This window comes from Streptomyces sp. NPDC012827 (genome assembly GCF_042900905.1).
GTDB lineage: Bacteria > Actinomycetota > Actinomycetes > Streptomycetales > Streptomycetaceae > Streptomyces > Streptomyces gulbargensis.
Genome location: NZ_JBIBBY010000005.1, coordinates 404148 through 459781 on the forward strand (window position 1 = coordinate 404148; position 55634 = coordinate 459781).

At 73.7% G+C, this 55634-nt stretch carries 52 protein-coding genes, 2 tRNA genes and 1 pseudogene (2 of these 55 cut by a window edge); 28 read left to right on the forward strand and 27 right to left on the reverse strand.

What is annotated here, in order from left to right; genetic code table 11:
- The 4 genes from sufC to ACFY60_RS14130 form a co-directional block, all read left to right on the forward strand.
- Positions 1–18 carry the final stretch of a Fe-S cluster assembly ATPase SufC gene (gene sufC / locus ACFY60_RS14115; protein ID WP_345280794.1) on the forward strand. The gene continues 747 nt to the left of window position 1, outside the view, so the window shows 18 of its 765 coding nt (coding positions 748–765); the start codon falls outside the window, past its left edge; the stop codon is at positions 16–18.
- Positions 15–1283 carry a cysteine desulfurase gene (locus tag ACFY60_RS14120; protein ID WP_309053394.1) on the forward strand — a complete coding sequence of 423 codons (1269 nt, stop codon included), beginning with the start codon at positions 15–17 and terminating at the stop codon, positions 1281–1283. The genes sufC and ACFY60_RS14120 overlap by 4 nt, the downstream gene beginning before the upstream one ends.
- Before the next feature lie 12 nt (positions 1284–1295).
- Positions 1296–1766 (forward strand): Fe-S cluster assembly sulfur transfer protein SufU, encoded by a 471-nt coding sequence (gene sufU, locus ACFY60_RS14125; RefSeq protein WP_309053395.1) that lies wholly within the window; start codon positions 1296–1298, stop codon positions 1764–1766.
- A gap of 68 nt (positions 1767–1834) precedes the next feature.
- Positions 1835–2149, forward strand: coding sequence for a metal-sulfur cluster assembly factor (locus ACFY60_RS14130; protein WP_309053396.1), 315 nt, complete (start codon positions 1835–1837; stop codon positions 2147–2149).
- A gap of 78 nt (positions 2150–2227) precedes the next feature.
- Here the strand turns inward: ACFY60_RS14130 and ACFY60_RS14135 are convergent, their stop codons facing one another.
- Positions 2228–3289: an oxidoreductase gene (locus ACFY60_RS14135; protein ID WP_388611555.1), complete on the reverse strand. Its 1062-nt coding sequence runs from the start codon at positions 3287–3289 to the stop codon at positions 2228–2230.
- 45 nt (positions 3290–3334) lie between these two features.
- Between ACFY60_RS14135 and ACFY60_RS14140 the strand changes: the two genes are divergently transcribed.
- The 4 genes from ACFY60_RS14140 to ACFY60_RS14155 are packed head-to-tail and all read left to right on the forward strand — an operon-like array spanning position 3335 to position 5642.
- Positions 3335–3673, forward strand: coding sequence for a DMT family transporter (locus tag ACFY60_RS14140; RefSeq protein WP_388611557.1), 339 nt, complete (start codon positions 3335–3337; stop codon positions 3671–3673).
- A complete protein-coding gene (locus tag ACFY60_RS14145; protein ID WP_388611558.1) occupies positions 3673–4335 on the forward strand; it encodes a TetR/AcrR family transcriptional regulator in 663 nt (220 codons plus the stop codon). The genes ACFY60_RS14140 and ACFY60_RS14145 overlap by 1 nt, the downstream gene beginning before the upstream one ends.
- A gap of 44 nt (positions 4336–4379) precedes the next feature.
- Positions 4380–5363, forward strand: coding sequence for a 2,3,4,5-tetrahydropyridine-2,6-dicarboxylate N-succinyltransferase (dapD, locus tag ACFY60_RS14150; protein WP_388611559.1), 984 nt, complete (start codon positions 4380–4382; stop codon positions 5361–5363).
- Positions 5364–5423: 60 nt separating this feature from the next.
- Positions 5424–5642 (forward strand): hypothetical protein, encoded by a 219-nt coding sequence (locus ACFY60_RS14155; protein ID WP_388611561.1) that lies wholly within the window; start codon positions 5424–5426, stop codon positions 5640–5642.
- On the opposite strand, the gene dapA is transcribed toward ACFY60_RS14155, so the two are convergent.
- A complete protein-coding gene (gene dapA / locus ACFY60_RS14160) occupies positions 5621–6505 on the reverse strand; it encodes a 4-hydroxy-tetrahydrodipicolinate synthase (protein WP_388611563.1) in 885 nt (294 codons plus the stop codon). The two genes, ACFY60_RS14155 and dapA, sit on opposite strands and share 22 nt — an antisense overlap.
- Before the next feature lie 110 nt (positions 6506–6615).
- Entirely contained in the window at positions 6616–7059 is a 444-nt protein-coding gene (locus ACFY60_RS14165) for a GNAT family N-acetyltransferase (RefSeq protein WP_388611565.1), read from the reverse strand.
- Positions 7060–7174: 115 nt separating this feature from the next.
- Here ACFY60_RS14165 and ACFY60_RS14170 point away from each other — a divergent pair, with 115 nt between their 5' ends.
- The gene (locus tag ACFY60_RS14170; RefSeq protein WP_388611567.1) at positions 7175–7888 is read left to right on the forward strand and encodes an antibiotic biosynthesis monooxygenase; all 714 of its coding nucleotides are present in this window, start codon (positions 7175–7177) and stop codon (positions 7886–7888) included.
- Between the two features lie 56 nt (positions 7889–7944).
- On the opposite strand, the gene ACFY60_RS14175 is transcribed toward ACFY60_RS14170, so the two are convergent.
- Positions 7945–9780 (reverse strand): endonuclease/exonuclease/phosphatase family protein, encoded by a 1836-nt coding sequence (locus ACFY60_RS14175; RefSeq protein WP_388611569.1) that lies wholly within the window; start codon positions 9778–9780, stop codon positions 7945–7947.
- Positions 9781–9998: 218 nt separating this feature from the next.
- Here ACFY60_RS14175 and ACFY60_RS14180 point away from each other — a divergent pair, with 218 nt between their 5' ends.
- The 4 genes from ACFY60_RS14180 to ACFY60_RS14195 all read left to right on the forward strand — a co-directional run bounded on the left by ACFY60_RS14180 (position 9999) and on the right by ACFY60_RS14195 (position 15025).
- Positions 9999–11459 carry a hypothetical protein gene (locus ACFY60_RS14180; protein WP_388611571.1) on the forward strand — a complete coding sequence of 487 codons (1461 nt, stop codon included), beginning with the start codon at positions 9999–10001 and terminating at the stop codon, positions 11457–11459.
- A gap of 140 nt (positions 11460–11599) precedes the next feature.
- The gene (locus ACFY60_RS14185) at positions 11600–13042 is read left to right on the forward strand and encodes an alkaline phosphatase PhoX (protein ID WP_388611572.1); all 1443 of its coding nucleotides are present in this window, start codon (positions 11600–11602) and stop codon (positions 13040–13042) included.
- Positions 13043–13109: 67 nt separating this feature from the next.
- Positions 13110–13802 (forward strand): GntR family transcriptional regulator, encoded by a 693-nt coding sequence (locus ACFY60_RS14190; protein WP_309051471.1) that lies wholly within the window; start codon positions 13110–13112, stop codon positions 13800–13802.
- A 203-nt stretch (positions 13803–14005) separates the two neighbouring features.
- Positions 14006–15025, forward strand: coding sequence for a 1-aminocyclopropane-1-carboxylate deaminase (locus ACFY60_RS14195; protein WP_388611574.1), 1020 nt, complete (start codon positions 14006–14008; stop codon positions 15023–15025).
- Between the two features lie 19 nt (positions 15026–15044).
- On the opposite strand, the gene ACFY60_RS14200 is transcribed toward ACFY60_RS14195, so the two are convergent.
- Complete coding sequence (locus tag ACFY60_RS14200; RefSeq protein ID WP_388611576.1) at positions 15045–16274, reverse strand: TerD family protein; 1230 nt, start codon at positions 16272–16274, stop codon at positions 15045–15047.
- 150 nt (positions 16275–16424) lie between these two features.
- On the opposite strand from ACFY60_RS14200, the gene ACFY60_RS14205 reads away from it, so the two are divergent.
- Positions 16425–17402 carry an AraC family transcriptional regulator gene (locus ACFY60_RS14205; protein ID WP_388611578.1) on the forward strand — a complete coding sequence of 326 codons (978 nt, stop codon included), beginning with the start codon at positions 16425–16427 and terminating at the stop codon, positions 17400–17402.
- 221 nt (positions 17403–17623) lie between these two features.
- Here ACFY60_RS14205 and ACFY60_RS14210 read toward each other — a convergent pair whose 3' ends face one another.
- Positions 17624–18433: an NAD-dependent epimerase/dehydratase family protein gene (locus ACFY60_RS14210; RefSeq protein WP_388611580.1), complete on the reverse strand. Its 810-nt coding sequence runs from the start codon at positions 18431–18433 to the stop codon at positions 17624–17626.
- Between the two features lie 269 nt (positions 18434–18702).
- Between ACFY60_RS14210 and ACFY60_RS14215 the strand changes: the two genes are divergently transcribed.
- Positions 18703–19635, forward strand: coding sequence for a 5-dehydro-4-deoxyglucarate dehydratase (locus tag ACFY60_RS14215; RefSeq protein WP_388611582.1), 933 nt, complete (start codon positions 18703–18705; stop codon positions 19633–19635).
- On the forward strand, positions 19632–20768 hold the full coding sequence (locus tag ACFY60_RS14220; protein WP_388611584.1) for a hypothetical protein: 1137 nt from the start codon (positions 19632–19634) through the stop codon (positions 20766–20768). The genes ACFY60_RS14215 and ACFY60_RS14220 overlap by 4 nt, the downstream gene beginning before the upstream one ends.
- Positions 20769–20806: 38 nt before the next feature.
- On the opposite strand, the gene ACFY60_RS14225 is transcribed toward ACFY60_RS14220, so the two are convergent.
- From ACFY60_RS14225 to ACFY60_RS14260, 8 genes are all read right to left on the reverse strand, one after another.
- Positions 20807–23599 (reverse strand): SpoIIE family protein phosphatase, encoded by a 2793-nt coding sequence (locus ACFY60_RS14225; protein WP_388611586.1) that lies wholly within the window; start codon positions 23597–23599, stop codon positions 20807–20809.
- Positions 23596–25689, reverse strand: a complete 2094-nt coding sequence (locus ACFY60_RS14230) for a SpoIIE family protein phosphatase (RefSeq protein ID WP_388611588.1) — start codon at positions 25687–25689, stop codon at positions 23596–23598. The genes ACFY60_RS14225 and ACFY60_RS14230 overlap by 4 nt, the downstream gene beginning before the upstream one ends.
- Positions 25690–25815: 126 nt before the next feature.
- Positions 25816–26202 carry a hypothetical protein gene (locus tag ACFY60_RS14235; protein ID WP_388611748.1) on the reverse strand — a complete coding sequence of 129 codons (387 nt, stop codon included), beginning with the start codon at positions 26200–26202 and terminating at the stop codon, positions 25816–25818.
- Positions 26203–26343: 141 nt separating this feature from the next.
- Positions 26344–27792 carry a peptidoglycan D,D-transpeptidase FtsI family protein gene (locus ACFY60_RS14240; protein WP_388611590.1) on the reverse strand — a complete coding sequence of 483 codons (1449 nt, stop codon included), beginning with the start codon at positions 27790–27792 and terminating at the stop codon, positions 26344–26346.
- 118 nt (positions 27793–27910) lie between these two features.
- The gene (locus tag ACFY60_RS14245; RefSeq protein ID WP_388611750.1) at positions 27911–28528 is read right to left on the reverse strand and encodes a response regulator transcription factor; all 618 of its coding nucleotides are present in this window, start codon (positions 28526–28528) and stop codon (positions 27911–27913) included.
- Between the two features lie 38 nt (positions 28529–28566).
- Positions 28567–29826 carry a sensor histidine kinase gene (locus tag ACFY60_RS14250; protein ID WP_388611592.1) on the reverse strand — a complete coding sequence of 420 codons (1260 nt, stop codon included), beginning with the start codon at positions 29824–29826 and terminating at the stop codon, positions 28567–28569.
- Positions 29823–30815 carry a hypothetical protein gene (locus ACFY60_RS14255; protein WP_388611593.1) on the reverse strand — a complete coding sequence of 331 codons (993 nt, stop codon included), beginning with the start codon at positions 30813–30815 and terminating at the stop codon, positions 29823–29825. The genes ACFY60_RS14250 and ACFY60_RS14255 overlap by 4 nt, the downstream gene beginning before the upstream one ends.
- Before the next feature lie 106 nt (positions 30816–30921).
- The gene (locus ACFY60_RS14260; protein WP_352058620.1) at positions 30922–31692 is read right to left on the reverse strand and encodes an IclR family transcriptional regulator; all 771 of its coding nucleotides are present in this window, start codon (positions 31690–31692) and stop codon (positions 30922–30924) included.
- 94 nt (positions 31693–31786) lie between these two features.
- Here ACFY60_RS14260 and ACFY60_RS14265 point away from each other — a divergent pair, with 94 nt between their 5' ends.
- Positions 31787–33286, forward strand: coding sequence for an aldehyde dehydrogenase (NADP(+)) (locus ACFY60_RS14265; protein WP_388611595.1), 1500 nt, complete (start codon positions 31787–31789; stop codon positions 33284–33286).
- Positions 33287–33343: 57 nt separating this feature from the next.
- Here ACFY60_RS14265 and ACFY60_RS14270 read toward each other — a convergent pair whose 3' ends face one another.
- Positions 33344–34366, reverse strand: a complete 1023-nt coding sequence (locus ACFY60_RS14270) for a zinc-dependent alcohol dehydrogenase family protein (protein WP_388611597.1) — start codon at positions 34364–34366, stop codon at positions 33344–33346.
- A gap of 209 nt (positions 34367–34575) precedes the next feature.
- On the opposite strand from ACFY60_RS14270, the gene ACFY60_RS14275 reads away from it, so the two are divergent.
- Complete coding sequence (locus ACFY60_RS14275; RefSeq protein WP_388611599.1) at positions 34576–35517, forward strand: AraC family transcriptional regulator; 942 nt, start codon at positions 34576–34578, stop codon at positions 35515–35517.
- A gap of 137 nt (positions 35518–35654) precedes the next feature.
- On the forward strand, positions 35655–36158 hold the full coding sequence (locus ACFY60_RS14280) for a hypothetical protein (protein WP_388611601.1): 504 nt from the start codon (positions 35655–35657) through the stop codon (positions 36156–36158).
- 361 nt (positions 36159–36519) lie between these two features.
- Here the strand turns inward: ACFY60_RS14280 and ACFY60_RS14285 are convergent, their stop codons facing one another.
- The 3 genes from ACFY60_RS14285 to ACFY60_RS14295 all read right to left on the reverse strand — a co-directional run bounded on the left by ACFY60_RS14285 (position 36520) and on the right by ACFY60_RS14295 (position 38308).
- On the reverse strand, positions 36520–37356 hold the full coding sequence (locus ACFY60_RS14285) for a protein kinase (protein WP_388611603.1): 837 nt from the start codon (positions 37354–37356) through the stop codon (positions 36520–36522).
- Between the two features lie 82 nt (positions 37357–37438).
- Entirely contained in the window at positions 37439–37882 is a 444-nt protein-coding gene (locus ACFY60_RS14290; protein ID WP_388611605.1) for a hypothetical protein, read from the reverse strand.
- Between the two features lie 174 nt (positions 37883–38056).
- Entirely contained in the window at positions 38057–38308 is a 252-nt protein-coding gene (locus ACFY60_RS14295; protein ID WP_356691648.1) for a hypothetical protein, read from the reverse strand.
- 572 nt (positions 38309–38880) lie between these two features.
- On the opposite strand from ACFY60_RS14295, the gene ACFY60_RS14300 reads away from it, so the two are divergent.
- Positions 38881–40227 (forward strand): tetratricopeptide repeat protein, encoded by a 1347-nt coding sequence (locus ACFY60_RS14300; RefSeq protein ID WP_388611607.1) that lies wholly within the window; start codon positions 38881–38883, stop codon positions 40225–40227.
- Between the two features lie 139 nt (positions 40228–40366).
- Here the strand turns inward: ACFY60_RS14300 and ACFY60_RS14305 are convergent.
- Positions 40367–41127: pseudogene (locus ACFY60_RS14305) on the reverse strand (transposase).
- Between the two features lie 73 nt (positions 41128–41200).
- On the opposite strand from ACFY60_RS14305, the gene ACFY60_RS14310 reads away from it, so the two are divergent.
- On the forward strand, positions 41201–41752 hold the full coding sequence (locus ACFY60_RS14310; protein WP_388611609.1) for a hypothetical protein: 552 nt from the start codon (positions 41201–41203) through the stop codon (positions 41750–41752).
- A gap of 760 nt (positions 41753–42512) precedes the next feature.
- Here the strand turns inward: ACFY60_RS14310 and ACFY60_RS14315 are convergent.
- Positions 42513–42638, reverse strand: coding sequence for an HNH endonuclease (locus ACFY60_RS14315; protein ID WP_388611611.1), 126 nt, complete (start codon positions 42636–42638; stop codon positions 42513–42515).
- A gap of 254 nt (positions 42639–42892) precedes the next feature.
- A tRNA-Leu gene (locus ACFY60_RS14320) sits at positions 42893–42966 on the reverse strand.
- Between the two features lie 55 nt (positions 42967–43021).
- On the opposite strand from ACFY60_RS14320, the gene ACFY60_RS14325 reads away from it, so the two are divergent.
- Complete coding sequence (locus ACFY60_RS14325) at positions 43022–43261, forward strand: hypothetical protein (protein ID WP_388611613.1); 240 nt, start codon at positions 43022–43024, stop codon at positions 43259–43261.
- A 21-nt stretch (positions 43262–43282) separates the two neighbouring features.
- Here ACFY60_RS14325 and ACFY60_RS14330 read toward each other — a convergent pair.
- Positions 43283–43375 (reverse strand) — tRNA-OTHER (locus ACFY60_RS14330).
- Positions 43376–43482: 107 nt separating this feature from the next.
- Here ACFY60_RS14330 and ACFY60_RS14335 point away from each other — a divergent pair.
- Both ACFY60_RS14335 and ACFY60_RS14340 read left to right on the forward strand, forming a co-directional pair.
- Entirely contained in the window at positions 43483–43659 is a 177-nt protein-coding gene (locus tag ACFY60_RS14335; protein ID WP_388611615.1) for a DUF1918 domain-containing protein, read from the forward strand.
- A 225-nt stretch (positions 43660–43884) separates the two neighbouring features.
- Positions 43885–44943, forward strand: coding sequence for an aminotransferase class V-fold PLP-dependent enzyme (locus tag ACFY60_RS14340; protein WP_388611617.1), 1059 nt, complete (start codon positions 43885–43887; stop codon positions 44941–44943).
- Positions 44944–45089: 146 nt separating this feature from the next.
- Here the strand turns inward: ACFY60_RS14340 and ACFY60_RS14345 are convergent, their stop codons facing one another.
- The gene (locus ACFY60_RS14345) at positions 45090–45620 is read right to left on the reverse strand and encodes a MarR family winged helix-turn-helix transcriptional regulator (RefSeq protein ID WP_388611619.1); all 531 of its coding nucleotides are present in this window, start codon (positions 45618–45620) and stop codon (positions 45090–45092) included.
- A 114-nt stretch (positions 45621–45734) separates the two neighbouring features.
- Here ACFY60_RS14345 and ACFY60_RS14350 point away from each other — a divergent pair, with 114 nt between their 5' ends.
- A complete protein-coding gene (locus ACFY60_RS14350) occupies positions 45735–46802 on the forward strand; it encodes an alkene reductase (protein ID WP_388611621.1) in 1068 nt (355 codons plus the stop codon).
- A gap of 97 nt (positions 46803–46899) precedes the next feature.
- Here the strand turns inward: ACFY60_RS14350 and ACFY60_RS14355 are convergent, their stop codons facing one another.
- A complete protein-coding gene (locus tag ACFY60_RS14355) occupies positions 46900–48003 on the reverse strand; it encodes a pyridoxal-phosphate-dependent aminotransferase family protein (RefSeq protein WP_388611752.1) in 1104 nt (367 codons plus the stop codon).
- Positions 48004–48122: 119 nt separating this feature from the next.
- On the opposite strand from ACFY60_RS14355, the gene ACFY60_RS14360 reads away from it, so the two are divergent.
- Positions 48123–49208, forward strand: coding sequence for an amidohydrolase family protein (locus tag ACFY60_RS14360; RefSeq protein ID WP_388611622.1), 1086 nt, complete (start codon positions 48123–48125; stop codon positions 49206–49208).
- 16 nt (positions 49209–49224) lie between these two features.
- On the opposite strand, the gene ACFY60_RS14365 is transcribed toward ACFY60_RS14360, so the two are convergent.
- Together ACFY60_RS14365 and ACFY60_RS14370 are read right to left on the reverse strand one after the other, a co-directional pair.
- Positions 49225–49788, reverse strand: coding sequence for a GNAT family N-acetyltransferase (locus ACFY60_RS14365; RefSeq protein ID WP_388611624.1), 564 nt, complete (start codon positions 49786–49788; stop codon positions 49225–49227).
- On the reverse strand, positions 49785–51944 hold the full coding sequence (locus tag ACFY60_RS14370; protein WP_388611626.1) for a penicillin acylase family protein: 2160 nt from the start codon (positions 51942–51944) through the stop codon (positions 49785–49787). The genes ACFY60_RS14365 and ACFY60_RS14370 overlap by 4 nt, the downstream gene beginning before the upstream one ends.
- A gap of 91 nt (positions 51945–52035) precedes the next feature.
- Between ACFY60_RS14370 and ACFY60_RS14375 the strand changes: the two genes are divergently transcribed.
- Together ACFY60_RS14375 and ACFY60_RS14380 are read left to right on the forward strand one after the other, a co-directional pair.
- Positions 52036–52755: a siderophore-interacting protein gene (locus ACFY60_RS14375; RefSeq protein WP_388611754.1), complete on the forward strand. Its 720-nt coding sequence runs from the start codon at positions 52036–52038 to the stop codon at positions 52753–52755.
- Between the two features lie 288 nt (positions 52756–53043).
- Positions 53044–54060 carry an SCO1860 family LAETG-anchored protein gene (locus tag ACFY60_RS14380; protein WP_388611628.1) on the forward strand — a complete coding sequence of 339 codons (1017 nt, stop codon included), beginning with the start codon at positions 53044–53046 and terminating at the stop codon, positions 54058–54060.
- A 162-nt stretch (positions 54061–54222) separates the two neighbouring features.
- Here ACFY60_RS14380 and cobC read toward each other — a convergent pair whose 3' ends face one another.
- On the reverse strand, positions 54223–55634 hold the 3' portion of the coding sequence (cobC, locus tag ACFY60_RS14385) for an Rv2231c family pyridoxal phosphate-dependent protein CobC (protein ID WP_388611630.1). The gene runs 130 nt beyond the window's last position; 1412 of the gene's 1542 nt are visible here — the last part of the coding sequence; the start codon falls outside the window, past its right edge; it ends in the stop codon at positions 54223–54225.

A 55634-nucleotide genomic window follows, 5' to 3' on the forward strand; every position in this document is an offset into this window, starting at 1 on the left:
GGTGGCGCATCCGCGTGACTTCCGCCCATCAGGGGCTGACCGGCCTCCTCGACACCGAGGCGATCCGCAAGGACTTCCCGCTCCTGGACCGCGTGGTCCACGACGGCAAGAAGATCGTGTACCTGGACTCCGCGGCGACCTCGCAGAAGCCGCGCCAGGTCCTCGATGCCCTCAACACGTACTACGAGCGGCACAACGCCAACGTCCACCGCGGCGTCTACACGGTCGCCGAGGAGGCCACCGCGCTGTACGAGGGCGCCCGCGACAAGGTCGCCGCCTTCATCAACGCGCCGAGCCGCGACGAGGTGATCTTCACCAAGAACGCCTCGGAGTCGCTCAACCTCGTGGCGAACATGCTGGGCTGGGCCGACGAGCCCTACCGCGTGGACCACGAGACCGAGATCGCGATCACGGAGATGGAGCACCACTCCAACATCGTCCCGTGGCAGCTGCTCTCGCAGCGCACCGGCGCGAAGCTGAAGTGGTTCGGCCTCACCGACGACGGCCGTCTCGACCTCTCGAACATCGAGGAGGTCATCACCGAGAAGACCAAGATCGTCTCCTTCACCCTGGTCTCGAACCTGCTCGGTACGGTGAACCCGGTCGAGACGATCATCCGGCGTGCCCAGGAGGTCGGTGCCCTCGTCTGCATCGACGCCTCCCAGGCGGCCCCGCACATGGTCCTCGACGTGCAGGCGCTCCAGGCCGACTTCGTGGCCTTCACCGGTCACAAGATGTGCGGCCCGACCGGCATCGGCGTGCTGTGGGGACGGCAGGAGCTCCTGGAGGACCTCCCGCCCTTCCTCGGTGGCGGCGAGATGATCGAGACCGTCTCGATGCACTCCTCGACCTACGCGCCGGCCCCGCACAAGTTCGAGGCGGGTACGCCCCCGATCGCCCAGGCCGTCGGCCTCGGCGCGGCCGTGGACTACCTGTCCGCGATCGGCATGGAGAACATCGCGCGCCACGAGCACGCGATCACCGAGTACGCCGTCCGGCGCCTCCAGGAGGTCCCGGACCTGCGGATCATCGGCCCCACCACGGCCGAGGACCGCGGCGCGGCGATCTCCTTCACGCTCGGGGACATCCACCCCCACGACGTGGGGCAGGTGCTGGACGAGCAGGGCATCGCGGTCCGGGTCGGCCACCACTGCGCGCGGCCGGTCTGCCTGCGGTACGGAATTCCTGCGACCACGCGGGCGTCGTTCTATCTGTACTCCACTCCGGCCGAGGTCGACGCCCTGGTCGAGGGACTGGAGCACGTCCGTAACTTCTTCGGATAGGGCGGCTGAGCTGTGAAGCTGGATTCGATGTACCAGGACGTCATCCTGGACCACTACAAGCACCCGCACGGGCGGGGCTTGCGGGACGGCGACGCCGAGGTGCACCACGTCAACCCGACGTGCGGCGACGAGATCACGCTCCGCGTGAAGTACGACGGCGACCGCATCGAGGACGTCTCGTACGAGGGCCAGGGCTGTTCCATCAGCCAGGCGTCGGCCTCGGTCCTCAACGAGCTGCTCGTCGGCAAGGAGCTGGCCGAGGCGCAGAAGATCCAGGGCACCTTCCTGGAGCTGATGCAGTCCAAGGGGCAGATCGAGCCCGACGACGCGATGGAGGAGATCCTGGAGGACGCGGTCGCGTTCGCCGGGGTGTCCAAGTACCCGGCCCGGGTGAAGTGCGCGCTGCTCAGCTGGATGGCGTGGAAGGACGCGACGGCTCAGGCGCTGGGGGACTCCGATACATCTGTGAGGAAGTCGGCATGACCGAGAACGCGACCGAGAACGCGACCGAGAGCGCGGTGGACACGGCCCCCGAGGCCGGGGCGGGCGCCATGAAGCCGGCCTCCGAGGAGGAGGTCCGCGAGGCCCTGTACGACGTGGTCGACCCCGAGCTGGGCATCGACGTCGTCAACCTGGGCCTGATCTACGGCATCCACATCGACGACTCCAACGTCGCGACGCTGGACATGACCCTGACGTCGGCGGCCTGTCCGCTGACCGACGTGATCGAGGACCAGGCGAAGTCCGCCACCGACGGGCTCGTCCGGGAACTGAAGATCAACTGGGTCTGGATGCCGCCGTGGGGCCCGGACAAGATCACGGACGACGGCCGGGAGCAGCTGCGCGCGCTCGGCTTCAACGTCTGACCCGCGCGACCTCTCGCGTACCCGCGGAACGGCCGCGCCCTGCTGAAGGGCGCGGCCGTTCCCGTACGCCGCCGGGGGTCAGTACCCCGCCGCGCGGGCCAGCTCCGGGCCCAGGTTCTCCTTGCGCAGACGCTGGTCCACGTAGAGCAGGGCCGTCACCAGGGGCGGGAAGACGGAGACGATCACCTGGCCGACCAGCTGGCCGAGGAGCAGCAGGGCGACCACCACGGCGACGGCGGCGATCACCGTGGCCGGCTCGCCGTCCGAGAGGTCCATGCCCGCCAGCGGCGTGGAGACGATCAGGGACAGGATCTGCTGGATCAGCCAGCTGACCACGGTCGTCATCAGCCCGACGAGCAGCAGGATGCCGAAGACGCGCCACCACGAGCCGCGGACGAGGGCGGAGGAGCGGCGCATCGAGGCGAGGGCGCCCTGGCCCTCCATCACGGCCGCCGCCGGGGCCAGGCTGAACTTCACCCAGATCCACAGCGCGAGCGGGGTGACGAGCACGGCGGTCGCCAGCGCGATCAGGGCCACCGTCCACCCCTCGCTGTCCGAGAGGCCCGAGGCGCTGTCCACGGAGGCGATCAGCCCGATCACCATGCCGACGAAGCCGACGAGCAGGAGCAGCAGGGGCAGCGCCAGGGCGAGACTGGTGAGGACCACCGTCCCGAGCACGGACGGCATGCGGGCCCAGGAGCGGCGCCAGAGCGTGCCGAAGGTGAGCGAGCGGCCGAGGACGGCCTCCTGGACGACGGCGGGGCAGGCGGCGGCCATCACCGCGTTGGCGCACAGGACGACGAGCGCCCCGGCGATCCAGACGCAGACGAAGGCGAAGAGGAGCGGCCGGACGTCGTCCCAGGGCGGCTCCTGGCCCTCCGGCGTGTCGAAGACCGCCGGGAAGAGGTCGCCCACGGCGGCGAACGCGAGCAGCAGGGCGACCCCCACGAGCAGGATGGCTCCGCCGTAGACGGCGGCCGCGAGACCGAGCAGCTGCTTCCAGTGGCGGCCGAAGGCGCCGAAGGCACCGGAGAGGATCGCGCCGAGGCCGAGCGGTGCGAGGGGTATCACGCCGGGCTTCGGCGGCGGGGGCGGCGGCGCATAGCCGTAGCCGTAGGGCGGGCCAGGGGGGTACGTCATGCGGGACACCGTATCCGCAGCCGATGTGTACGGGCGTACACCTTCATGTGTACGCTCGTACGCATGGGATACGGACTGCTGGCGGGCGCCATCGTGGCGGAGATCCTCGCCACCACCTCGATGAAGTACAGCGACGGCTTCACCAGGCTCTGGCCCTCGCTGATCACCGGCGTCGGCTACGTCGTCGCCTTCGCGCTCCTCGCGCAGGCCCTCAAGACGCTCCAGGTCGGCACCGCGTACGCCATCTGGTCCGGGGTCGGCACCGCCGCCGTCGCCGCCCTCGGCGTCCTCTTCCTCGGTGAGGCCCTCACCCTCGCCAAGATCGCCGGGATCGTGCTCATCGTCGCCGGGGTCGTCGTCCTCAACCTCGGGGGCGCGCACTGATGGCCCGCGCCCGCCGCCACGACCCCGAGCGGCGCGAACGGATCGTCGACGCGGCCCTGCGGGTGGTCGCCCGGCGGGGGATCGCGGGCCTGAGCCACCGCACCGCCGCCGCCGAGGCCGACGTGCCGCTGGGCTCGACCACGTACCACTTCGCCTCCCTCGACGAACTGCTCGTCGCCGCGCTCCGCAAGGCCTGCGAGGGCTTCGGGCGGCGGCTGCGCGAGCACCCGGCCCTGGCGGACTCGGCCGCCGCCCTCGCCCCCACCCTCGCCGGGCTCCTGGCGGAGTGGCTCGACGGCGCGCGGGCCGGTACGGAGCTGGAGTACGAGCTCTACCTCGCCGCCCTGCGCCGCCCCGCCCTGCGCCCGGTCGCCGCCGAGTGGACCGAGGCCGTCGCCGAGGTGCTCGCCCGCCGCACCGACCCCGCCACCGCCCGCGCCGCGATCGCCCTCATGGACGGCATCTGCCTCCAGGTGCTCCTGACCGGCGGCCGGTACGACGAGGGGTACGCGCGCGAGATGTTCGCCCGCCTCCTGTGCGAGGCACCGCACGACGAGGACCCGGGCCGGGCGGGGGGCCGGGGCGCCGGCGGGCCGGAGGAAGGACCGAACCCGCAGGCCGGCGGTTCGTCGCAACCGCCGGGGGAGCGGACCGACTCCTGAGACCGGTTGGCCCGCGCGGGGCCCGGCCGGTTAGGTTTTCCGTCATGACCACTGCTCCTCGCACCACCGGCGCCGTCGCCGCCGGCCTCGCCACCCTCGCCGGTGACGGCACCGTTCTCGACACCTGGTTCCCCGCTCCCGAGCTGACCGACGCGCACGGCCCCGCCGGTACCGAGCGCCTCACCCCCGAGGCGGCGGTGAACGCCCTCGGCGAAGGTGCCGCCAAGGCCCTCGGCGTGGACGCCCGCCGGGGCGTCGAGGTGGTCGCCGTCCGCACCGTCATCGCCTCGCTCGACGAGAAGCCGCTCGACGCGCACGACGCCTACCTGCGCCTGCACCTGCTGAGCCACCGGCTCGTCAAGCCGCACGGCCAGAGCCTGGACGGCGTCTTCGGTCTCCTCGCCAACGTCGCCTGGACCTCGCTCGGCCCGGTCGCCGTGGACGACATCGAGAAGGTGCGGCTCAACGCCCGCGCCGAGGGCCTGCACCTCCAGGTGACCTCGATCGACAAGTTCCCCCGCATGACCGACTACGTCGTGCCCACCGGCGTCCGCATCGCCGACGCCGACCGGGTCCGCCTGGGCGCCCACCTGGCCGCCGGCACCACCGTCATGCACGAGGGCTTCGTCAACTTCAACGCCGGCACCCTCGGCACCTCCATGGTCGAGGGCCGCATCTCCGCCGGCGTCGTCGTCGGCGACGGCTCCGACATCGGCGGCGGCGCCTCCACCATGGGCACGCTGTCCGGCGGTGGGAACGTCGTCATCTCGATCGGCGAGCGCTGCCTGATCGGTGCCGAGGCGGGCGTCGGCATCGCCCTCGGCGACGAGTGCGTCGTGGAGGCCGGCCTGTACGTCACCGCCGGCACCCGGGTCACCATGCCCGACGGCCAGATCGTCAAGGCCCGCGAGCTCTCCGGCGCCTCGAACATCCTCTTCCGACGCAACTCGGTCACCGGCGCCGTCGAGGCCCGCCCGAACAACGCGGTCTGGGGCGGCCTGAACGACATCCTCCACAGCCACAACTGATCCGCCGACCCCGCGTTAACAAGGCGCGGGGTCACCTGAACGGATCAACGAGGAGTCGACATGAGGACCAGGCACGTGATCGCCGGACTGCTCACGGCGGCGGCGGCACTGCTGCCGGCGGGGGCGGCCCGGGCCGACGAGACCCACACCCACCAGGGGCCCGAGGTCACCAACGGGCCGGGTCTGCGGCTCCACACGGGGCAGATCGACGACCCGCTGGAGGACGTCCTGGAGCACGCCGCGATCCTCGGCCGGACCTACACCACCGACTCCGCCTGAACCAGGGCCTCGTACGCCGCCCGCAGCCCGTCGACCGCCGTTCGGTCGGCGGGCTGCAGCGGTTCGCGCACCGACCCGCCCAGCAGCGCCTTGACCGCCACGGTGCCCGGCAGGCCCGAGGCCATCATCAGCTCGGCCAGGGGCAGGGTCCGCGCGTGGAGCCGGGCCGCCCGTGCCGTGTCGCCCGCGTCGAAGGCGTCCAGCACCTCGCGGAGCTGACGGGGCGCCACATTGGCCACGGTGCTGATCCAGCCCGCGCCGCCGAGCGCGTACAGCGGCAGGTTCAGCTCCTCGCAGCCCGAGTAGTACGCGAGCGGCGTCTCGGCGATCAGCCGCCCCGCGGCGTACAGGTCGTAGGAGCAGTCCTTCACCGCCACGATCCGCGGGTGCTCCGCCAGGCGCCGCAGGGTCGCCGGCTCGACCCGGGTGCCGGTGCGGCCCGGGATGTCGTACACCACCACCGGCAGCCCGGTCGCGTCCGCCACCCGCAGGAAGTACGCCTCCAGGGCGGCCTGCGGCGGCCGGCTGTAGTACGGGGAGGCGACGAGCAGCCCGTCCGCCCCCGCCGCCTCGGCCTGGCGCGCCAGTTCCACCGTGTGCCGGGTGTCGGCCGTTCCGACCCCGGTCAGCAACGGCACGCCCGGCCCCACGGCCGCCCGCACGGCGCGGACCAGCGCCGCCTTCTCGGCGTCCGAGGTGGTCGGGGACTCGCCGGTGGTGCCGTTGAGGACGAGTCCGTCACAGCCCTCCGCGACGAGCCGTACCGCCAGTTCGCCCGCCCCGTCCGGGTCCAGCCCGCCGGAGGGGGTGAAGGGGGTGATCATCGCGCAGAGCGCGCGGCCGAAAGGACGTTCCGTGGTCATGCGGAGAGTCTGGTCCGCCCCGACCGTGAAGGTCCACTTAGATCTGCTTGGCGCGAAGATTCAGTTCAGCTGAACGACGGGGTGTCGGCCGCGCTCGCAGGATCCCGCCGTCAGAGAGCCGGCTTGAAGCCGTCGTGACTGCGCGCGAACCCCAGCGACGCGTAGAAGCGGTGGGCGGCCTCCCGCCGCTTGTCGCTGGTCAGCTGGACCAGCGCGCAGCCACGGCCGCGCGCCCGCGCCACGGCCCGCTCCATCAGATCCCGCCCGAGGCCGCCGCCGCGCCGGTCGGCCCGGATCCGGACCGCCTCGAACAGGGCCCGCTCCGCCCCGCCCTTGCCGAGCCCCGGTATGGAGGTGGCCTGGAGGCAGCCGAGGACGAGACCGCCGTCCACCAGGACCAGCATCTCGTTACGCGGATCGGCCGTGATCGCCGCGAAGGCACGCTCGTACGCCTCCGTGACCACCACCGAGGCGGCGTCGACGACGGTCTCCTCGTCGGCGAGCAGGGCGAGGACCGCGGGGAGTTCGGCGCGGGTGGCCGGTCGGAGGACCATGGCCGGAAGTGTGCCACGACGGCCTTGACCTCAACTTTGGTCGAGGTACCAGGGTGGGCCGTGCCCGGGAGGACCGCCCCCGTGCACGGACCCGACCGATCGGAGGAGACCTTTTGTGAACACCGTCACGCACCCCCACGCCCGCCCGAACCTCACCCGCCCGGGCACCGGCCAGGTCATGGTGAGCACCTGGCGGGTGGGCACCCCCGCACGGCAGCGCGCCGCCGTCGAGGCGATCCGCGCCGCCTGGGAGAGCCGGCCGTGGCCCGATCCGCGCCTCCTGTCGTACAGCGCTCACGCCGGCACGGACGGGGACACGCTGCTGCACCACTCGCAGTGGACCGGCGAGCAGGCCTACCAGGACTTCGTGCGCACCCACCGGGACGGCCGGAACGCCGAGATCGACGCGTCCGTGCCCGGGATCGAGCGGGTCGTCCTCCACCGCTACGCGCCGCCCTACCGCTCCGTCCCGCTCGACCCGGCGAGCGCGGGAGCCCTGCCCGGTGTCCTGGTGGCCGTGGAGGCGGAGTTCGCGGACGTCGGCCCCGCGCGCCGGCGGGCCTGGGTGGACGCCGTGTGCGCGGCCCTGGCCGGCGACGCGGGCGAGCGGCCGGCCCACGGCGGGATCGGCGCCCACTTCCACCTCTCCGCCGACGGCACCCGCGTCCTCAACCTCGCCGAGTGGGAGAGCGAGCGGGCGCACGCGGACTGGCTGTCCGGCGGGGAACCGCTCGGCGAGGCCTGGGCGGCGGTCCACCACCACCCGGGCCTCACCGGCAGCCGGATGCGCCGGTACGTGCCCGCGCTCAGCCTGAGCCCGGGCGCGTAGGGGCCGCCGCCCGTCGCGGCGGCGGCCCGGCCCCGGCGCGTGCCGGGGCACCGCCGCTACGGTCGGAAGCGCAGCACCTGCGGGTCGTGGTCGCTGTCCTGGTCCGCGAACTCGGCGTTGATGTGCACGCTGTCGTAGGTGAAGTGGTGCACGCCCGGGCTGGTCAGGATCTGGTCGAGGACCTGGCTGTTGCCCTGGAAGACGTACGAGTAGCGCTCCGGGCGGGGCAGCGACTTCACCGCCGGGTACAGCACCCCGCCCTCCGTGAGGGCCTCGGTCGTCGCGGAGAACTCGAAGTCGTTGATGTCGCCGACGACGAGGACGTCGGCCTGCTTCTCCAGTGCCACGATGTCCTTGACGAACGCGTTGACCGCCTGCGCCTGGAGCACCCGCTTGGCCTCGGAGGAACGATTCGGCGGCTGGTGGTGCGACGTCAGGGACTCGTCGCCGCCCTTGGAGCCGAAGTGGTTGGCGATCACGAAGACCGTGCGGCCGCGGAAGACGAACTCGCCCGCGAGCGGCTTGCGGCTGTTGTCCCAGGCCGCGTTCGCCGGGTCGATCCGGCCCGGCGAGACCGACAGGGCCGCGCGGCCCTTCGTGCCGGTCACGGTGGTCGCGGTGGTGGCGTCGCCGCCCGCGCGGTCCGTGAAGGAGACCCGCTCGGGGTTGAAGAGGAAGACCTGACGGATGTTGCCCCCGGGCTCGCCGCCGTCCTTGTTGTTCTGCGGGTCCACGGAGCGCCACTCGTACGCCGGGCCACCGGCCGCCACGATCGCGTCCGTGAACTTCTTCAGCGTCAGGGCGGCCGACACGGTGCCGTCGTTCTTGGCGCCGTTGTCGTCCTGGATCTCCTCCAGGGCCAGGATGTCCGGCGAGGCGAGGTTCTTCACGACGGCCTTCGCCAGCGCGTCGAACTTCTCCTGCGGGTCGGTCGGGTCGAGGTTCTCGACGTTGTACGTCGCCACGGCCAGCTCGTTCTTGTGCTGCTTCGCCGTGGTCTCGCGCTCCAGGCCGCCGTCCTCGACCGTGCCGAGGGTGCGGGCCGTCAGGGTGTAGCCGCCGTACTGGTTGAAGTCGAGCGGACCTTCGGTGGTGCCGGTCAGCCAGTCGCCCACGTTCGCCTTCGGGAAGGGCTGCTGGGCGAGCGGGGTCAGCGACTGGATCTGGATCCGGCCGGTGTTCTGCGAGGTGTACGAGCCGTAGACCGTGCCGCCGCGCGCGTTGCGGTTCTCCCACGGCTTCACCGTCACCCACAGCTCCGCGTGCGGGTCGGTCGCGCCGACCACCCGCGAGGAGCCGACGCGGACGTTGGTGCCCTCCAGGGACTCGTAGTAGTCCAGGGCGTACGTCTCCGGGTCCAGCGTCAGGCCGTTGACCGAGCCGCCCGCGGCCGGGTCACCCGCCGGGGCGTAGGCGTCCGGGACCGACCAGGGGGCGATCGTCACCGGGGCCGGGACGGGGTTGCCCTTCGACACCACGGTGACCGTCGGCCGGGAGAGCTGGGTGAGGGACTGGTTGCCCGAGTTCAGGCCGCCGGGGACGTACTCAGTGACCGTGCCGTTCACCCGGACGGCGTCGCCGACCGCGACGGTCGGGACGGAGCTGGTGAAGACGAAGAGGCCCTCGCTCGTCGCCGGGTCCGCGTCCGCCTCGGGGTCCTGGATCCAGAAGCCGCGCGAGCCGTACGTGCGGACACCGGTGACGATGCCCGTGACGCCCGTGACCTGCTTGCCCGCGTAGGGCGACAGACGGGTGGTGCCCTGGATGTCGTGGATGCGGACGGCGGCGGTGTCCTCCGCGACGGCGCTCGACGAACCGGCGAGCAGTCCGGCGGCGAGAGCGGCCGCCACGACCGCGGAGACTGCGGCGGATCTCGGTATGGAGGAAGACATGAAGGGACTCCGAGGGTGCTTGGAGAAAAGACAAAGGGGTTCTACGCGCGTCAATCTCTTGGCTGGAAGGTGCACTTGTCAAGAGTCGACGGGTGTACGAAGGACGACGGGCCGGTGAACCGGCGGACGCCCTCCCGGATGCGTCTACGCTGAGGACCGCCCGCCCCCGCGGGCCCGTCCCGTCACCCCATCACGTACGCGTCGAGGAGACCTTCCCCATGGCAGCGGACCAGCCCACCCTTCCCCCCGTTCGGCTGCCCTCGGACGCGGAGCTGGCGCGGGACGCCCTGGCCGCCCCCCTCCTCGCCCACGCGGTACGCCTCGCCCGCTGGGCCGGGCCCGAAACCCGCGTCGGCGCGGGAGGCGAACTCGCCGACGAGCAGCTCCCCGAGGCGGTCGAGGTCCTCGGCCTCACCGACGAGGAGGACGCCGAACTCCTCGCCGGCGACGCCTGGCGGCTCGCCGTGGACACCGGCCTCGTGGACATCGAGGACGCCGAGCACGACGACACCCCCGGCCGGGCCGCGCCCGGCGAGAACCTCGCGGTCGTCACCGGCGGCTCCCCGCAGGACGTCCTCGCGCTCTGGCTGGACGGTTTCGACGCCGTCTTCGCCGACGCCGTCGTCCCGGTCGTGGACGACCTGGAGGAGATGCTCGACGAGGACGGGGCCGTCGACTTCGCGTCGCTCGACTGGGACCCGGAGGCGGAGGCCGAGTTCCTGGAGGGCGTCCTCGGCAACCTCTACCTGCTGACCGTCAGCGAGGGCGGACCGGGCGAGGGCCCCGTGCCGCTGCCCGCGCTCGCCGCCTCCATGGTCGTCCCCGACGACATGGGCGAACCCACCGACGACGTCCTGGAGCGGGTCTCCGACGCGATGATGCGGCTGGACGAGCAGTTCCGCCTGCTCGAACCCATCGGGCTCGTCGCCTACCGGCCCGTGGACGAGGCCCTCATGGCCGAGGAGGGCGAGGAGCCCGCGCCGCCGGTGGACGAGGAGGACGTCACCCGGTACGGCATGGTCCGGCTCACCCCGCTCGGCCTGTACGGCGTGCGGGCCCGGATGCTGGAGGCCGGCGTGGACGCGCCCGCCGTCGGCGACCTGGCCGGCAAGGGCGCCGACGTGCTCCTCGACGGCGTCACCGGCTACCCGGAGGCCGCCGCCCGCGCCGAGACCACCGCCTGGCTGGCCGGGCGCGAGCCCGTGGCGGCCGCCCGTGAACTCCTCGCCGCCGCCCGGGGCACCGACCCGGCCTCGCCGCTGCGGCGCCTCCACTGCCAGCAGGCGCTGTCGCTGGTCGGCCCGGAGGCGGAGCCCGCCGTCCGGGAGGTCCTGGACGACGCCCAGCTCGGCGGTCTCGCCCGCGTCTGGCTCGCCGAGCGCGGTGCGGCGGACGTGCCGGCGCCCCCGGAGTCCATGATCTTCTGGCTGGCGATCGACACGATCGCGGCGCAGCTGGACGCGGACGGCGACCTCGCGGAGGTCCAGGAGCTCGTCGAGGGCCTGACGGGCCGCCACAGCGGCTTCTTCGAGGCCGCATGGCGGGTCGAGCACCCGGCGACGGCCGAGGTCCTGGAGGCGATGGGGCGGCTGCACCGGGACAAGGGCGCGGCGAAGGAGGCCCGCAAGGCCGCCTTCAAGGCCCGCTCGCGTACGGGCGGGCAGAGCGCCGGGGCCTGAGCGTACGGGCCGCGCGGTGCGCGCCGCCCGAGGGTTCGACGGTGGGCGGGGCGGGCGTTCCGGTGGTGTTCAGGCGCCGTTCGCGTGCGCCCGGAAGGGTGGCGGGCGACATCCGGACACCACAGGGGAGCGCGCACACCATGGCCCTCAACCGCAGAGACTTCGCCCGGCGGTCCGCCGGCGCCGGAGCGGGACTCGTCCTCACCGGCGCCGTCGGGGCGCTGGCCACCGCCCCCGAGGCGCTCGCCGCCGACGAGCCGGACGCGTACGGGACCGGCCGGGAGGAGGACCGGGGCGAGGGCCACGGCCGCCGGCTCGGGTACGGGCCGCTCGTCGCCGACCCGGACGGCCTGCTCGCCCTGCCCGAGGGCTTCACCTACCGGATCCTCACCCGCAGTGGCGTCACCCGCCTGGAGAGCGGCGAGTTCACGCCCTCGAACCACGACGGCACCGCCGCCTTCGCGGGCCCGCGCGGCACCACGTACCTCGTCAACAACCATGAACTCAAGGGTCCGCGCTCCCGGTGGGCCCACCCGGTCCCGCTCACCGAGGGCCTCGTCTACGACCCCGCCGCGGCGGGCGGCTGCACCGTCGTCGAGGTCCACCGCGACGGCACCGTCGCCGAGTGGGTCGGCATCGCCGGCACCTCCACCAACTGCGCCGGCGGGCGCACCGCCTGGGGCACCTGGCTCACCTGCGAGGAGAACTCCGACCTCGCCGGCGTCAACGGCATGACCAAGGACCACGGGTACGTCTTCGAGGTCGACCCGTACGACCGCCGGGCCAACCTCGACCCCCGCCCGGTCAAGGCCTTCGGCCGTTACGACCACGAGGCCGTCGTCATCGACCCCCGGCGCGGCCACGCCTACCTCACCGAGGACGCCGCCAAGCCCAACGGCCTCCTCTTCCGCTGGGTGCCGCCGCGCGGCTTCGAGCACGGGCGCGGGAAGCTCCGTACCCTCGCCGACGACGCCGGTGTGCTCCAGGCCTTCCGGTGCATCGACTCCCGGGGCCGGTTCGTCGACGACCTCTCGCGGGCCACCCGGATCGGCACCGTCTACGGCGTCGACTGGGTCGACGTCCCCGACCGGGACGCCCGCACCACCCCCGTCCGCGAGCAGTTCGGCCCGGACCAGGTGACCCGCGCCCGCAAACTGGAGGGCATGTGGTGGGCCGACGGCGGCGCGTACGTCGTGTCGTCCTACGCGCGGCAGGAGTCCCCGGGCGCCTCCCACGACGGCCAGGTCTGGTTCTACGACCCCAAGCGCCGCACCCTCACCCTCAAGGTGCTGCTCGGCGTGAACGCCACGCCGGAGGAGGACGGCGCCTACGACGGCCCGGACAACATCACCGTCTCCCCGTACGGCGGGCTCGTCATCGCCGAGGACGGCGAGGGTGTCCAGCACCTCTTCGGCGCGACCGAGTCGGGCCGCACCTACCCGATCGCCCGCAACGACCTCAACGACAGCGAGTTCACCGGCGTCGTCTTCTCGCCCGACGGCGACACCCTCTTCGCCTGTGTCCAGAATCCGGGCATCATGGTGGCGGTCACCGGCCCCTGGCGGCGCCAGCCGCGCCGCTGAACGACCGCGCGGACCAGGGACGTTGGACCCTGGTCAGTCCATGGACCGACATTTAACATGTCAGTCCATGGACGCACTGCGGCCCGTGGGCCGGACCCTGCTGCGCGACCGGGCGTACGAGTCCCTGCGCGAGGCCATCGTGCGCGGTGACCTCGCCCCGGGCGCCCCGCTCAAGGACGCCGACCTCGCCGAACGGCTCGGGCTCTCGCGCGCCCCCGTGCGCGACGCCCTGGCCCGGCTCTGCGACGAGGGGCTCGTCGAGACGAAGCCGCAGAGCTACACCCGGGTCACCCGGCCGGTCAGCCGGATCGTGCGCGACGCCGCCTCGGTGGTGCGGGTGATGCACGAACTCGCCGCCAGGACCGGTGTGCCGCTCCTCGGCCCCGAGGGCATCCGGACCATGCGCGAGGCCAACGAGCGGTTCTCGGCCGCCGTGCGGGACTCGGACGTCGAGACCGCCCTGGCCGCCGACGACGCCCTCCACCAGGTCCTCGTCATCGCCAGCGGCAACCACGCCGCCGCCGCCACCATCGCCCGCTACACCCCGCTGATCCGGCGCGTCGAGCGGCGCCTCTTCGGCGACGCGGGCAGCTGCGGCTCCGCCGAACTGCACACGCGCCTCATCGACGCCTGCGAGGCGGGCGACGCGGAGGCCGCGGTGCGGGTCACCACGGAGATCTGGGCGGCCCTCGAACAGCTCGCGGACGAGGCCACCGAGGTCGCCGACGTCACCGGCATCCCCGCGCCCTCGGCGCCGTAGGCCGCCGCGGGCACCCGGGGCGCCGCCGGCCCGCCGCCGCGCCCCGGAGCCGTACCCCCCGCTCCGCCGCCGCCCCGGCCCGCCGGGTCACGCCGCCGGAGCCGTACCCCGTTCCTCCGCGCCGCCGCCGAAGCGCCGGGACCGCCCGTCCCCCGTGCCCGGGAATCCGTCCGCGGCCGGCCCTCCACTCCCCGGGAGACCCCTTGCCGATCATCGATTTCGACCGCTTTCCGCTCCTCTTCGGGCCCTCCCCGGTCCACTCCCTCGACCGGCTCACCCACCACCTCGGCGGGGCGACGCTGTGGGCCAAGCGGGAGGACTGCAACTCGCCCATCGCCTACGGCGGGAACAAGACCCGCAAGCTGGAGTACCTCGTCGCCGACGCCCTCGCCCGGGGCTGCGACACCCTCGTCTCCATCGGCGGCGTGCAGTCCAACCACACCCGCCAGGTCGCCGCGGTCGCCGCCCGCGCCGGGCTGTCGTGCGTGCTCGTCCAGGAGAGCTGGGTCGACTGGCCCGACGCCGTCTACGACAAGGTCGGCAACATCCTGATCAGCCGCCTCGCGGGCGCCGACGTGCGCCTGGTGAGGGCCGGCTTCGGCATCGGGGTCAAGGAGAGCTGGGAGCGGGCGCTGCGGGAGGTCGAGGAGGCAGGCGGGAAGCCGTACGCGATCCCGGCCGGCGCCTCCGACCATCCGCTCGGCGGCCTCGGCTTCGCCCGGTGGGCCTACGAGGTGGCCGAGCAGGAACGGGAGCTCGGCGTCTTCTTCGACACGGTGGTCGTCTGCTCGGTCACCGGCTCCACCCAGGCCGGCATGGTCGCCGGCTTCGCCGCGCTCGCCGAGGAGGGCGGCCCGGCCCGCCGGATCATCGGCATCGACGCCTCCGCCGAGCCCGCCGCCACCCACGAGCAGATCACCCGGATCGCCCGGGACACCGCCGCCCTCATCGGCGTCGAGCGCGAGGTGACGGCCGCCGACGTGGAACTCGACGAGCGGTACCACGCGGGCGTGTACGGCGTCCCGGACGAGGCCACCCTCGACGCGATGCGGCTGGCCGCCCGTACCGAGGGGATGGTCACCGACCCCGTCTACGAGGGGAAGTCGATGGCGGGCCTGATCGACCTGGTGGAGCGCGGGGAGATCGGCCGGGACTCGACCGTGCTCTACGCCCACCTCGGCGGCCAGCCCGCCCTCAACGCCTACAGCGCCCTGTTCTCGTGAGGGAGGCCGGCCGCCTCCGTCAGAGGGACTGGGCGGCCGGCTTCACCATGCCCCGGACGGTGCGGGACTTCACGAACTCGCCCATCGCCGTCATCTCCCACTCACCGGAGAACTGCTTGATGAGCTTGGCCATCATGACGCCGGTCTGCGGCTCGGCCGTGGTCAGGTCGAAGCGGACCAGCTCCTCGCCGGTGGCCGCGTCCATGAGGCGGCAGTAGGCCTTGGCGACCTCGGTGAACTTCTGGCCGGAGAAGGAGTTCACGGTGAAGACCAGGCCGGTGGCCTCGGCGGGGAGGCGGCCCAGGTCGACCACGATCACCTCGTCGTCGCCCGCGCCCTCGCCGGTGAGGTTGTCGCCGGAGTGCTTGATCGACCCGTTCAGGATGGACAGCCGGCCGAAGTAGCAGCTGTCCAGGTGGTTGCGCTGCGGCCCGTACGCGATGACGGAGGCGTCCAGGTCGATGTCCCTGCCCCGGTAGGCGGGCTCCCAGCCGAGGCCCATCTTGACCTGGGAGAGCAGCGGGCGGCCGCCCTTGACCAGGGAGACGGTCTGGTTCTTCTGGAGGCTGACCCGGCCCTTGTCCAGGTTGATCTTGCCGGTGGCCGCGGGGGCCGCCGGGGGAGCGGCCGGGGCCGGGGGAGCGGGGGCGGCGACCCGCGGGTCCACCGGGGGAGCCGCCGGCGGGGCGGGCGGCACCGGCGGGGCGGCCGGCGTGACGGGGGCCGCGGCGGGAGCGGCGGCCGGCTCCTCGTCCACGCTGACGCCGAAGTCGGTCGCGATGCCGGCGAGCCCGTCGGCGTACCCCTGGCCCACGGCGCGGGCCTTCCAGGCGCCGTTGCGCAGGTAGATCTCGACGACGACCAGGGCCGTCTCCGTGCCCAGGCGGGGCGGGGTGAAGGTGGCGAGCACGGTGCCGTCGTCGGCGTTGCGCAGGGTGGCCGTGGGCTCGATGCCCTGGAAGGTCTGGCCGGCGGCGTCCGGGCTGGCGGTGACGACCACCCGCTCGACGCCGGCGGGCAGGGCGCCGGTGTCCACCAGGATCGCGTCGGGCGCGGTGCCGCCGCCGCCCCGGTAGGTGACGCCGGGGCCGGAGGGCTGGTTGTAGAAGATGAAGTCGTCGTCCGAGCGGACCTTGCCGTCGGCGCCGAGCAGCAGGCCCGAGACGTCGAGCCGGACGGGCGCGGCGACGTCCACCGCCACGCGCACGGCGGTGAGAGGGATGTTCGAGCCGGGGGTCATAGCGGTCATGTCAGGGCTAACGATCCGGGCGCCTTTGCCGTTCCCTTACCTTCACCGTTTTCGGCCACCCCGGTGACGGCCGGTCGTGGCCGGGGCCGGACCATCACGGACATCCCGCCGTTCCCGGTCACGTCCGTCATATGAATATTCTTTCGGATCGTGGGTGCAGTGGGTGGGAGCTCTTTTCGGACACGTGACGTCGACGAGGCGCGCCAGGAGCTGGACGCGCGCTACTACGCCAGCCGTATGGCGGTCGTCGAGCGGGACCGGCGTCCCTTCGCCGCGCGCTTCGACACCGTCGCCCTGGGGCCGTTGGTCATCGGCGACCTGAGCTGCGGGGCCGACGTGCGCATGAGCTTCGGCGAACTGGGGGCGTATCACGTCAACGCGCCGCTGAGCGGGCGCATGGAGATGCGCCAGGGCGGGGCGGGACCGATCGTCGCCACGGCGTCCGAGGCGCTGCTCCTCGACCCGGCGGGCGAGACCGTCCTGGACCGCTGGACCGGGGACTGCCGGACCCTGTCGGTGAAGGTCGGCGCGGCCGAACTCCGCGACCGCCTGGAGCAGCTGCTCGGCACCCCGCCGCGCGGCGCGCTCACCTTCGCGCCCCGCCTGGACATCTCGCGCGGCCCGGGCCTCAGCTGGGTGCGCTTCGCCCGCCAGGTGGCGTACGAGGCCCTCGCCGGCGACGGCCTGGCCCGGCACGAACTGGTGGCGCGTCCCTTGCAGGAGGCCCTGCTCAACGGGCTGCTCCTGGCCGCCGAGCACCCCTGGCGCGAGGCCCTGGACCACCCGGGCGAGCCGCGCCGCCCCGCCCCGGTCAAGCGCGCCATGGACGCGGTGCGCGAGCGCCCGGAGCACCCCTTCACGACCACCGAACTCGCCGCGCTCGCCCGGGTGAGCGTGCGCCGCCTCCAGGAGTCGTTCCGGGAGTACGTGGGGATGTCCCCGATGGCGTACGTGCGCGAGGTCCGGCTCGACCGGGTGCGCGAGGAGCTGCGGGCGGCGGCGCCCGGCGAGGTGAGCGTGGGCGAGGTGGCCTGGCGCTGGGGCTTCACGCACCAGGGCCGGTTCGCGGCCCGCTACCGGGAGAAGTTCGGGGAGCCGCCGTCCCTGACCCTGCGCGCGGGGCGCTGACCCAGGGGTGTGCGCCCCGGTGTGCGCGCCCGCGCACCCACTGGTCGCGTTATCCGGACAGCGGCCGCGTTCCGCGGATCGCGATGATCTTCGCGGACGCCTACCGTGAGCGGGTCCGGTCTGCCAGCGCGACCGTGACCCGGGCCCCGGCCGGATCCCCCCCGTATCGTCCGGCCGGGCCTGAGTAACCTCACCACCCCCGCGCCGGCCGCGCGCCGGGCTCAGTGCGGCCAGCGCGGCGGGTTCACGCAGAAGTGGCCGCCCAGGTACAGGTCGTCGGCGCTCCCGGGTTCCGGCAGGCCCTTCTCGGCGATCAGCTTCTCGGCGAACTCCTCGGAGTCGTCCCGTGGCGCGTAGCCGAGCGCCCGGGCGGTGGAGAGGTCCCACCAGGCGCGGGTGTTGGCCGAGGAGCCGTACACCACCGTGTGGCCGACCTCCCCGGCGGTGAGCGCCGCGTGCAGCAGCCGGGCGCAGTCGGCCGGACTCAGCCACATGGAGAGCATGCGGACCGAGGTGGGCTCGGGGAAGCAGGAGCCGATGCGGACGGAGACCGTCTCCACGCCGTGGAGGTCCCAGTAGAGCTGGGCCAGGTCCTCGCCGAAGCACTTGGAGAGGCCGTAGAAGGTGTCGGGCCGGTGCGGGGTGTCCACGGGAACGGGCGGCTCGCCCTCGCGGGGGCGCCGCGTGAAGCCGACGGCGTGGTTGCTGGAGGCGAAGACGACGCGCGGGACGCCCTCCTCGCGGACGGCCTCGTAGAGGTGGTGCAGGCCGGTGATGTTGGCGGCCACGATCTTCTCGAACTCGGCCTCCAGGGAGATGCCGGCGAGGTGCACGACGGCGTCGGCGCCGCGGACCGCCTCGCGCAGGGCCGCGCGGTCCGCGAGGTCGGCGACGATCGCGTCCGGGGCGCCGGGCACGGGGACGGCGTCGAGGAGGCGGAGCTCGTATCCGTACGCGGGCAGCAGCTCCCGCATCAGCGTGCCGACGCCGCCGGCGGCGCCGGTGAGCAGGAGGGTACGGGGTGCGGGCATGGAGCGGGTCTCCTCCGTCGGGCGGTCGTGGGATGACGGGTGCGCCGGAAGGCCGGTGGGCCGTGCGCGGGTGCAAGAGCGTCATTCTGAGCGACATTCACATCCGTGGACACGCTAGGGAGCGGGCCGACGGGGCGTCAAGACTCGGCGGTACGGCAGGTTCGCTCCTTGACCGGTCGATCGGGGCTGTTCTAGCGTGCGAGAGGTCAGCGTTCATGCATATGGATGACAGTCATAGACGTGCACGACGGACTTCCCTGGGAGCGCCCGTGACCACTGCCCCGTTCGCCGACCGGCTCGACGGCCTGCTGTTCTTCCCCGTCACCGCCTTCGCACCGGACGGCTCCGTCGACCTCGACACCTTCCGGGCCCACGTCCGGGCCGGTGTCGAGGCGGGCGCCGCCGCCGTGTTCGCCTGCTGCGGCACCGGAGAGTTCCACGCCCTCACCCCCGAGGAGTTCCACGCCTGCGTCGCCGCCGCCGTCGAGGAGACCGCCGGCCGCGTCCCCGTCGTCGCCGGCACCGGCTACGGCACCGCCCTCGCGATCCGCTACGCCCGGCTCGCCGCGGAGGCCGGCGCCGACGGACTCCTCGCCATGCCCCCGTACCTCGTCGTCCCCGACCAGGCGGGCCTGCTGCGCCACTACACCGACATCGCCGCCGCCACCCCCCTCGACGTCATCGTCTACCAGCGGGACAACGCGGTCCTCACCCCCGCCACCGCCGTCGCCCTCGCCCGCACCGACGGCGTCGTCGGCCTCAAGGACGGCCTCGGCGACCTCGACCTGATGCAGCGGATCATCAGCGCCGTCCGCTCCGAGGGCCTGGACCTGCTGTACTTCAACGGCCTGCCGACCGCCGAACTCACCGGCCCCGCCTACCGGGCCCTCGGCGTCCACCTCTACTCCTCCGCCGTCTTCTGCTTCGCCCCCGACCTCGCCCTCGCCTTCCACCGCGCCCTCGCCTCGGGCGACGAGCCCACCGTCCGCCGGCTCATCGACGGCTTCTACCGGCCCCTCGTCGAACTCCGTTCCCAGGGCCGCGGATACGCCGTCTCCCTCGTCAAGGCGGCCGTCCGGATGGGCGGACTCGACGTCGGCCCCGTCCGGCCCCCGCTCAGCGAACCCGACCCCGCCCACCTCGACGCCCTCGCCCGCCTCCTCGACGACGGCCGGGCCCTCCTGAAGGAGACCGGCGCGTGAGAACCGGAGCCTTCCTCTACCCCTGGGACGTGGACGGGGACCCCGCCGCCCCCGACCTCCTCGCCGGCCTCGGCCTGGCGCAGGTCACCCTCGCCGCCGCCTACCACTCCACCCGCGCCCTCAGCCCCCGCCACCCCGCCCACCGCGTCGTCACCGCCGAACACGCCGCCGTGCTCTACCCGCCGGACCCCGCCCGCTGGGCCGGCCGCGCGCTGCGCCCCTTCCCGGCCGGCGACTGGGCCCCCGGCGACGCCTACGGCCGGGCCGCCGAAGCCCTCGCCTCAACCGGCCTGGAGGTCCACAGCTGGGTCGTCCTCGCCCACAACTCCCGCCTCGGCGCCGAACACCCCGAGACCTCCGTCGTCAACGCCCACGGCGACCGCTACCCCTGGGCCCCCTGCATCGCCCGCCCCGACGTCCGCGCCCTCCTCACCGGCCTCGCCGCCGAGGCCGCCGTCCGCCCCGGCGCGGCCGGCACCGAACTGGAGTCCTGCGGCTGGTACGGCCTCGCCCACCTCCACGCCCACGACAAGACCTCCGGCGTCCCCCTCGGCGGCGACCGCGAGCAGTACCTGCTGTCCCTCTGCTTCTGCCCCCACTGCCGCGAGGGGTACGCCGCCGAGGGCGCCGACCCGGAGGAATTCGCCGCCGCCGTGCGCCGCGCCCTCGCCCCCGTCTGGGCCGGCACCGGCCCGGCGGGAGGCCTCGGTGACCTGGAGGCCCCCGCGCTGGCCTGGCGCGCCCGGACCGCCCGCTCCTTCCAGGAGGCCGCCGTCGCCGCCGTGCGGGCCGCCGCCCCGCCGGGCTTCCGCGTCATGCTGCACGCCGACCCCGACCCGTACCGCTGCGGCGCCGACGCCGGCACCGACCCCGCCCACGTCCTCGGCCTCGCCGACGGGGTGGTCGCCCGCCCGCCGAAGGTCGCCGCCTTCGCCGCCCACGCCCGCCCCGGCGGCGTCCTCGCCGCCAACCTCCCGGTCGTCACCGGCATGGGCGGCGCCCCCGCGCGGCTGGCGGCGGACGCCGGGCGGGCCAGGGCCGACGGCGCCACCGAACTCCGGCTCTACCACGCGGGACTCGCCTCCGACGAGGACCTCGCGGCCGTCCGCACCGCCCTGAAGGAACTCGGCTGAGCCCCCGGGCCCGGCCGCGAGAGGCCGGGCCCCGCGCCTCACCAGGCCAGGTCCTCCAGCGCGTCCAGGTCGGGCGCCGGAACCTCCGGTTCGGCACCCTGCGGCCCCACCGACAGCTCCGCCCAGATCGTCTTGCCCCGGCGGCCGTACCGGGTGCCCCACCGCTCCGCGTACTGCGCCACCAGGTACAGGCCTCGGCCGCCCTCGTCCGTCGTCGCCGCGTGCCGCAGGTGCGGCGAGGTGCTGCTGCCGTCCGACACCTCGCAGATCAGCCGCCGGTCGTACAGCAGCCGCACCCGCACCGGATCCGCCCCGTACCGCACCGCGTTCGTGATCAACTCGCTCAGGATCAGCTCCGCCGTGAACGCCAGACCCTCCAGCCCCCAGTCGGCCAGCTTCTCCGCCGCCGCGTTCCGCACCGGCGACACCGCCGACGGGTCCCGGGCCACGTCCCACTCCGCGATCCGCTCCCGGTCCAGCAGCCGGGTCCGCGCCACCAGGAGCGCGATGTCGTCCCGGGGCGCCGGTGACAGCAGGGTCGCCAGGACGTCCGCGCAGGTCTGTTCCGGGCTCCGGTCGGGCGAGGCCAGAGTCGAACCCAGCAGCCCCAGCCCCGTGTCCAGGTCCCGGCCGTGGTCCTCCAGCAGGCCGTCCGTGTAGAGGACCAGCTTGCTGCCCTCCGCCAGCCGCAGCTCCGTCGCCTCGAACGGCGCGTCCCCGAGCCCCAGCCCCAGCGGCAGCCCCGGTGCCAGCGCGGGGAACTCCACCCGCCCGTCCGGACGCACCACGGCGGGCCCCGGATGCCCCGCGCTCGCCATCGTGCACACCCCGGACGCCGGGTCGTAGATCGCGTACAGGCAGGTCGCGCCGGTGATGCCCTCCTCCCGCCGCCGCCCGTTGCCGCCCTCCGCCTCCGCCGCCCCCTGCTCGTCGATACGGCCCGTCAACTCGTCCAGGTGACCGAGCAGTTCGTCCGGCGGCACGTCGAGGGTCGAGAAGTTGTGCACCGCCGTCCGCAGCCGCCCCATCGTCGCCGCCGCGTGCAGCCCGTGCCCCACCACGTCGCCCACCACCAGCGCCACCCGCGCCCCCGGCAGCGGGATCACGTCGAACCAGTCGCCGCCCACCCCCGCCGTCGCCGGCAGGTAGCGGTACGCCACCTCGACCGCGTTCTGCTCCGGCAGCACCCGCGGCAGCAGGCTCCGCTGCAGCGTCACCGCCATCGTGTGCTCGCGCGTGAACCGGCGGGCGTTGTCGATCGCCACCGCCGCCCGCGCCGCCAGCTCCTCCGCGAACGACAGATCCTCCTCCCCGTACGGCTCCGGGGTGTCCGCCCGCCAGAAGTTCGCCATCCCCAGCACCACCCCCCGGGCGAGCAGCGGCACCGTCAGCAGCGAGTGCATCCCGTACGCCAGCGCCTGCGCCGCCCCCTCCGGGTCCTGCGCCCGCCAGCCCTCCGCCGACGCCAGCTCCGCCTCCACCACCGCGTGACCCGTCGCCAGGGCCCGGGCCATCGGCGTGCTCGGCACCTGGAACCGCACCATGTCCCCGACCGGCTGCAACGGCTGCTCCGGCCGCAGTCCGCTCAGCGCCGTCCGCCGCATCTCCGCCGCGCCGGCCTCCGCCGGCGGCGGCTCCTCCCCGCGCAGCACCGGCTCCAGGAGCTCCACCGTCACGAAGTCCGCGAAGCGCGGCACCGCGACCTCCGCCAGCTCCTCGGCCGTCCGCACCACCTCCAGCGTCGTGCCGATCCGCACCCCGGCCTCGTACAGCAGCTGGAGCCGGCCCCGCGCCACCGCCGCCCGGCCCGAGAGCGCGGCCAGCTCGGTGGTGTCCCGCATCGTCATCACGCTCCCCGAGGCGCTGCCGTCCGGGACCGTGGACCGCACGCTCACCGCGAGGAGCCGGTCACCCGCCCGGTGCACCTCGTCCGTCGCCGTCCGCCCCGACTCCAGGAGCTCGACCGTACGGGGGTCCAGACCCAGCTCCGAGACGTGCCGGCCCTCCGCCTCCGCGCCCAGGCCGAGCAGCCGCCGCGCCTCGTCGTTCGCGAGCAGCAGCCGCCGGTCCGCCCCCACGATCACGACGCCCTCACGCACCGCGTGCAGCACCGCCTCGTGGTGCTCCTTCATCCGGGTCATCTCCGCCGGACCCAGCCCGTGCGTCTGCCGCCGCAGCCGCCGGCTCACCAGGGCCGCCCCGCCCACCGCGAGCACCAGGGCACCCGCCGCCGCGCCCGCCAGCAGCGGCACCCGCCCCTCCACCGCCTCGGCGATGCTCTCCACCTCGATACCGCTGGTGACCATGCCGACGATCCGGCCCCGCTCGTCCTCGATGGGCACCACCGCCCGCACGGCGTCGTTCGGAGCGCCCCGGAACAGCTCCGTGAACGACTCGCCGTCCACCGACGCCCGGAACAGGTCGCCGGTGGCCCGGCGGCCGATCAGCGACGGGTCCGAGTCGGTGTACCGGCGCCCCTCGGTGTCGAGGACCGCGATGAAGTCGACGCCGGTGGCCAGCCGCGTCCGCTCCGCCCGGTCCTGGAGCACTTTCGTCGGATCGGGCGAGGTCACCGCCTCGTCCACCCCCGGCGCCTTGGCGAAGGCCTCCGCCACCGCCAGGGAACGGATCCGGGCGTCCCGCTCGGTGTCCTGCCGGGCCTGGTGGAGCGTCACCAGCACCGCCGCCACGATCACCAGGAGCGCGATCAGCGCCTCCAGGGCGAAGACCTGCCCGGCCACGCTCCGCAGCCCCGTCCCGCGCTCCGGCCCCGCCGGCCCGCGCGGACCCCGTCCCCGGCCGGCGGCGTGCCGGCGGGCCCGGCCGCTCATCTCGTGCTCCGGGCCACGAGCAGTGCCACGTCGTCCGGCGCGCCGGGCCGCCGCAGCGCCCGCAGCAGCCGGTCACAGGTCTCCTCCAGCGGCCCGCGCGACTCGTCGAGCAGCCGCACCAGCAGCGCGAGCCGTTCGTCGATGGGCGCGTCCCGGGTCTCGATCAGGCCGTCCGTGTAGAGGACCAGCAGGTCCCCGGGGAGGAACGGCACCCGCGCCGTACGGAACACCCCGCCGCCCACCCCCAGCGGCAGGCCCGTCGACACCCGTACCAGCTCTGCGGGACCGTTGGCCGGGACCCGGACGGGCGGCAGATGCCCGGCGTTCGCGATCCTCAGCCGCCCACGGCGCGGATCGTGCACGGCGAAGAGGCAGGTGGCGATGTAGTGCTCCAGACCGGAGGTGATCCGGTCCAGGTGCCGCAGCACCTGGGCGGGGGAGAGGTCGAGGTCGGCGAAGGCGCAGGTGGCCGTCCGCAGCCGGCCCATCGTCGCCGCCGCGTCGATGCCGCTGCCCATCACGTCCCCGACCACCAGGGCCGTCTTCTCGTCGGGCAGCTCGATCACGTCGTACCAGTCGCCGCCGACCTCGCTCGACGCCTGCGCCGGCTGGTAGCGGACCGCCACCTCCAGGCCGGCCGGCTCCGGCGGCTTCCCGGGCAGCAGGCTGCGCTGGAGCGTCACCGCCGAGTTCCGCACGCTCTGGTACCAGCGCGCGTTGTCGATGCTGACCGCCGCCCGCGCGGCCAGCTCCGTCGCCAGCAGCACGTCGTCCCGGTCGAAAGGCAGCGGATTGCGGTCCCGCTTGAGGTCGAGCGCGCCGAGCACCTCACCCCGCGCGATCAGCGGCACCGCCAGGTACGAGTGCACCCCGGCCCGCGCGAGGCGCTCCGCCGCCTGGGGGTCGCGGGCGATCCGGGGCAGGTCCTCGGGCCCCACCCGCTCCACCAGGACCGGCCGGCCCGTGTGCACGCACCGGGTGACCAGCCGGTCCTCCCCGTACATCGCCACCGCCCCCGGCGGGTCCGCCGCGGGCAGCGCCTCCGTCCGGTGCGCGGCCTTCACCGCCAGCGCCCGGAAGAGTGCGGGGCCCTGCTCGGGGGCGCCCGGCCGGCGCAGCGACAGCACCGAGTCGAGCACGTCGACGGCGGCGATGTCCGCCAGCTCGGGCACCACCACCCCGGCCAGCTCGTCGGCGGTCCGCTCCACCTCCAGGGTGGTGCCGACCCGGGTGGAGGCGTCCGCGACGAACGCCAGGCGCCGCCGGGAGCGGTCCGCCTCGGCGTCCGCCCGGTGCCGCTCGGTCACGTCGATCACCGAGGCCGCCACCCCGAGGACCCGGCCCTCGGCGCCCTCCAGGCGGTAGAAGGAGACCGACCAGGCGCGCTCGCCCTCGTCCGGGGCGATCGCGGCCCGGCCCACCACGGGCCGGTCGAGCAGCGGCGCGCCGGTGGCGAGCACCGTGCGCGCCGCCTCCTCCAGCGCCTCGGCCTCGGGCCACGGCATCAGGTCGCCGATCCGCCGCCCGATGTGCCGGGCGGCCGGTACGCCGTCGATCCGCTCCAGGGTCGGGTTCACCAGGACGTAGCGCAGGTCGGTGTCGAGCACGGCGAGCCCGATGGGGGACTGGGAGACCAGCCGGTCGGAGAGGGCGAGCTCGGTCTCCACGCGGGCGACGGCCGCCCGGTCGGCGGCGATGCCCAGGGCGTACAGGTCGCCGAGGTCGTCGGTGAGCCGCATGTTGCGGAACTCCACGCACCGGGTCGTGCCGTCCTTGTGCCGCACGGGGAAGGTGCCCGCCCAGGTGGATCCCTCCGCGAGGACCTCGCGGAAGAGGCGGACCGCCTCGTCCCGGTGCTCGGGGCCGACGATCAGCCGGGCCGCGTACCGCCCGAGGGCCTCGTCGGCGCGATAGCCGAACAGCTCCTCGGCCTGCGGGCTCCAGAGGACGATCCGGCCGCGGCCGTCCAGGACGACCGCCGCCACCCCGAGGACGTCGAGGAGTCCCCTGCCGTCGAAGGGCACCCCGGCCCCGCCGTCGGAGGGCACACCGGCCCGGCCCTCCGTCCCCGGGAAGGAACCGGCCGTCACTGTGCCCTCCTCCCGCCGCGCCCGCCCGTCCTCCTCCATGCTCCCCGCCGCCCGGTCGCCCCGCACCACGGAGACGCCCGTACGGCGGGCGGGACGGGCCGCGCGGCCCGGCGGCCGGGACCCGGCTCAGGCCGCGGGGGCGCCGCGCCGCCTCTCGTACCGCAGCGCGGCGCCGGTCGCCAGCGCGCCGAGCCCCTCCCACAGGCCCACCCCCAGGAACCCGGCCGGGGCGCGGCCGGCCACCACGGCCAGGGTGAAGACGGCGCAGGTCAGCAGCCGGAACGGCACCGTCCAGCGGAAGAAGGCCTTCCAGTCGGCGAGCGCGGCCAGTACGTAGTACACGCCCATGTTGAGCGCGGCCATGGAGGAGGCCGTCAGGAACACCAGGGTGTGGTCGCCCTCCGCCCGGCCGCCGTCCGGCACCGGCTCGAAGCCCATCACGGTGAGCAGGGCGTCCGGGACGGCCAGGCCCACCACGCCGAGCGCGGCGGCCAGCGCGCCGAAGACCGCCATGGTCCAGCCGGACAGGGAACGGGGCAGGCGCACGGCGGTCCTCCGCGGGATCGGGACTCGGTTCGAAAGCGTGCTCGGACGTCGAGCGCCCCCTGCATACCGCGAGCGCGGGTCCCGGGGCCAATCGGGCCCCGGCACCCGTCACTTCAGGGCCGCCGCCATCATCTGCCGGGCCACCGGGGCCGCCAGGGAGTTGCCGCTGATCTCGGAGCGGGCCGCGCCCGAGTCCTCGATCATCACCGCCACGGCGACCTGCTTCCCGGTCGCCGGGTCCTTGGCGTACGAGGTGAACCAGGCGTAGGGCGTGCTGCTGTTGTTCTCGCCGTGCTGCGCGGTGCCCGTCTTGCCGCCGACCTCGACCCCGGGCAGCGCCGCGTTGCTGCCCGTCCCCTGCTCCACGACCGTCCGCATCGCCTCGCGCAGCTGCCGCGCGGTCGACGCGGACACGACCCGGGTGGTGTCCCCGTCCCGGTACGTGGCGAGGGGGTCGCCGTCGGCGTCGACCACCCGCGTGACCATGTGCGGGGCGGCCAGCAGACCGTCGTGGGCGAGGACCGCCGACACCATCGCCATCTGGAGCGGGGTGGCCGTCACGTCGAACTGGCCGATGCCGGTGAGCGCCGTCTGCGCCGGGTCCATGCCCGAGGGGTAGACGCTCGCGTAGGCCCGGACCGGGACGTCCCGCTCCGTGTCGTTGAAGCCGAACTTCTCCGCCATGGCCCGCACCTTGTCCTGCCCGAGGTCGACGGCCATCTTCGCGAAGACGTTGTTGCAGGAGTAGCGGAGGGCGGTACGGATCGTGGCGTTCTCGCACGGTGCCGAGGCGTTCTCGTTCGGCAGCACCGTGCGGGTGTGCGGCAGGGTGTACGGCTGGGGGCTCGCGGTCGCCGTGTCCACCGAGGCGTACAGCCCCTCCTCCAGGGCCGCCGCGGCGACGACCAGCTTGAAGGTGGAGCCGGGCGGCAGCGGCTGCCGCAGCGCCCGGTTGACCATCGGCTTGTCCGGGTCGCCGGTCAGCTCCTGCCAGGCCTTCCCGTCCGCCGTCCCGGCGATCCGCGAGGGGTCGTAGGACGGGGTGGAGACCATGCCGAGGATCCGCCCGGTGACCGGGTCGACGGCGACGGCCGCGCCCTTCTTGTTCCCGAGCGCCCGGTGACCGGCCTTCTGCACCTCCGGGTCGATCGTGGTGAGCACGGTGCCCGGCTCCGCCTGCCGCCGGGTGACCGCGTCCAGCGGGTTCTTCAGGCGGTCGTCGGTGCCGTCGAGGACGTCGGCGTAGATGCCCTCCAGCTGCGTGGCGCCGTACGCCTGCGAGCTGTAGCCGGTCACCGCCGCGTACAGCTCGCCGTCGGTGTAGGTGCGTTTGTAGGCGAGATCGCCGCCCCGGGTTCTGGTCGAGCCGGTGACCGGCGTGCCGGCCACGACGATGTTCCCGAGCGGCTGACCGTACTGCGCGATGGTCTTCCGCCGGTTCTTCTGGTCGTTCGCGAGCGCCTTGGCCTCGTACGCCTGCACCCAGGTGGCCCGGCCGAGGAGGGCCAGCACCAGGAGCAGCGCGAAGACGGAGGCGCGCCTGATCGTCTTGTTCATCGCACCTGTCGGGACGAACGGGCCGGTACGGGTCGTTCCGGAATCGTCCGATTCTCAGCGAACCTTCATGTCCGCCCCGGCCGCACGCGCGACCCCCGGGCGTCCGCTCCGGCGGCCCTCAGCGCACCCCCACGAACCCCGACTCGTATGCCAGGATCACCGCCTGCGTCCGGTCCCGCGCCCCCGACTTCGCCAGGACCGCCGCCACATGCGTCTTGACCGTGGCCGCCCCGACCCCCATCCGGTCCGCGATCTCGGCGTTGGTCAGCCCCTTCGCCACCAGCCGCAGCACCTCCGCCTCCCGCTCGGTGAGCCGCCCCACCCACGGCGGTGCCACCGGCGGACGGCGCCGGGCGTGCTCGGCGGCCAGGCCCCGGACGGCCGCCGGGTAGAGCAGCGAGTCGCTCCGCGCCACCAGCCGCACCGCCGCCACCAGCTCCTCGGCCGCCGCCCGCTTGAGCAGGAACCCGGCCGCGCCCACGCGCAGCGCGTCGTACACGTACGCGTCGTTCTCGAAGGTCGTCACGACCACGATCCGGGGCGGGTCCGGCATCCCGCCGAGAATCCGCTCGGTGGCCCGGATGCCGTCCACCTCCGGCATCCGCACGTCCATGAGGACCACGTCCGGCCGGCACGCACGCACCACAGTGACCGCCTCGGCGCCGGTGGACGCCTCCCCGACCACCTCCAGGCCGGGCTCGGCGTCGAGGATGACCCGCAGGGCCGTCCGCACCATCCGCTCGTCGTCGGCCAGGACGATCCGGACCGGGGCGCTCACCGGGGGATCCTGACCGCGAGGCGCCACACGCCGTCCGCCGGTCCGGCCCCGGCGGTGCCGCCCAGCAGCCGGGCCCGCTCCGCGATGCCGCGCAGGCCGTGCCCGCCGCCGGGCCGGGTGACCGGCGGCCGGCCCGGCAGGGGGTTCTCCATGGTGATCTCCACTTCCTCGTCGCGGACGCCGACCCGCACGGTGACGGGCGCGCCGCCCGCGTGCCGGGCCGCGTTCGTCAGCCCTTCCTGGACGATCCGGTACGCCTCCCGGGACAGCGTCTCCGGTACGCGGCCGGGGGCGCCCGTCACGGTGAGCGCCACGTGCGGCCCGGCACCCCGCACCAGCGCCTCCAGGGCGTCGAGCCCCGGCCCGGCCCCGACCACCCCCCGCACCCCGCCGGGCCCGTCGGGGTCTTCGCGTCGCAGCAGGCCGAGCACCTGGTCCAGCTCACCGACCGTGCGCCGGGTGGTCTCCTCGATCGCGGTCAGCGCCTCCCGCACGAACTCCAGGTCGGTGCCCCCGGCGTCCAGGACCCGGCGGGCCGCGCCCGCCTGCAGGGTGACGGCGCTCAGGGCGTGGCCGACCGAGTCGTGCAGCTCGCGGGCCAGCCGGTTGCGCGACTCGGCCTCGGCGGCCCGCCGTTCCGCCGCCGCGAGCCGGTCCGCCGGGCTCGGCCCCAGCAGCCGGGGCGCCAGCCGGGCGAGCAGGGTTCCGGTGACGGCGGCCGCGGCGGCGAGCGCGAGCAGCATCAGCAGCCCGGCCGGCAGCGCCGCCCAGATCCAGCCGATCCGGTCCAGGCCCCAGAGGCGCCCGAGTTCGGACCGCCGCAGGCCCGGCGAGAACGGCAGCGCCGCCACCGCCACCGCGAACGGCGGCAGCGCCAGCGTCGCCCCGGCGACCAGCGCCCCGGCGCCCACGTGGAGCGTGAACCAGCCGGCCGACCGGGCCTTCGCCTCCCGGCCGCGCGCCGGACCGTCCGCGAACCGGTCCGCGGGCACCCCGCACAGCGCCCGCGCCGCCGCCACCGACAGCGGCCGGGCGGCGGGGAACAGGGCGGTCACCGTCGCCAGCGGCAGCCCGACGGCGTACGCCCCGAACTGCGCGGCGACACTGCCCGCGAAGAGACCCGGCGCGTCCAGCAGCGGCCCCACGACGACGGTGCCGACCAGCCAGTACGGCATGAACAGCGCGCCGCCCAGGATCAGATGCAGCCACCGCAGGCGGGCCCGCTGCCCGAACAGGAGGTCCGCGCACCGCCTCACGCCTCGGCGCTCCGCCGCCGCAGGAGGACGGCCACGCACGCGGCGAGCAGGAACCCGGTGATCATGTCGCCAGCGTAGGTCAGGCGGGTCAGCGCCGTGACCGCCGTGGCGGGACCGGTCTCCGGCAGCAGCGAGACCAGCGACATGTAGGCGCCCCAGCAGCCGGCCGCGGCCGAGGCGGTCCAGGCCACGGCGAGCGTGGAGCGCACCCGCCACCGGGCCGGGCGGCGCAGCACGAGGAGGAAGGTGGCCGTGACGGCGAGGACGAGGAAGAGGAACCGCTGCGCCTCCAGGACGTGGAAGTCGGCGTCGCGTCCGGCGATCTGCGCCGGGGACAGCCCGGTGTCGGCGCCGCACAGCCACAGCAGGTGGACGCTCGCGGGGAACAGCGCGAGCAGCGCGCCGGCCGCGGCGGCGGCCCGGACTCCGGGCCCGCCGAGCCGGGCGGACAGGTCACCGAGCCGGCCGCGCCACACCCGGCCCCAGCGGTCCCCGGCGTACAGCGTGAACAGGGCGCCGAGGGCGAGGCCCTGGAGGATGAACCCGCCGTAGACGACGGTGAACACCCAGGGCTCCAGGAACGGTTCGCTCGGCGCGGCGGCCCGTTCGTCGCCGGTGAGGACGGCCACGAGGAGCTGCGCGGGATAGCCGCTCATGATCGGGACGAGGAGGCCGGTCGCCGCCCACATCGGCGGTGCGAGCAGCCAGGCGGGCACCCGTCGGCCCCAGGCCTGGGTGAGCAGCAGGGCGAGGACCACCACGAGGACGTCGGCGGCCACGGTGACCGCGTTGACGGCGGCCAGCAGCCCGCGGTTCTCCAGGAGCACGCTCCCGGCCGGGATGCCGGTCTCTCCGCCGGCGATCCAGACGGCCTTGAGCGAGACGTACGGGACGCAGGCGGCGACCGCGAGCGCGCGCAGCGCCCGGCGGGCGGGGCCCGGGCGGGTGCCGGAGGAAGGGGCGGCGGGGGTGAGGGACTGGCTCGTCATGGCTCCACGCTCCCGCGCCGGGCCCGCCCGGACCTCCTGCCCACCGGTGAACCGCCTCCGCCGCGCGGGGGAGACGCCTCTCCGACCCTCAGGGGTGCGGAGGGTGTCAGAGGCGGCGGGTGGCGAGGGTCAGCCGGTCCCGGGCGTCGAACAGCGCGTCCTTGATCATCTGCTCATGGGCGGGCGTGAGGCGCGCCACCGGCACCGAGCAGCTGATCGCGTCCCGCGCCGGGGTCCGGTAGGGGATCGCGACACCGAAGCAGCGCAGCCCCAGGGTGTTCTCCTCGCGGTCCACGGCGAAGCCCTGTTCGCGGATGACGCGCAGCTCCTCGATGAGGCGCTCGCGGTCGGTGATCGTGTGCTCGGTCAGCGCGGGCAGGGTCTCCGGCAGCAGCTTGCGCACCTGCTCGTCGGTGTGGGTGGCGAGCAGCGCCTTGCCGAGCGAGGTCGAGTGGGCGGGGAGCCGGCGGCCGACCCGGGTGAACGGCCTCAGGTAGTGCTGGGACTGACGGGTCGCCAGGTAGACCACGTTGGTGCCGTCGAGCCGGGCCAGGTGGATGGTCTCGGTGGTGTCGTCGGAGAGCCGGTCCAGGGTGGGGCGGGCGGCGGCCACCACCTCGTCGCCGTCGATGTACGAGGTGCCGACGAGCAGGGCGCGGACGCCGATGCCGTACCGGGTCCCGGTGGAGTCGGTCTCCACCCAGCCCAGCTCGACCAGCGTGCGCAGCAGCATGTACAGGCTGGACTTGGGGTAGCCGACGGCCTCCTGGACGGCGGCGAGCGAGTGCATGCCGGGGCGGCCCGCGAAGTATTCGAGCAGCTCCACGGTCCGCACCGCAGACTTCACCTGTGCCCCACCCGCGTCGGCAGTCGCCATGACCCTCGCCCCTCTTCCGTTGTCCGTATAGAGTCCCGCACAGATGCGTTCATCTACGGGAACTGTGTTCAGAATAGCGAACAGGGGCGTAGTGGTGGCAGCAGAACCAGTGTGGAGTGTGGACCCCCGGACGGGGAAGCCGCGCGAACAAGTCGCCGTCGAGGCCACGGCGGGCGACGTCGACCGGGCCGTACGCGCCGCCCACGGCGTCCGCGACAGCCTGGCCGACCGGACCGTACGGGCCGTCCTCCTGCGGACGGCGGCCGACCTCCTCGACGAGGCCGGCGAGCAGGTCGTCGCCGTGGCCGACGCCGAAACCGCCCTCGGTCCCGTCCGCCTCACCGGCGAACTCGCCCGCACCAGCGCCCAGTTGCGTGCCTTCGCCGAGGTCGTGGAGGAGGGCTCCTACCTCGACGTGCGGATCGACGCGCCCGACCCGGACGCGGTACCGCCCCGGCCCGACCTGCGCCGCATGAAGATCCCCCTCGGCGTCGTCGCCGTCTACGCCGCCAGCAACTTCCCGCTCGCCTTCTCCGTCCCCGGCGGCGACACGGCCAGCGCCCTCGCCGCCGGCTGCCCCGTGGTGATCAAGGCCCACCCCGACCACCCGGCCACCTCCGAACTCTGCGCCTCCCTGCTGCGCCGGGCCGCCGTCAAGGCCGGACTGCCCGAGGACGTCGTCGGCCTCGTCCACGGCTTCGACGCGGGCGTCGCACTCGTCCGCCACCCCCTCGTGGCCGCCGCCGGATTCACCGGCTCGGTACGCGGCGGGCGCGCCCTCTTCGACGCCGCCGCCGCCCGTCCCGTCCCCATCCCCTTCCACGGCGAACTCGGCTCCCTCAACCCGGTCGTGGTCACCCCGGCCGCCGTCGCGGAACGGGCCGAGGAGATCGGCGCGGGCCTCGCCGCCTCCATGACGCTGGGCGCCGGCCAGTTCTGCACCAAGCCGGGCTTCGTCCTCGTCCCCGCCGGCGAGGCGGGCGACCGCCTCCTCGGCGCCCTCACCGAAGGCGTCGGCGCCGCCGGCCCGGCCGTCCTGCTCGACCACCGGATGCGGGAGGCCTTCGTCACCGGGGCGGCCGAGCGCGCCGCCCTCGACGGTGTGGAGGCCCCGGTCGCGCCCGGCGCGGCCGGCCAGCACACCGTGGGCGCCGGCGTCCTCACCGTCGACGCGGCCCGCCTCACCGGGGAGGAGCACGCGCTCCTCCTGGAGGAGTGCTTCGGCCCGGTCACCGTCGTCGCCCGCTACACCGCCCCGGAGGAGGCGCACGCCGTCCTCGGCCGGCTGCCGGGCAACCTCACCGCCACGCTGCACACGGCGGAGACCGGCGAGGACGACACCGCCGCCCCGTTCCTCACCGCCCTGACCCCGCTCGCCGGCCGCGTCCTCGTCAACGGCTGGCCCACCGGCGTCGCCGTCGCCCCCGCCCAGCACCACGGCGGCCCCTACCCGGCGACGACCTCCACCTCCACCTCCGTCGGCGCCACCGCCGTCGAACGCTGGCTCCGCCCGATCACCTACCAGTCCACCCCGGACCACCTGCTCCCGCCCGAGCTCCGGGACGGCAACCCGCTGGGGATCCCGCGCCGCTGACGGCGGAGGCGGTACGGGGACGGCCGGCCGCCCCCGTACCGCCACCGTGCGAGCCGCTCAGTGCCCCACCCGCAGCACGATCTTGCCGGTGTGAGCGCCCGACTCCATCAGCCGGTGGGCGTCGGCGATCCGCTCCAGGCCGTCGAAGGTCTCGGCGATCACCGGCGCGAGGGAGCCGTCGCGCAGCCCCGAACCGATGAACCCGGAGGCCCGGCGGCGCCCCTCGGGGGTCCGGGCCAGCGCCCCGTTGGCGTACGTGTGCGTGGTCTGCGGCCAGTTCCGCGACAGCGTCACCGGCCGCGGGTCCTGCCAGCCGTACAGCACGGCGGTGCCGCCGGGCCGCAGCGCGTCCCCCAGCGCCGCGAACCCGGGGCCCCCGATCGCGTCGAAGACCAGGTCGGCGCCCGCCCCGCCGGTGATCCCGCGCACCGCCGCGGTCACGTCCTCGCTCTCCGTGACCACCACGTGCGCGGCCCCCAGGTCCAGGAGCGCCTTCCGCTTGGCCTCGCCCCGGGTGGTGGCGATCGGGACCGCCCCGACCCGCAGCGCGGTCTGCACCGCCGCCGTCCCCACCCCGCTGGAGGCGCCCGTGATCACCACGTGCTGCCCGGGCAGCAGACCGCCGGCCTCCACCATCCCGCCGTACGCCGTGAAGTACGTCAGCCAGACCGCCGCCGCCGTCACCGCGTCCACCCCCTCGGGGCGGGCCACCAGGTACTCCTCCGGCAGCACCACCCGCTCCGCGTGCACCCCGTGGACCCCGAAGTCGAAATTGGCGGCCGCCATCACGGGATCGCCCGGGGCGTACGCGGTCACCCCCGCGCCGACCTCCTCGACCACCCCGGCCGCCTCGTACCCGAGCCGTGCCCCGGGCAGCGTCGGGGCGTAGTGGTAGGTGCCGGAGCGGAAGAGAACGTCGGCCCGGTTGAGGCCGACCGCGTCCACCCGGACGCGGACCTCCCCGGGGCCCGGCGCGGGCAGCGGCACCTCCTCCACGCCGAGCACCTCGGGGCCGCCGAGCTCGTGGAACAGCACCGCGCGGGTCGTCGTACCGGTCGTCGTGAACTGTGTGGTCGTCATGCCACGACCGTAGGAAGCGGGACCGGGACGATCCATGTCCTCCCGGCTCCCGGACATGTCCGATCGTCTCGCCGCGCGGGACGGCCGGGGCGGAGTGCCGGTGATCTTCTGGACCAGGGGTGCCTGGAGCTCGGCGGGGCGAGCGGCCGGGCGGGGTGCGGCGCCGAGGGGGACGGGACGTGGCCCGGGCGGTTCGGTACGGTGCCGGGATGGACGTACTGAGCGACGCCATCGCCGCCATGCGCACCGGGCGCCCGCACTCCTCCCGCACCGTCCGTTTCGCCCCCTGGGGCTTCCGCTTCCCGCCGGGCAAGGGCGCCGGCTTCCATGTCGTCCTCCAGGGCACCGCCTGGCTGCTCCCCCCGGACGGCGCCCCGCCCGTCCGGCTCGGCCCCGGCGACGTCGTCCTCCTCGCCCACGGCACCGGCCACGGCCTGGCCGACCGGCCCGACACCCCGCTCGTGGACGCCGTGCCCGCGCCGGACGGCTCCTGGCCCACCCCGCCGGACCGCGGCCCCGTCGGCAGCGAGGAGACCCTGCTGCTCTGCGGCGCCTACCAGTTGGACCGGGACCGGGCCCATCCGCTGCTCACCGACCTCCCGCCGTTCGTGCACCTCCCCGCCCGGGTCGGCGCCCACCCCCGGCTGCGCGCCGCCGTCGACCTGCTCGGCGCGGAACTCGCCGAACCGCAGCCGGGCGCCGACGCGGTGGTCCCGGCCCTGCTCGACACGCTCCTGCTCTACCTGCTCCGCACCTGGTGGCTCACCGAACGCGCCGACCTCACCACCGGCTGGTCCGCCGCCCTCGCCGACCCCGCCGTCGCCGCGGCCCTGCGAGCCCTCCACGGAGACCCCGCCCGGTCCTGGACGGTGGAGGAACTCGGCGCCCTCACCGGCCTCTCCCGCGCCGCCTTCGCCCGCCGGTTCTCCGCCCTCGTGGGCCGGGCGCCGCTCGCGTACCTCACCTGGTGGCGGATGACCACGGCGGGCCGCCTGCTGCGCACCGGCGACCTCCCGCTCCGCTCCGTCGCCGGGCGGTGCGGCTACTCCTCGGAGTTCGCCTTCGCCAAGGCCTTCAAACGCCAGTACGGCATGGCCCCCGGCCGCTACCGCAGGGGCACGGCACCCGCCGGGCCCGTCCCCGCCTCCTGACCTCCCGACCGGACGGAGGAAAGTCCGCCGCCGCACGCACCCGGCCCGGGCCCCCGAACGCCCTTGCCGCATGCCGATCATCGCAGGCAGGGTGCTCCCTGTGGCGAGTACCGTCACGCCATCAGGGGAGAGCTCACATGGCCGACTGCTATCTGTACCGCGTCGTGACCGCGGAAGGGCACCTGACGCTGGTCTGGCGGCCCGGAGAGGGTGATGCCCGTGACGAGTTCGCCGTCGACGGCCTCGGGGAACTCCTCGCGTTCCGCGACCCCGCGGCCGTGCGGGAACACTGCGAGCGCACCGGAGGGGAACTCGTCCCGGAGGGGGAAGCCACCCTCGACCTGGAGGGCGTACGGCGGTGGGCGGAGCGTCCCGGCCTCGGCCCGGTCCCGGCGGGACTGCTGCTGGACGCGTGGAACTTCTTCGACGACCTCTCCCACGGCCTCAGGGCCGGACCGCCGCTCCCCTCCCGGGGACCGGTCCCCGACAGCGCCTACGAGAAGCTCTTCGGCGGTGACGCCCCCGAACCGGACGCCGGTGGGGGAGCCTGGACGGACGAGGAGACCGCGGCCCTGCGCGCGCTCGTCCGCGCGGGCCTGGACCTCTGGGAACGGGCCGTGCGCCGGTCCGGCGCCGGCTGAACCGATCCACGGCCGGCCGCATGGGGGCGCGCCCGCCTTCCGCCCGTGAGCGGTGCGCGGGCCACGACGAGGGAGCGGGTCCGGGGCACGGGGCCCCGCACCCCCGCCACCTGGTGCTCCGCCTCACACTCGGCGCCGGGACGGAATGAACCGGGAGGCCGGTGGCGTTCCGTCGCCGTCAGGACCACCGCCGACCCCCCGGAGAGAACCCCCATGCGCGTCGAGATCTGGAGCGACATCGCCTGCCCGTGAACCAACGGAACCACAGCTTATCGCGCGGCCGTTGACCTGCGTGGATGAACGCATGAAAGCCCCGCCCATGCGGCCCGAGGGCGACCGCATGGACGGGGCGTTGAGGGGCCTACAGGGCAGCGCTCAAGGCTTCGCAGACTTCGGCGCTTGTCGGCCGGTCGGCGGGCGAGCGGCTGAGCATGTGAGGGATGAGCGACCCCAGCACCCCCGGCACGTTCACCGGTCGGTGGGAGCCCGCCACGATGGCTTGCCGCTGGACCTCGCGGGGTGCGTCGTCCGGGTAGGCGACGTGGCGCCACCCTGTTGCGCTGATGAAGAGTGCAGCTCCCAGCGCGTACACATCGGCTTCCCGCGTCGGCGTGGCCGTGCCCGACTCCAGGACGCTCGCGGAGATCTCCGGCGCTTCGTAGTGGACGAGACATCCCCGATACGGGAAGTCATAGCGACGGGGAATCTTGCCGCCGCCCTGAGCGAGGGCGAGATCAATCAGGAACGTTCCGGCTGAACGCCCGATGATGAAGTGAGCCGGCTGAACGTCCCCGTGGACCCAACCCTTCTCGTGCAGGGCGGCCAGGGCGACGGCGCACGACAGTGCTTCGCCGAGATCCGGTGTGGGCGCCTCCGCCTCGATTCGGTGCGGCTCCCACAGCTCATAAAGGCTGTCGCCCTTCCGCCACGGCTGGGCGCTCCACGTGCCGCGTTCCCATTCCCCGCTGAGAATGCGTTCATGGGTGAGCTGCCGGAGAATCGCAGCTTCGCGGGCGGGGGCAAGTGCGGTCCACGCGTGGGTTTTGGTGAGATAGCCCACCTTCACCGCGTACGGGCCAAGGTCCGTCTTGACCTCCCAGACGGTGGACCCCCGCCGATTGAGAACGAGCCGCTTGTTCCCCGGATTCAGGAGCAGTAGCGCGCCCTCGGGCGGTTCGTATGGTCCTTCGGAACTCATGCGTTCACCTCCAACGGCGGAGCCGACCCCCGAACGTCGGGGATCGGCTCCGCTCACTTCACGGGCCGGAGAGTACCGGCGGTCAGACGGCCCGGTAGTCGCGTCCGCAGTCCGAATCGCACTGCGCGGCGTTCTCACCGTTCACGGTCCACAGGTCGTCCATGACCATGAGCCCGTTGGCCTTGATCGCGTGGGCCGTCGCCTTGACCTCCTCCAGGACCCGGCCCCCGCCGCCGGGGCGCGGGTTGTGCTCCAGGAAGCGGCCCGCGTACTTCTCGCAGAACTCGCGGTAGTCGGCGGTGTGCAGGATGAACGCGTGCAGCGCGCCGTCCACGTCGTCACTCGGGACCATCTTCACCGTGGCCGTGCCGACCGTGGCGAGGAACGCCAACGCCTGGTCGGTGGCGCGCTCCGCCTTCGCCTGGTCGTAGCCGAAGTGCGTCACGGTGAACTCGGCGATGCTGGCGAACAGCGCCGAGTCGACCAGCGCGCGGCCGGTGCGAAGGTCATTTGCGGTAGCCGTCATGGCTGTTTCCTCCTGTTGGGTGTGGAGAACTGCACCTGCAACCCGCTCGTCCTTGCCGTCACTCGACGGGCGGGAGTGGTGCCCGCTCTCCTCCCGGACGGAAGACGGGGGAGCCTCCGTTGTGAGTTCACGGGAGGAGAGCGGAGTTCGTGGGTTGCGCTGTGAGCCGGCCGCCTACGCGGCGAGCCCCGCACAGCGCGTGCGGTGGAGCTTGGCGAGGGCGGCAAGCTGGCGCTTCTCGCGGTCGGTGGCGGGGCGCACCCGAGTCCAAGGGGACGACCAGGCGTAGCCGGTCGGCCGGATGAGGCGAACGATCCCGCCGGGGGCGAACCCGGCGACGACGCCCACCATGTCGTGCGAGGACTCGTACACCTTGAGCCCGACAACGAGACCGGTGTTCCCGTACGGCTTGGGCCGACGGTTCACCAGGCCCGGGGTCCGTACTCGCGGCTGCGCCGATTCGCTTCCGCCACGCGTTCCGTAAGCGCGTCCGACTGCCGCGCCGGGGAAATCTCTGCCGGGTCGGCTTCCCATTCCCTACCCCCATTCAGCGGGCGAAGCTGGTAGCGCGGGCCGACGTGGCCCATGACGCGCCCCACACGGCCCGTTCTCGTGTCCTGGACGACTTCTCCCGGCTCCCACACCCGCGGGTGCTCGCGCGGGCTCTCAGGTGTGTTCACGGCGCCCTTCCGCTCCAACCCGGCACGCACCCGGAGCAGTACGGGCCGCGTGGGCGACACGTAGCCGCTCCGGGGCACCCACTCCGGCGCGAGTCGCCAGAACCCGCCCGCCTGTATCAGGGCGGCCAACTCGTCCACGTCTTCGGTCTCGCGGGCGGCCTTGTGATCCATGTCCGGGGTCCTTCGCTGTGGCGTCGTCCCTTGCGGTGATCTCTGCTCGCACTAGGCAACCGCGCGACTACGCCCGGCGGTACCGTTGCAACAGGGGCAGGACTTAAGAGCTTTAAGCGGCTTCACAGCGCGGGGAGTTGAGGACCGGTGGGCAACCCGGAATCGAACGCGGGGCTTGAGCGGCTGTACCGGGAAACCGGGTGGACGCTGCGGCGGTTCGCGCAGGAGATCAACCGCTTGGGGACGGAGCGAGGGACGCCCCTCCGATACCGAGAGCCTTCGGTGCATCAGTGGCTCAAGGGGCACATGCCCAAAGAAGACGTGCGCCCGCTCACCCTGGAAGCCCTTGCCCGCAAGCTGCGGCGCCCGGTGACGAACAGCGAGGCCGGGTTCCCCGCGACTTCCGCCGATCAGCAGCCCGCCCACCCCAGTACGGTGGAGGGGCTGTTAGACCTGGGGAGGCAAGACATGGACCCGTCCCGCCGGAGCATCCTCGGCGTCGGCCTCTTCTCTGTTGCGCTGACCATTCCCAACTGGCCCGATGTCGTCGGCAGAATGGAAGCCGTCCAAAAGGGCGACGTTCAGCGCATAGGGATGGCCGATGTCCAGACCGTTTCCGCGATGACTGAGCGCATCTCTGAGCTTGACGACCAGTTCGGGGGGCGCATTGCCCGGCCCATGGCTGCCGCATTCCTGGTGAACACAGCGGCTCCGTATCTGCGAATGGAAGCCCCGGAATCCGTCCGCAAAGCGCTGATGAGTGCGGTCTCGGATCTCTGTTACCTCACGGGCTACATGGCGGTCGACGAGGGGCTTCATGGTCTGGCGCAGAAATATTACCTAAAGGCCCTTGAACTCGCCGGAGCGTCCGAGGATCACTTGACGTTCTGCACCACCCTGCGAGGGATGAGCGTTCAAGCAGTCGACTTGGGGCACGGCGCGCAGGCAATGCGCCTCGCGGACGCTGCGGCGGCTGCCTCACCGCAAGCCGGCCCACGAATGCGCGCCTTTCTCGTCGGGCAGCAGGCCCATGCGGCAGCGCAGACGGGGGCTCGCGTCCAGGCGCAGCGCTACCTGCGAGAAGCCGAAGTGGCCATGGAAAAGGCGGAGTCGCAGTCCAAGGCTTTCGGCTCTTACGACCCGTCGTCGCTCTTGTACCACACAAGCCAAGTCCGGTACGAACTCGGAGACATCGCCGGATCAATCGAAGCGATGGAACAGTCCGACCGGATTCGGCAGAGCGTCTACCGCCGTGCCAGGGTCCGACATCGCTGCACTCTTGCCGAGAGGCAGCTAGAGCTAGGTCACCTTGAAGCTGCGTGCCAGACGTGGGCTCTCGCCTTGGAGGATTACCCCAGTCTCCAATCTGGGCGTGCGGACGAGCGGATCCAGACAATGCACAATCGAATTCGGCCATTCCTCAAGAATCATGCAGCGCGTGATCTTTACGAGCGGGCTCGACCGGTAACCCCGGCAAGATTGCTCCCACGGTAAACCCGAATGGCCCTGCCCTCATCTCCCCTCACGGGGCGGTAAGGACGGGGCTCTTTCCGTAACAATGATTCAACTAAGGGTTGTCCCGTTAAGGATCTTGCAGTCACCGGACGTAGAGGCCCACAGTGCCGCGTGCGACCTATCCGGCGAGGGCGAGGTTGTGTAGACGGGCGATGCCGAGCATGGCGTGGTGGACGCCGTCGCCTTTGAGGCGGCAGTCGCGGAGTATCTTCCAGGTCTTCATGCGGGCGAAGACGTGCTCGACGCGGGCGCGGACCTGCTTGTGGGACTTGTTGTGTTCCTCTTTCCAGGCCGGCAGTACGGTCTGGCTGCGCTTGCGACGGTGCGGGATGAGAGTCCGGTGCCCGGGTAGCCACCGTCGGCGATCGTGAGAGTGTTGCCCACGGCGGCCTTGGCGCCGGATTCTTCCCATGCCTTGCAGTCGTTGCGGTTCTCGGCGAGGGGCCGGCCGACCACGACGACCAGACGGGTGTCGGCGTCGCTGACGACCTGGTGGTTGGTGGAGTACCGACAGTTCTTCGACCGCTCGGCGATGGTGTGGTCCCGGGTGGGGACCAGGGTGCCATCCACGATGAGCACGGTGTTCTTGGCGAACCGCTCGCGAGACCGGAGCGCCAGCAGGGGGCCGAGGTGGTTGATGACCCGGCCCTTCGAGATGCCGAACAGCGGGGCGAGCTGCCGTAACGTCAGATTAGTGCGCCAGTATGCCGTGACCGGTAGAACCCTGTCCTCCAGCGGCAGGCTCTACGGCCGGCCTCGATGGACCACATCTGCTCCATCCCGACGCAGCATGGTCAGTAGCTTGCCGAAGCAGCGCGGGCTCAGTCCCGCGAACGGGGCTATCCAGGACGGCTCCGACGCCGTGATCACACTCGCCACCGGCTCCATGCCATGACAATCCCGCAGCTACGCTGACCAGGGCAGTCCACAGTGAGTAAGACCGGGAGAAACCGTGAACCGACCGCTGTTGTTCCTCGACGTGGACGGGCCACTCAACCCTTACGCAGCCAAGCCGGAGAAACGTCCCGACGGTTACACCACAATCCGAGTTCCCCGGAACGACGCCCATGGGGACGACAGGGGCCTCTCGTCCCGACGGCGCCCCCTGCGGGTCTGGCTCAACCCAGAGCACGGGCGAAACCTGCTCCCGCTCGGCTTCGAGCTGTGCTGGGCCACCACATGGATGGACGACGCCAACCGGTGGATCGCACCGGTCCTCGGCCTTCCGGAACTTCTCTTCGTCGACTTCGGTGACGTTCTACTGCAAGAACGCCCCGATGGAGTCCACTGGAAGACGGGACCACTGGTGAAATACGCAGACGGCCGTCCTTTCGCCTGGGTGGACGACGAGCAGAGCGAGCTGGACCAGACGTACGTGACTGCCCACCACCAGGGAACCGGGCTCCTGCACCACGTCAACCCACGGATTGGCCTCCGGGAGAACGACTTCCACACGCTCGCCGGCTTCGCCCGGTCCCTGAGCACCTCACGAACCACCAGCTGAGCACCCCACCAACTGTTCAGGCCGCTCCGGACCCGCAGCCAAGATCTCTGCGGGACAGCCCTTAGGCATGCGAGTTTTTTGCCTCCCTGCCGATCTGGCAGGCGAGGGGCGGGGAGTACCCCCTGGTCGGCGTCACCAACGGCGAGGCGGGACACGCTCGGCTGCCCATCCGCCCGGTTGGCGTTTCACGGTCTCGCGGTTGTGACACGTCGAGCACAGCGGACGCAGGCGAGAGAACGCGTCCGGATCGGCAACGCCCCGAGCGACCAGTGAACGGCGCGACTCCGGGAAGTGGTCCGCCACCGTGGCCGTGCGACCGCACAGCAGGCACCACGGATGCCGGTAGAGGAACGCGCGTCGGATGCGCTGCCACCGTGTGGTGTAGCCCCGCTCTGCGCTCGTACCGCGCTGCCGCTTGGCCTCACGTTCATGGGCCGGACAACGGCCACCGCGAGCGGTCAACTCAGGGCACCCGGGGACCGAGCGCGGGGGGGCAGGGTCTACGTGGCAAAACGTCACCTCCCGGGCGGCGCATTGTCCAGAACGTCAAGTTGACAGGCTCGGCTTTATACACATATGGCGTGTGACAAGCGGGGGTGGGTGAGTGCTTCACTGACAACATGAACCCGAAGACCGAGACCCGCCCTGCACTTGAACTCCGCTTCGGCGGACTGCACTTGACCGTGCAGCACATACCAGGTTGGCTCGTCGCGCTGATCACCGCCAGTGGCGGGGCAGCGCTGACGTGGTGGACACAGCACTAGGCCACCCGTCCCCCGCACTCGGTCCGGGTCTTGAGCCCGTGGCACTCGTGGCACAGCACTTGGACGCTGCTGTCCACGTCCTCACCGTCGAGGGACAAGGCCCGCACGTGATCCACGTCCACCCCGTCCGCGGGGAAGTCGCCTAGGCACCAGTCGCACCAGGCCGAGCCCCGTTCCTACACTCGCCGGCGGAGCCTCGCGGCAGCGTCTCGGCGGTTCGCCCGTCGGCCCCGTGCTCGCCGGCTGCGGACACTCGGGCGTCCCTCGTGCGCGGTGTGTGCGTCTTGCAGCGGCCCCGATGGGTCGCGGGCTCCGTGCAGTCGATACAGCGCATGGCGCCCCTTCGATGTTGTCGGCCTGGTCGTCTTTTTCTCCGTGCCCGCCCCCGGACTCGAACCGGGAACACCGCGGATCTAGGCCGCGTGCCTCTGCCGATTGGGCTAGGCCGGCTGGTAGTCAATGAGGCGGGCCGTGTCTCCATACCGGCGCAGTCGTTCAGCAGAGCATGAACAAGATCATCGCGGCCGCTGCACTCGTACTTGCGAGCGTTGCCCTCGCCGCCCCCGCCCACGCTGACAACGACGACAACTTCGGCGGCGGAATCAACGCGGCCAACAATTGGAACTTCACTGCCGCCGCCGTCTGTTACCAGGAGCTCGCCACAGTCCCGGTCCTCGGCGACTGGGTTGGCGACCACGCCAACAACTGCTCCAACGGCAACGTCATCAACCACGCGGCACGGTAAGCCACCGGTTTCTGGTCCGAGTGCCCACCCCAGGACTCGAACCCGGAACTCTGCGGCCGATATCTCCGAACCGGGGCCGGTACCGCGCACCTCTACCGATTGGGTCAGGTGGGCGTGGTGTCGTCGCTCGCTGTACTCCCTGCGAGTGACACCGCGGATGGTCGCCGCTGCGGTGGGTACGCAGATCGCCGACAACCAAGCGGCAGCGAAAGGCGCGAACCGTGCAAGCAAACGTCGGAGACCAGATCCTCATGGCCGTACACGGTCGTGAGCAGAGCGCAGAGGTAGTAGAGGTGCGGGGAGCGGACGGGGAGCCTCCCTACCTCGTGCGCTTCCCCGACGGACGGGAACAGCTCGTCTACCCTGGTCCGAACGATCGGGTCACCCCCAGCGCTTAGCGCACTGTCGTCCTGTCGCTCATCGCCGCATTGCCTGGACGCCGCGGGGCATCACGGTTTCACCTTCCGGCGCCGGACCCGAATCGGACCAGAGCGGCCGTCCCTGCGCATCGCGTGGGAAGTACGGCTAGTCCCCGTTCGGCCCAGGGGCGACAGGAACGACGTGGGGATTCCCCGTGGAGCGGGCCGATTGACGGCCTCCCGCGGGGAACCCATGGTGGGCCCATGGACTCCTTGGACCAGCCGCTCGGCGGCGCCGAGTTCGCGCCCGCGCGGACCTATCTGAACACCTCGGCCTGCGGACTGCTGCCCCGCCGCACCGTCGAGGCGATCACCCTCCTCGCCCAGGAGACGGCCGCCGGCCGCCCGGACGGTCCCGGCAGCTTCGACCTCGTGGACGAGGCCAGGGCCGGCTTCGCCCGGCTCGTCGGGGTGGACCGCGAGCGGGTGGCCGTCGGCAGCTCGGTCGCCGTCCACTGCGGCATGATCGCCCAGTCCCTGCCGGCCGGTGCCGAAGTCCTCCTCGTGGAGGGTGAGTTCGCCTCGCTCGTCACCCCCTTCACCGTACGCGGGGACCTCAGGACCCGCTTCGTACCCCTGGAGCGGCTCGCCGGCTCCATCGGCCCCGAGACCGCGCTCGTCGCCTTCGCCGCCGTCCAATCGGCGGACGGCCGCACGGCCGACCTCGCCGCGATCCGGGCCGCCGCAGCCGCCCACGGCGCCCGGACGCTCCTGGACGTCACGCAGGCGGCCGGGTGGCTGCCGCTGCGCGCCGGCGACTGGGACTGCACGGTCGCCGGCGCCTACAAGTTCCTGCTCTGCCCGCGCGGCGCGTCCTTCCTCACCGTCACGGAGGAGGCGCAGGAGTTCCTGTCACCGATCCACGCCGGCTGGGTGACGGGGGAGGAGCTGTGGGCCAACATCTACGGCCCGGTCCGGGAACTCGCCCGCTCCGCGCGCCGGTTCGACGAGCCCGCCGCCTTCTTCCCCTACCACGGGGCGGCCCGCTCGCTCGCCCTCCTCGAAGAGATCGGGGTCGACCGGATCGGACGTCACGCGCGAGGTCTCGCGGCCCGTTTCCGCGCCGGTCTGACCACGATCGGCAGGGCGGCGGTCCCCGGCGACTCCCCGGTCGTCGCCGTTCCCGGCCTCGGGCACCGCGCGGACGCCCTGCGGGAGGCGGGAGTGCTGCTCTCCGCCCGGGCGGGCCACCTGCGGGCCTCGTTCCACCTCTACAACACCACGGCGGACGTGGACCGCGCCCTGGACGTCATCGCCGGCTGAGCGGGCGACGAGGGAGCGGCGGGGGGAGGGGAGCGGTGGATACGAAGGGGCGACGGGGCCGTAGGGGCGGTGGCGGTCCCGCCCGGGAGCCCCCGCCGGACCGCCTCAGCCGCTCGGCGCGCGCCGGTGCGGCCCGCCTCGGCCGCTCAGCACGTGCCGGTCGGGCCCGTCTCCGCCGCTCGGCAGGCGCCGCTCTCGCCCGCCTCCGCCGCCTCGGTGGCCAGGTTCTCCGCCAGGACGCCCAGCAGCCGGGCCAGTTCCGTGCTCTCGGCCGGAGTCAGGCCCGTCAGGGAGGTCCGCTCCAGGTCGGACCAGGCGCCCTCGACGCCGGCGCGCAGGGCGTCGCCCTTCCCCGTGGACTCGACGAGGACGGCGCGCCGGTCGGCGGGGTCGGGGCTGCGGCGGACGTAGCCGCACAGTTCGAGCCGCTGGAGCATCTTCGTCACCGTGGACGGGTCCACGCCCAGGAACTGGATCAGCTCGGACTGGCGGGCGGCGCCGCTGTCCCACAGGCGCATCATCATCAGCTCCTGCCCGGGGTAGAGCCCCAGCTCGCGCAGCCGCCGCCCCATGGCGATGCGGTGCATGCGGGAGACCCGGGCCAGGGCGTGGCCGACCGGGCCGCCGCGGGCCGCGGACGGCGGGGACGCGGGGCAGAAGGCTTCGACACCGGACATCGGGGCTCCTCGGGTGGCTCGTCCACCAGATTACCTTGGTCGGCCAATCAATGGGTTACAGTGACGACGGCCCGATTAGTTGGCCGACCACATATTCATGTGAGGGGAACCGTCATGCCCACTGCCTTCGACCCCGTCGACCTCGCCGGAACCCGCCTCGCCAACCGCATCGCCATGGCGCCCATGACCCGCAGCCGCGCCGACGGCGCGACCCGCACCCCCACCCCGCTCGTCGCCGAGTACTACGCCCAGCGCGCCTCCGCCGGGCTGATCGTCACCGAGGGCGTCCAGCCCGTCCCCGGCGGCCAGGGCTACCCCGACACCCCCGGCCTGCACAGCCGGGAGCAGATCGCCGCCTGGCGCGAGGTCACCGACGCCGTCCACGCCCGCGGCGGCCGGATCTTCGCCCAGCTGATGCACGCCGGCCGCATCGGCCACCCCGACCTGCTCGACGGCGACCTCCACCCGGTCGGCCCCTCCCCGGTCGCCGCCGCGGGGCGCGTCTTCACCCACGAAGGCCCCAAGGACTTCGTCACCCCGCGCGAACTCACCGGCGAGCAGGTCCGCGAGACGATCGACGGCTTCGCCGCCGCCGCCCGCAACGCCGTCGAGGCCGGCTTCGACGGCGTCGAGATCCACGGCGCCAACGGCTACCTGGTCCAGCAGTTCCTCGCCTCCGGCTCCAACCACCGCACCGACGAATGGGGCGGCCCGGTCGAGCACCGCGTCCGCTTCGCCGCCGAGGTCGTCAAGGCCGTCGCCGCCGAGATCGGGCCCGAACGCACCGGCCTGCGCATCTCCCCGGCGGGCACGTTCAACGACATCACGGAGACCGAGACCGAGGAGCTCTACCAGGCCCTCCTCGCCGCGATCGAGCCCGTCGGCATCGCCTACCTCCACGTCCTGGAGACCGGCCCGGAACGCCGTCCCCTCACCCTGGACCTGCGCAAGCGGTTCGCCGGGACCTTCGTCCTCAACCCGGCCACCGAGGGCCCCACCGACGCCGAGTCCCTCGCCCTCGTCGAGGACGGCACCGCCGACCTGATCGCCTTCGGCCGCCTCTTCATCGCCAACCCGGACCTGCCCGCGCGGCTGCGCGCCGGAGGCCCGTACAACCCGATCGACGAGACGACGATGTACGGCGGCGACCACCGCGGCTACACCGACTACCCGACCCTGTAACGGGGTTCGTTCGCCAGGGGGCGGGACGGCGGGCCGCGCCCCGGGTACGCGACGGGGCGGGGCCCGGACACCGGACCCCGCCCCGTCCCCGTACCGCCTACGCCGCCCAGGCCTCCGTCACGGCCCGGCGCGCGCCCTCCAGGTCCACCGGGCGGCCCGACTCGCCGAGCGCCGTGCCGAGTGCCGCCAGGGAGGACTGCACCGCGCCCGGAGTCGCGTCGACCCCGTAGTGGTTGACCCGGATCATCTCGCCCGACAGCGCGCCGCCGCCCGCGATCAGCGGCAGCGACGGGTCCGCCGCCAGCGCCTTCGCCACCAGCTCCGCCGCGTCCACCCCGGACGGGGCGCGCAGCGTCGTCGCGACCGGCGCCGCGTCCCTCGCCTCGTACACGTACGGCTCGAGCCCGCCGCCGAGCGCCAGCGCACCCGCCCGGGTCGCCGCCGCGGCCGAGGCGTGCCGGGCCATCAGCGCGTCCAGGCCCTCCGCCTCGATCCGCTCCAGGCACGCCTCCAGGGCCAGCATCTCCAGCTGGGCGGGGGCGTGCAGCAGCGCCTTGCGGCCGCCGTCGATCCAGCGCTCCTTCCAGTCCAGGAGGGAGAGGTACGAGCGGCGCGGCGCGGCCGGGTTGGCGGCGAACCGCTCCCAGGCCCGCTCGCTCACCGAGACCGCCGAGACACCCGCCGGGCCGCCCATCGCCTTCTGCGCGCCGATGATGCACATGTCCACGCCCCAGGCGTCCGGCAGCACCGGCTCCGCGCCGATCGACGCCACCGCGTCCAGGTAGAACAGCGCGCCGTGCGCCCGCACGACCTCCCCGATCTCCGCGACGGGGTTGGTGTTGCCGGTCGCCGCCTCCGCGTGCACCAGGGACACGAAGTCGATCTCCGGGTGCTCGGCGAACGCCCGCTCCACCTGCTCCGCCGTCACCGCCGTGTGGAACGGCACCGCCAGGTCGACCACGGTCGCCCCGCAGTCCCGCAGCCAGTCGCCGAAGGTCTGCCCGTACGGGCCCGTCACCACGTTCAGCGCCGTCGAACCGGCCCGCGCCCCGCTGCGGATGCACCCCTCCAGGGGCAGCAGCGCCTCGCCCTGGGTGATCACCACGTCCTGCTCGGTGGAGAGCAGCGCGGCCACCCGGCGCTCGATCGACGCGAAGTGCGCGGCGGTCAGCGGGGCCAGGTCCAGGAGCGGATGTGTCACGGTCACGGTGGTGCCTTCTCGACTCGGTGCGGCGCGGGCCCGCGGCGGAGCCCTGTCCCGCACAGGTTACCGAGCGGCACCCGTCCCGCCCCGCGCGGCCGCCCTCGTACAGTGCAGGCATGAGCGATCACGTGGTGCTGCATGTGAAGGGGCGGGTGCTCGTCGGCCCGGAGGACGTACGGGACGAACTGTGGTGCGTGGGCGGGCGGATCACCTTCGACCGGCCCGCGGCCGAGGCGGTGACCGTCGAGGGCTGGGCGCTGCCCGGTCTCGTCGACGCCCACTGCCACGTCGGCCTGGACCGGCACGGGCCCGTCGACGAGGCCACCAGCGAGAAGCAGGCCCTCACCGACCGGGACGCCGGCACGCTCCTGATCCGCGACGCCGGCTCGCCCTCCGACACCCGCTGGATCGACGCCCGCGAGGACCTTCCGAAGATCATCCGTGCCGGCCGGCACATCGCCCGCACCCGCCGCTACATCCGGAACTACGCCCACGAGATCGAACCCGCCGACCTCGTCACCTACGTCGGCCGGGAGGCGCGGCGCGGCGACGGCTGGGTCAAGCTCGTCGGCGACTGGATCGACCGCGAGGCGGGCGACCTCACGGCCTGCTGGCCGCGAGCCGAGGTCGAGGCGGCCATCGCCGAGGCGCACCGGCTCGGCGCCCGCGTCACCGCGCACTGCTTCGCCGAGGACGCGCTGCGCGACCTCGTGGAGGCGGGCATCGACTGCGTGGAGCACGCCACCGGGCTCACCGAGGAGACGATCCCCCTCTTCGCCGAGCGGGGCGTCGCCATCGTCCCCACCCTGGTCAACATCGCGACCTTCCCGCACCTCGCCGACGGCGGCGAGCAGAAGTTCCCCCGCTGGTCCGCCCACATGCGCCGGCTCCACGAGCGCCGGTACGACACGGTCCGCGCGGCCTTCGACGCGGGCGTCCCGGTGTTCGTCGGCACCGACGCGGGCGGCTCCCTCGCCCACGGCCTGGTCGCCGAGGAGGTGGAGGAACTGACCCGCGCCGGCATCCCCCCGATCGACGCCCTCTCCGCCACCACCTGGGCCGCCCGCTCCTGGCTCGGCCGCCCCGCCCTGGAGGAGGGCGCCCCGGCCGACCTCGTCGTCTACGGCGAGGACCCCCGCGCCGACGTCCGCGCCCTCGCGGCCCCCCGCCGGGTCGTCGTCAACGGACGGATCGTGGCGTAGGGACCCGCCCCGGGCGTCAGGGCCGGGTGAGGAAGGCCAGCCGGGCCTTCTTCTCCGGGATGAAGACCTCCGGCAGGTCCACCTCCGGCAGGACGACCTCCGGGCCCGGCTCGAAGCCGGCGCGCACCATACGGGCGATCGCCTTCTCGTTGGCCGCGTCGGGCTCCACCACGATCCGGCTGTGGTCCTTCAGGCAGAAGTCGACCAGCGCGCCGAGCAGCCGCCCGGTGAAACCGGGCTCGTGGGCCGTGCCCGGGGCGATGAGGAGGTGGACGCCGATGTCACCGGGCCGTACCTCGTAGCACTCGCTCACCCGGTCGGCCGCCGGGTCGTACGTCTGGAAGAGGCAGACCGGCTCGTCGTCCCGCAGGACCAGGAAGCCGTGGTGCGTCGTGAGCGAGTCCAGGTGCGCGTAGATGTCCCGGACCTGCTCGACGGTGGTGCCGACCATGCCCCAGAAGCGCGCCCGCTCCTCGTTGACCCAGCCGTGGAGCAGCGGCGCGTCGCGGTCCGGGTCGATCGGCCGGACGGTGACGGTGCCGAGACCCTCGACGGTCTGCACGTGTACGGGGGTGGTCATCCCTGCTCCTTGGTGAGGTGGTTCCAGTCGGTGGTGACGGGGGCGAGTTCGCCCCGCAGCCACAGGGGGAGCTGGTCGCGGTGGTGCGGGTCGCCGGGCACCCCGGACGCCCCGAACGGCACGATCCAGCCACTGCGTTCGCGGTCCGCGAGGTCCCAGACGTAGCGGGCGGCGGAGGCGCGGGCGCTCCGGTCCGTGTAGCCGGGCACGCTGGAGGTCGAGAACACGCAGTCGTGGTCACCGCCGAGTCCCGGCCACACCGCGTCGTCGGGTTCGGGCAGCGCCTGCCACGGGGCGAGCCGGTGCGTGGCGCCCCAGGCGGCGGGCGGCTCCCCGGCCGCGACCTCCGCCAGGGCCTCGCGCACGATCCGTTCGACGTCGGCGGGCGGTACGGGACCGGAGACGAGCAGCGTCTCCAGGGCCAGCCCCACCCGGGGCCCGAGCGCCAGCCAGGGGCGGAACAGCTCGGGGCACGGGGCCGGTTCGCGCAGCGCCGCGAAGGCCTCGTGGGCGGCGAGGCGCCGGACGACGGCGCCGCGCACGGCCGCGTAGAGCCCCGCGTCGGTACTGTCGGCCTCCATCCGCCGGTCCCAGCCGAGCAGCCGGTCCCGTACGGCCGAGGCGGCGGGGGAAAGGCCCTCCCCGGCGCGCCGCACCGCCTCCAGGAGCCGGGCCGCCGAGGGGGTGTCGGTGTCGCGGTGGACGGCGGCCGTCGCCTCCGGGGTCCAGGCGTCCGACGCGCTCAGCAGCGCGTCGATGCGGGCGGCCCGGTGCGGTGGCGCGAACTCGACGCCCAGCGGCGCGGCGAGACCCCGGGCGTTGGCCATCACGGCGTGGCCCCGGACCTCGGCACGGGGGAGCGGCGCGGGCCGGGAGGCCCACGCGTGGGCCGGGTCCCAGGCCGGTACGAGCCGCAGGGAGTTGCGCCGGTCGCGTACGGGGACGTGGCCGGCGACCCGGTGCAGGAGGCCGCCCCGGGTGTCGGCGGCCTGGACGACGTTCACCGGTTCGACCCAGCGGTCGAGCGCGGCGTCCACGTCCTCGACGGTACGGGCCCGGAGCAGCGCGGGCAGGGTCCCGAAGCCGAGTTCCCCGGTGACGCGCGGCGGGTGGCGCAGGCTGACCGCCTCCCACTCGCCGGGTCCGGGCGGCGCGAGGTCCCCGCCGTGGGGGGCGCCGCCGTCGCCGGAACGGTCGTTCCCGGTCCCGGAGCCGTCGGCCCCCGCCTCCGGGCCGTCCTCCGCGCCGATGATCACCGGGCCGCGGTCCGTCTCGATCACCTCGACGGTGACCGGCTCGCCGTCCAGGACCGTCACCGTCTCGCGGTGGGTCGCGGCCGGACGCCAGCCGTCCGGGCCGAGGGCCTCCACGCTCCCGTCGGGGAGCCGCCGGAGCCGCTCGCGGTACAGATCCTGGTAGTCGGCCATGGCGTTGGTGATGGCCCAGGCGACCGGGCCCGCGTGGCCGAAGTGGGCCAGGCCGGGGACGCCGGGCACGGCGAGGCCCACGACGTCGTACGCGGGGCAGGCGAGCCGGATCTGCTGGTAGACGCCCGGCGCCTCGATGAACCGGTGGGGGTCCCCGGCGACCAGCGGGGCACCGCTCGCGGTCCGCTCGCCGGCCACCACCCAGCCGTTGGACCCCGCCGTTCCGGGGCCGTCGGCCGCGAAGAGTTCGATCCACTCCTCGCCGAGCCGGCGGGCGACCTGCTCCCGCCACAGCTTGGTGGGGAAACCGGCGAAGAGGATGTGGGTGGAGAGCCAGACGGCGAGCGGGGTCCACGGTTCCCACCGGCCGGGGGCCAGCCCCGTGGCGGCGAACTCGGGCGCCCGCCGCGCGCCGTCGGCGAGGCCGTCGTTGACCCCGTCCACGTACGCGCGGACCCAGGCCGCCGCCGGTGCGTCGGACTCCTCGAGCCGCGCGAAGCAGCGGCGGGCGGTGTCGGCGAGCCGGGCGCGCCGGACGAAGGTGTCCCAGCCGAGTTCGGCGGCGCCGAGGAAGGCGGCCGTCGTGCCCTGCGCGCGGTGCCGCTCGACCTCCAGCTGCCAGGCCCGGTCGTGGGCGGTGACCCGTCCCTGGGCGAAGGCGAGTTCCTCCGGGCCGGCGGCACGCAGATGAGGGACGCCCCAGGCGTCCCGGTAGACCTCGATGCTCACGCCAGACCCCGATCCCGTCCTTCTGCAGCCATGATTCATTAGGTTAGGCTGTCCTAAATTAATCTACAGGAGTTCAGGGGTGGGGTTCACGGTGGGTCATGGCTGGCAGGGGGCCGTCCTCAAGCTGATGCGCGGCAAGGACTTCACGTTCACCGTGACGGGGGCCGAGCAGGTCACCGAGGGCTACCGCCGGGTGCACTGCGCGGACGGCGGTCTCCTCGCCGCCGCCGGGGTGCACCCCACGATGTGGGTGCGCCTCTGGTTCGACGACGGGGGCAAGCCCCACCAGCGGGCCTACACCCTCGTCGACCCGGACCCCGGGGCCGGCACCTTCAGCCTGGAGTTCGCGCTCCACGAGGGCGTGGCCGCCCGCTGGGCACGCACCTGCGTTCCCGGCGCCACCATCGACGCCACCCTCCAGGGCACCGGCTTCGAGCTTCCCGAACCGCCGCCGTCCCGCCTGCTCCTCGTCGGCGACCCCGCCTCGCTGCCCGCCGTCAACTCCCTCCTCGACGCGCTGCCGGACGTGCCCGCGACGATCTGGTTCGAGACCCGGCACGCCTCCGACGCGGAGCTGCCGTTCCGTACCGACCCCGGGCGCCACGACCTGCGGACGGTGCCGCACGACGGCACCGGCGCCGGGTTCGTGACGCGGGTGAAGGCCGAACTGCCCGCCCTGGCCGGCCCCGGCACGTACCTCTGGATCGCCTGCGACACCACCACCACGCGCACCCTCGCCTCGTACGCGCGCAAGGAGCTGGCCTTCCCCAGGGAACGCCTCCACGCCCTCGGGTACTGGCGCGCGAGCTGACGGGCGCCCGGTTGACGGACCGTTACCCCGGTTCCTTCCGGTTCGTTCTCACCCTTCCCGTCCGTGCCCCGCGTGCGAAACGGAAGGGACGAGCGAGAACGGTTGTGCCGAGAAAAATCGAAAATGATCGCGGAAACCCCCCTTTGGAGTGAACTCACCTCAGGCGACCACCGGTTCACTCTCCGTGCGTAAAGATTCCGGTGTCTCAAGTCGCCGACGCCGCGCCGACCCACCGTCCCCGTGGCGAGCGGCCGGCGACGCCATGTCTTCCGTGGGGGTTCCACCACCTTGAACAGCAACACCTTCCGCACGCCCGCACGCCGCGCCGCGGCCGCCGCGACCGTCGCCGCCCTGGCCGCCGGTCCCGTCCTCCTCGCGGCCCCCGCGGCGCACGCCACGGGCGACGAAGGACGCGCCACCGCCGTCGTGCTCCGCACCGGCCTCGACGTCTCCCTGCTCGGCCGGACCGTGCACGTCCCCGTGCGCGCCACCCTCAACGAGGTCAGGGCGCCGCGCAGCGCCGACGAGACCGCGCTGAGCGTGCGGGTCCAGGGCGCCGAGGGCGACAAGCCGATCGACATCCTCCGGGCCGACGTCGCCACCTCGACCGCCACCGTGGACGAGCGCAGGGCCGAGGGGTACGTGAACCTCGCCAAGGCCCGCGTGCACGTCCCCGGTCTCCCCCTGCTCTCCGTCATCGAGGTCGAGAAGGTCACCTCCAAGGCCCTCTGCGAGACCGGGAAGAAGCCGGTCGCCACCTCCGACGTGCTGGGCCACGTCACGGTCCTCGGCAAGCGGACGACCCTCTCCGCCGGCGGCCGCACCCAGGTCGACGTGCCGGCCGTCGGCACCGTCACCCTCGACCTCTCCCGTACGTCGGTGACCTCCCGTACCGCCGCCGCGACCGCGCTCGAACTGAAGGTCAAGGTCAACCCGCTCGCCCTGGGGGTGGCCGAGGTCGACGGCACCGTGACGCTCGCCGAGGCGACCTGCGAGACCCCGAAGGGGGCGACACCGACCGAGAAGCCCACCGAGAAGCCCACGGAGAAGCCGACCGAGAAGCCGACCGAGCGGCCCACGGAGAAGCCGACCGAGCGGCCCTCGGAGCAGCCCACACCCGCGCCGAGCGACGGCGGTGACGGCGGCAAGGAGCCCCAGACCGGCGGCACCGCCCCCACCGGCAACCTGGCCGAGACCGGGGGCAGCTCCACCACCCCGTACCTCGCGGGCGGAGCGCTCGTCCTCCTGCTCGCCGGCGGCGGCGCCCTCGCCCTCACCCGCGCGCGGTCACGCTCCCGCGCCTGACGGCCCGAGGGGGCGGGCCGGCGGCCCCGGGAGGTCCTGACGACCTCGGCCGGGCTCGCGGCCCGACCGGCAGGACACGGCCTCGGGGGAACGGGGCCGGGGCGGACGGTGTGACGACACCGCCCGCCCCGGCCTCCCGCCGTACGCTCCGGCGGCCGGCGCTCAGCCGCAGATGAGCAGCGCCTGGTCCAGCGCCTGCAGGAACCGGTTGGTCGTCACCCGGTCCCGCACCGCGAGCCGCAGCCAGTTCCGGTCCAGACCGGGGAAGGTGTCGCCCCGGCGGACCGCGAAGCCCAGCGCCCGCAGCCGCTCCCGTACCGCGTCCGCCCCGTCGATCCGGACCAGCACGAACGGCCCCTCGGCCCCCGGCACCGTCCGCACCTCGTCGAACTCCGCGAGGCCGGCCAGCAGATGGGCGCGCTCCACCCCGATCCGGTGCGCCGCGAGCTCCGCCTCCGCGAGCGCCGGCCGCGACACGCACGCCTCGGCCGCCACCAGCGCCGGCGTCGACACCGGCCACAGCGGCTGGGTCCGCTCCAGGGCGAGCACCGTCTCCGGCTCCGCCAGCACGTAGCCGATCCGCAGCCCGGCGAGACCCCAGGTCTTGGTGAGGCTGCGCAGCACCACCAGGCCCGGCACGTCCGTCCGGCCGGCCAGCGACTCCCGCTCGCCCGGCACCGCGTCCATGAACGCCTCGTCCACGACCAGCGTCCGCCCCGGCCGGGCCAGCGCGGCGATCGCGGCGGCCGGATGCAGCACCGAGGTGGGATTGGTCGGGTTGCCGATCACCACCAGATCCGCGTCCTCGGGCACCGCCGCCGGATCCAGCCGGAAACCGTCCTCCTCGCGCAGCAGTACCCGCTCCACCTCGTGCCCGGCGTCGCGCAGCGCCGCCTCGGGCTCGGTGAACTGCGGATGCACCACGACCGGCCGCCGGGCCGGCAGCGCCCGCGCGATCAGCACGAACGCCTCCGCCGCGCCCGCCGTGAGCAGGACGCGGCCCGGCGGCAGATCGTGCCGCTCGGCGACCGCCGCCCGCGCCGACCGTCCGTCGGGGTAGGCCGCGAGCCCGAACAGCGAATGGGCGATGCGCTCCCGCAGCCAGTCCGGAGGCGTGTCCGTCCGGACGTTCACCGCGAGATCGATCAGCTTCTCGTCCCGTACCTCGGCGTCACCGTGGTGCCGCAGGTCGTGGGCGTCGGATTGCGTATGCGTGTCCATGGCCGCCGTCGTGTGGGGGGTGGGGATGGTGGGGGGTGAGCCAGGCTCGCCAGCGATGTACCCGTGCGTCAAGGGCAACAACCGTACGCCCGGCGCGCCTTGGTCGGGACGAATCGGTACGAATGCCGCAACCGCGCAGGTCGCGCGGCGGGTTTTCCGCTTCGGGACGAGCAGTACCGCCCCCTCACCCGCCGCCCGCAGCGCCGCCGCCTCCGCCACGGACGCCGTCCCCGCCGCCACCAGCGGCACCCGTGAGGGATGCGGTACGGGCACGGCGGCCAGCTCCCCGGCCGCGAAACCCCGCACCGGCACGCCCAGGGAGGCCGCCGCCGCCACGATCCCCGGCTCCGCCG

What these genes read in the sequence shown, in the direction of transcription:
- ACFY60_RS14130 (WP_309053396.1), top strand. Translation starts at nt 1,835, where the DNA reads ATGAAGCCGGCCTCCGAGGAGGAGGTCCGCGAGGCCCTGTACGACGTG.
- ACFY60_RS14135 (WP_388611555.1), bottom strand. Translation starts at nt 3,289, where the DNA reads ATGACGTACCCCCCTGGCCCGCCCTACGGCTACGGCTATGCGCCGCCG.
- ACFY60_RS14140 (WP_388611557.1), top strand. Translation starts at nt 3,335, where the DNA reads ATGTGTACGCTCGTACGCATGGGATACGGACTGCTGGCGGGCGCCATC.
- ACFY60_RS14145 (WP_388611558.1), top strand. Translation starts at nt 3,673, where the DNA reads ATGGCCCGCGCCCGCCGCCACGACCCCGAGCGGCGCGAACGGATCGTC.
- dapD (WP_388611559.1), top strand. Translation starts at nt 4,380, where the DNA reads ATGACCACTGCTCCTCGCACCACCGGCGCCGTCGCCGCCGGCCTCGCC.
- ACFY60_RS14155 (WP_388611561.1), top strand. Translation starts at nt 5,424, where the DNA reads ATGAGGACCAGGCACGTGATCGCCGGACTGCTCACGGCGGCGGCGGCA.
- dapA (WP_388611563.1), bottom strand. Translation starts at nt 6,505, where the DNA reads ATGACCACGGAACGTCCTTTCGGCCGCGCGCTCTGCGCGATGATCACC.
- ACFY60_RS14165 (WP_388611565.1), bottom strand. Translation starts at nt 7,059, where the DNA reads ATGGTCCTCCGACCGGCCACCCGCGCCGAACTCCCCGCGGTCCTCGCC.
- ACFY60_RS14175 (WP_388611569.1), bottom strand. Translation starts at nt 9,780, where the DNA reads ATGTCTTCCTCCATACCGAGATCCGCCGCAGTCTCCGCGGTCGTGGCG.
- ACFY60_RS14180 (WP_388611571.1), top strand. Translation starts at nt 9,999, where the DNA reads ATGGCAGCGGACCAGCCCACCCTTCCCCCCGTTCGGCTGCCCTCGGAC.
- ACFY60_RS14185 (WP_388611572.1), top strand. Translation starts at nt 11,600, where the DNA reads ATGGCCCTCAACCGCAGAGACTTCGCCCGGCGGTCCGCCGGCGCCGGA.
- ACFY60_RS14190 (WP_309051471.1), top strand. Translation starts at nt 13,110, where the DNA reads ATGGACGCACTGCGGCCCGTGGGCCGGACCCTGCTGCGCGACCGGGCG.
- ACFY60_RS14200 (WP_388611576.1), bottom strand. Translation starts at nt 16,274, where the DNA reads ATGACCGCTATGACCCCCGGCTCGAACATCCCTCTCACCGCCGTGCGC.
- ACFY60_RS14210 (WP_388611580.1), bottom strand. Translation starts at nt 18,433, where the DNA reads ATGCCCGCACCCCGTACCCTCCTGCTCACCGGCGCCGCCGGCGGCGTC.
- ACFY60_RS14225 (WP_388611586.1), bottom strand. Translation starts at nt 23,599, where the DNA reads ATGAGCGGCCGGGCCCGCCGGCACGCCGCCGGCCGGGGACGGGGTCCG.
- ACFY60_RS14235 (WP_388611748.1), bottom strand. Translation starts at nt 26,202, where the DNA reads ATGGCGGTCTTCGGCGCGCTGGCCGCCGCGCTCGGCGTGGTGGGCCTG.
- ACFY60_RS14240 (WP_388611590.1), bottom strand. Translation starts at nt 27,792, where the DNA reads ATGAACAAGACGATCAGGCGCGCCTCCGTCTTCGCGCTGCTCCTGGTG.
- ACFY60_RS14245 (WP_388611750.1), bottom strand. Translation starts at nt 28,528, where the DNA reads ATGGTGCGGACGGCCCTGCGGGTCATCCTCGACGCCGAGCCCGGCCTG.
- ACFY60_RS14255 (WP_388611593.1), bottom strand. Translation starts at nt 30,815, where the DNA reads ATGACGAGCCAGTCCCTCACCCCCGCCGCCCCTTCCTCCGGCACCCGC.
- ACFY60_RS14260 (WP_352058620.1), bottom strand. Translation starts at nt 31,692, where the DNA reads ATGGCGACTGCCGACGCGGGTGGGGCACAGGTGAAGTCTGCGGTGCGG.
- ACFY60_RS14270 (WP_388611597.1), bottom strand. Translation starts at nt 34,366, where the DNA reads ATGACGACCACACAGTTCACGACGACCGGTACGACGACCCGCGCGGTG.
- ACFY60_RS14275 (WP_388611599.1), top strand. Translation starts at nt 34,576, where the DNA reads ATGGACGTACTGAGCGACGCCATCGCCGCCATGCGCACCGGGCGCCCG.
- ACFY60_RS14280 (WP_388611601.1), top strand. Translation starts at nt 35,655, where the DNA reads ATGGCCGACTGCTATCTGTACCGCGTCGTGACCGCGGAAGGGCACCTG.
- ACFY60_RS14285 (WP_388611603.1), bottom strand. Translation starts at nt 37,356, where the DNA reads ATGAGTTCCGAAGGACCATACGAACCGCCCGAGGGCGCGCTACTGCTC.
- ACFY60_RS14290 (WP_388611605.1), bottom strand. Translation starts at nt 37,882, where the DNA reads ATGACGGCTACCGCAAATGACCTTCGCACCGGCCGCGCGCTGGTCGAC.
- ACFY60_RS14325 (WP_388611613.1), top strand. Translation starts at nt 43,022, where the DNA reads ATGAACAAGATCATCGCGGCCGCTGCACTCGTACTTGCGAGCGTTGCC.
- ACFY60_RS14340 (WP_388611617.1), top strand. Translation starts at nt 43,885, where the DNA reads ATGGACTCCTTGGACCAGCCGCTCGGCGGCGCCGAGTTCGCGCCCGCG.
- ACFY60_RS14345 (WP_388611619.1), bottom strand. Translation starts at nt 45,620, where the DNA reads ATGTCCGGTGTCGAAGCCTTCTGCCCCGCGTCCCCGCCGTCCGCGGCC.
- ACFY60_RS14350 (WP_388611621.1), top strand. Translation starts at nt 45,735, where the DNA reads ATGCCCACTGCCTTCGACCCCGTCGACCTCGCCGGAACCCGCCTCGCC.
- ACFY60_RS14360 (WP_388611622.1), top strand. Translation starts at nt 48,123, where the DNA reads ATGAGCGATCACGTGGTGCTGCATGTGAAGGGGCGGGTGCTCGTCGGC.
- ACFY60_RS14365 (WP_388611624.1), bottom strand. Translation starts at nt 49,788, where the DNA reads ATGACCACCCCCGTACACGTGCAGACCGTCGAGGGTCTCGGCACCGTC.